Genomic DNA, 57671 nt, shown 5'->3' with positions numbered 1-57671 from the left:
CCTCAAGGAAATCGAGACCTATGGTCGTCGCTTCACGGTGCACGAGTATCACGAGATGCTCAAGACCGTTGAGAGTTCAAAACCTGATTACGCGCCTTGGCAACAGGGCCTTGCGGCGGCCTGCGCCTGTGGCGCCTTCGTTTTTTTGCTCGGCGGCGGCCCTATCGAGATGGCCTGCGCGTTCGTGGGCGCGGGTGTCGGCAACTTTGCCCGCTCCCATATTCTCAAGCAAGGCCTTGGTCAGTTCAGCGCGCTGACGACCGGCGTTGCGCTCGCTTGCGTTTCGTATCTGCTGGCATTGCTCGGCCTTGGCCAGGTCATACCGGGGGCAATGTCGCACCAAGAAGGCTATATCGGCGCCATGCTCTTTGTGATTCCCGGCTTTCCACTCATTACGGCAGGCCTCGACATCGCTAAGCTCGACATGCGAAGCGGTATCGAGCGCCTTTCATATGCCGTATCGATTATTGTGATGGCGACCCTCGTAGGTTGGATGGTTGCCGAGTGTGTTGGCCTGGCGCCGGACGACTTTGCCCCACTGGGCCTTTCGCCGCTTGCCCTTACGCTCCTGCGCGTGGTGATGAGCTTCGTTGGCGTATTCGGCTTCTCGGTGATGTTCAACAGCCCGGTAAAGATGGCCGCGGCAGCTGGGTTGATCGGCGCCGTGTCCAATACCCTGCGTCTGACCCTTGTCGATGCGCCGACGATGATTCCCTTCCTGGGCCTCAGCACGGGAATGCCTCCCGAGGCAGCAGCGTTTATCGGCGCGCTGGTATCGGGGCTGCTCGCAAGCTTGGCTGAAGTCAAGCTCACCTACCCGCGCATCGCCCTCACGGTGCCTTCGATTGTCATTATGGTGCCGGGCTTGTATCTGTATCGCTCGATGTATTACATGTGCACCTTCGACACGGTCAATATGCTCGGCTGGTTTGTGCGCGCAGTGCTCATCGTAGCGTTTCTGCCCGTTGGACTGGGTGTGGCGCGTACGCTCACCGACCCTCGCTGGCGCCACACCAGCTAATTGGTACAAGGGGGACAGGTTACTTTGCACCAAATGAGTTGCGGTGAAATAGGGACTGAATTGCTGCTTAAAGGGTCAAAACAGTCCGTATTCCACCGCAACTTATGGGGTCGGGGGATTATCGGTGCCCTGCATCTTCATAAACTCAACGCTTACGAAGCGCATGCGTTTCGTGCTAGGCTGGTTCCACCACATAAGTAGTCGCAGACGCGCGTACCACGGGCGGGCGAGATGAAGTTCCAACAGCTCCATCTTGCCCGCCCGTTTTTGTTGCGTGGCGCCGCGGTACAACACAGAGAGGAATCTGCCCTTTATGCCTATCAACAAACGAGAGAGCCTGCTGTTCACCTTTATCATGTGCTTTTGCATGGTGCTCTGGATGAGCATCTACAACGTTGCCCTGCAGCATGGGGCCATCAACGGCGAGGTCATTGCCGCTGCATGGCTCGGCTTCCCCGTTGCCTACGTCTTTGCCATGTGCTGCGACTGGTTTATCGCCAGCCCGCTGGCCAAAGGCTTCGCCTTCAAGTTCCTGGTTACTCCGGGCAAGAGCTCGCCGCTCGCTATGACGCTTGCCGTCAGCTCCTGCATGGTCGTCCCCATGGTCATCATCATGTCGCTGTACGGTGCCTGCGAGGGTCTGACGCACATGCCCGGCGGCATCCTTGCGAACCTGTATTCCGTGCCCGCGATCTGGATGATCAACATCCCGCATAATTTTGTGATGGCGCTGCCGTGGAACCTTTTGGTAGCCGGTCCGATTTCCCACTTCGTCTTCCGTCGCGCCTTCCCTGTGGGGACGGTTTTCGAGGAGGAGCATGCCGAGCTCTTGGAGCAGGCTATGGCTCCTGAGTGCGAGTAGCTCGCTTAGGGATCTGCTGAGCGCGGGCGACTTGCTTGGTTGGAGCCCTAAGCGTGGATAGCTCTCTCGGCGACATCGCGGGCGTGAGCGGTGCGCATGACCGGAGGGCCCGTGCTGCTCCGTTGCCCGACGTGCTAGCGCGCAGAACAATCTGTTGGTGCATTTGGCGGCTGCTGAAGCGTTTCGGCAGCCGCTTTTTATACGGAGTTTAAATACAACAGTCTGTTGTATTACGTAGAGTGGTATATCTCTAGCAGGAAAAATGCGAGAGACGGAGCATTATGGCGTTGCTAGTAGGACTGGACGTAGGGTCGACGACGACCAAAGTTTACGCGATGCACGAGGATATGACCGAGGCGTGGTGGGGATATCGCCGCCACGGGGCGTGTCAGACAGCGAGCGTGCGCGCCATGCTCGGCGAGCTCGCCGAGCGCTTTCCCCATGAGTCGCTGCGCGTTGCGGTGACCGGCTCGGGTGCGCGCGATATCGCGACCGCGCTGGGCGCCTCGTACGTTCAGGAGGTGGTCGCCAACGCGCTCGCGATCAGCAGGTTCTATCCGCAGACGCGCTGCGCCATCGAGCTGGGCGGCCAAGACGCCAAGATGATCTTCTTCCGCACCAACGATAAGGGAGACATCGAGGTTGCCGACATGCGCATGAACGGCTCGTGCGCAGGCGGTACCGGTGCATTTATCGACGAGATGGCAAAGCTCATGGGGGTCGGCACCGAATCGGGCGAGTTCGAGCAGCTCGCAAGCCGGGGAACGACCGTCCACGAGGTCTCGGGCCGCTGCGGCGTGTACGCAAAGACCGATATCCAGCCGCTGCTCAACGAGGGCATTCCTACCACCGACCTGGCGCTTTCGGCGCTTCACGCGGTCGCCCGCCAAACGATCGGCGGTCTGGCCCAGGGTATCGACATCGAGCCGCCGGTAATCTTCGAGGGCGGTACGCTCGCCTACAACCCCACGCTGGTCCGCGTGTTCCGGGAGCAACTGAATCTATCGGACGATCAGGTTATCGTCCCGCGCGATCCGCAGATCATGGTCGCGCTCGGTGCCGCCCTGTCGCTGACCGACATGTTCGCATCGTCCAAACCGATCGACCTTCCCGACGCTTTTGTCCGGCTGGGTAAGCTCGAGACGGTCGCGCCCGCAAGCGGGGAGGGACGTCTTGCCCAGCCCTTTTTTGCCACACCTGCCGAGCAGGCGGATTTTACGGCACGCCATGGCAAAGAGACGCCGGCAAAGGGTCCGGATGCGTATGCGCCCGGAGAGACGGTGCGTGTGGCGCTCGGTATCGATTCGGGGAGCACGACGACCAAGTTCGCCTTGGTCGATGAGGCGGGTGAGCTTGTCGATTCGTTCTACGCGTCTAATAACGGCAGACCGCTCGACGTCGCCCAACAGGGTCTTGTCAGCTTGAAGAACCGCTGGGAGACAGCGGGAGTCACGCTTGCGATCGATGCCGTGGGCACCACGGGATACGGCGAGGAGCTTTTCGCGCGCGCGTTCCACGCCGACTACCATACGGTCGAGACGGTCGCGCACGCCCGCGCCGCGTGCGCATGCGTTCCCGATGCGACCTTCGTGCTCGACATCGGCGGACAGGATATGAAGGCCATCTGGCTCAACCACGGCGTGCTGACCGATATCGTCGTCAACGAGGCGTGCTCTGCGGGCTGCGGCTCGTTCCTCGAGGGTTTTGCCAAAAACCTCGGAATAGCCGTTGAGGATATCGCGACCGAGGCATTTTCGTCCAAAGCCCCCGCCGTTCTCGGCAGCCGCTGCACGGTGTTCATGAACAGCAGCGTCGTTTCCGAGCAGCGGCGCGGTAAGGGTCCGGGCGACATCATGGCCGGTCTCTGCCGTTCGATTATCGAGAACGTGTTCACCAAGGTCATTCGCGTTTCAAATCTCAACCGTCTGGGCGACAAAGTCGTCGTCCAGGGCGGCACGTTCCGAAACGACGCGGTGCTGCGCGCATTCGAGCAGTATCTGGGCAAACCCGTCACGCGTGCGCCCCACCCGGGGCTGATGGGCGCTATCGGTATCGCCCTGCTCGCGCGCGAGGAATGCCGCAAGGGCGACGCCGGCACGTCGTTTATCGGGCTCGATGCCGTGGAGCGCTTCGAGCATCGCGAGTTCGGCGGCGTTACCTGCCGTCGGTGCAACAACCGCTGCCAGCGCGCGGTCGTGGCATTTGGCGACGGCTCGCTTTACGTCACGGGCAATCGCTGCCCGCGCGGCGGCGCCATCTCATGGGATGAGCTCGTGCGCGAGGTTCCCGCGGCGGAGGAGCTGCGTCCGCAGGGTGCTTGCGAGGCACAGGCACCCGGCACGGGGCGCGACCGGACCGCGGCTGCCCCCAATCTCTTTGTCGACCGCGAGAAGCTGCTGTTCGAGTCGTACCCCACGGTTCCCGTCTGCGGGGGGCGCGATGTCACGATCGGCATTCCCCGTGTGCTCGAGTTCTGGGACACCATGCCGTTCTGGTCGACGTTCTTCAGCACGCTCGGCTTTAAGGTGCGCGTCTCGGGACGCAGCACCAAGGCGATGTACGAGCGCGGTCTGGCGCACGTCACATCCGACACCGTGTGCTTCCCGGCCAAGCTCGTCCACGGGCACATCCGCAATCTCGTCGACGCCGGCGTCGACCGCATCTTCATGCCCATCATCACGACGGTGCCCACCGAAAACACCGCCTCTACCAGCGAGTGGATGTGCGCCGTCGTAAAGGGATACCCCTACGTGATGCGCAATTCCGATAACCCGCAGGAGCGTTTCGGCGTTCCGTTCGATACGCCGCTGTTCCACTGGTACGACGAGGGCGACCGAAACCGCCAGCTCAAGGCGTGGTGCAAGGAGACCTTCGATATCGATGCCGACCTGGTTGCCAAGGCGACCGAGCAGGCGGACCGCGCGCAGCAGACGTTTGAGAACCAGCTGCAACTGCGCGGCAGGCAGGTGCTCGAGAACGTGCGCGAGGACGGCGGCTACGCGGTGGTGATCGCTTCGCGCCCGTACCACAACGACCCGCTGGTCAACCACGGGCTGCCCAAGCTCTTCTCTGAGCGCGGCATCCCCGTGCTGACGCCCGATGCGGTGCCAGGGGTCTGCAACGTCGATCTTTCCAACAGCCGCATCGACATCGTGAACAACTACCATGCGCGCATGCTGTCGTGCGCGGTCATCGTCGCATCGACGCCCGAGCTCGAGCTCGTGCAGATGGGCAGCTTCGGCTGCGGCCACGATGCGTATCTCACCGACGAGATCGCGCGCATGATGGGCGAGATGGGCTCCAAGGTTCCGATGATGATCAAGCTCGATGAGAGCGACGTCGCCGGTCCCATGGGCATTCGCGTGCGTTCGTTTATCGAGTCGGTCAACCGTCGTCGCGCGGAGGAGCGTGCCGAGGGCGCCCGGGTGCACGCGGTCCATCCGCTCGACGACCCGTATAAGGTCAAGTACACCAAGCGCGACCGGCACGACAAGATCGCGCTGGTCCCCAACACCTCCCATGCGTTCTGCAGGCTCATGACCGCGGCGATGCGCAATCAGGGCGTGCGCGCCGAGGCCCTTGATATCGGGCGCGAGGATGCCATCCGCCTGGGCAAACGCTATGTGCACAACGACATCTGCTTCCCCGCGCAAATCGTGATCGGCGAGGCGCTCGCGGCACTCGAGAGCGGTAAGTACGACCCGCACGACGTCGCCGTGGTGACTGGCAAGTATATCGGCGACTGCCGCCTGACGCACTACATGCCCCTGTTGCGCCGCGCGCTCGACGACGCGGGATACGACTATGTCCCGGTGCTCACCAACGACGACGTCGATGCCCACAATGTGCATCTGGGCTTCAAGCTCGGCCTTGGCCCGAGCATCCAGATCGCCTACGGTCTTCCCATGATCGATGCCCTCGAGGCCATGCTTAGGCGCATCCGTCCCTACGAGCTCGAGAAGGGCGCGGCGGACGCTGCGTTCGACCGCGCGCTCGATGAGGTTATCGAGGGCATGGAGCGCTCCGGGCTGAGAGGCCAGGCGACGGGCTTCAAACGCGCGCTTGCGATCATGGACGCCGTTCCGTACGACCGCTCGAACCCGCATCCGACCGTTCTCATCGTGGGCGAGTACCTGCTCAATTTCCATCTCGGCGCCAACCACGAGATCGAGCGCTACCTCGAGGACAACGGGCTCGAGGTCATCGAGGCGCGCATGACCGACGTGATCCGCAAGACCTATTTCTACAAGCATGCGCAGTCGCGCGAGTTCCACGTCGACCTGTCGCTGCCCGAAAAGGCCTGGTACGCCACGGCGGACAACCTGTTCGAGCTCGCGCACGACCGTTGCGACCGCCTGGGCGCGGCGAGCCCGCTCTACGAGCCGCCGACGCGCATGCCCGAGCTCGTGCGCGCGAGCGATAAGATCCTGCACCATACGTTCGATGCGGGCGAGGGCGTGCTGATTCCGGCGGAGATCCTCGAGCACGCCAAGCGCGGCTGCCGCAACTTCGTGATCCTGCAGCCGTTCGGGTGTCTGCCCAACCATGTCGTGGGGCGCGGGCTCATCCATGCGCTCAAGGAGCAGTATCCCACGGCGCAGTTCCTGCCGCTCGACTACGATCCCGACGTGAGCTTCGCCAACGTGGAGAACCGTCTTCAGATGCTCATCATGAACGCCAAGGCGCAGGGGTGCGGTGAGGCGCATGGCGAGACCGCGTAAGGACGCCGATGCGCCCGATGCACGCACCCGTATCATCGAGGCGTTTTGGGAGCTCATCGAGAACAACAGCATCTTCGAGCTGTCGGTTGGCGAGGTGACCCGCGCCGCCCAGTGCAATCGCGGAACGTTTTACTACTATTTTCACGATTTCGATGAACTCGTCGCCATCGCCATAGCCCAGCTGCTGCAGGATAACGAGCTCATCACCGATGCCCTCTGGCATTTTTCGAGCGAGGGCGACCTTTCGGCGTTCGACCGGCGCGACGTCCGCTGCCTGCTGCGGCGCATCGTCATCACCATGAGGGCGGGTGCCGCCGAGCAGGTCGTGCAGGGCATCCATACGATCATCATCGACCGCGTGAGAGAGATCGTCCACCCCGACGGAGAAGAGCTCAAGGCAGATTCGAACTTTGCGGTGGGCTTTCTGGTCTCGGGCATCATGGGCTTTGTGATGGCGGTCGGCTTTGCCCGGGAGGGCGGCGAGGAGATAGACCTCGAGCAGCTGGGGGACAGCGCGTGCGCGTACCTGAGGGCGGTCGCCATGCAGACGGTGGAAACGGTCGCGCAAGTCGAGGGCGTCGATACATCCGAGCTGCTCGAACGCGTCTCCAAGGAGGCCGATGTCTATCGCGCATCGCGTGCGACGAGTCCCGACGTGGTGAAAGACGCCTAGGGTTTCTCTTGCGGGGCGCCTGTCGCGCATCGCGCGGTGAGTCCCGCGATGCGGTCATAACCTGCATTCATGTGAGCCGGGTTTATAGATATTCCTCCAGCTGTTAACATAGACAACCTGTGGGTAAAGAAACAAAAGCGCCGCCGACGGGCGGGCGTTTTGATTTCGATGAACTCATGTAAGGAAACGAGCATGTTAGATAGATTTACCGATCGCGCGCGTAAGGTCATGTCAATGGCCAAGCAAGAGGCGCTCGATCTACACTCAAATAAGGTGGGCACCGAGCACCTGCTGCTCGCACTCGCCAAGGAGGACGAGGGCATCGCTGCCGAGGCGCTGCGATCGCTCGATATCTCCTACGACGACATCATGGACACCCTCAAGGAGGTCCAGACCACGGTGCCCGAGCCCAGCGAGGAGACCGAGGCCGCCAAGCTTGCCTTTACGCCGCTCGTCATTAGCGTGATGGAGCGTTCCTTCCGCGTGGCACGCGAGAACAACCAGACCTACGTGTCGACCGAGCACCTGCTCATCGGCATCGTCGAAGAGGGCAACGGCATGGCCATGGACGTTCTCATGCGCCTTGGCGTGTCGTCTGCCTCAATTAAAAAAGCCATCGAGAAGCTTACCGCCAAGGACCAGGACAAGAAGCGCCCGCTCGCTGGCGCTGGTGCCGGGCGTCCCGGTGCGGGCCTGCCGTTCTTTAGTGGCTCGGATGCCTCCCAGCAAAGGGGGGGCGGCACTGACACGCTTAAGCAGTTCGCCACCAACCTCACGCAGAAGGCCCGCGACGGCAAGCTCGATCCCGTGATTGGCCGCGAAAAGGAAGTCCAGCGCATGATGGAAATCCTTTCGCGCCGCACTAAGAACAACCCGCTCATCTTGGGCGACCCCGGCGTGGGCAAGACGGCCATCGTCGAGGGCCTGGCCCAGCAGATCGCCGCCGGCAACGTGCCCGAGAACCTCATGAACCAGAATATCTGGACACTCGACCTGCCGGGCCTCGTTGCGGGCGCCAAGTATCGCGGTGAGTTCGAGGAGCGCCTCAAGAACGTGATCCAGGAGGCGACCGAAGCCGACGACGTCATCTTGTTTATCGACGAGATGCACACCATCATCGGTGCCGGTTCTGCCGAGGGTTCTATCGATGCGAGCTCCATGCTCAAGCCGGTGCTCGCACGCGGTGCCTTCCAGATTATCGGCGCCACCACGGCCGAGGAGTTCCGCAAGTACCTCACCAAGGATCCGGCCTTTGAGCGCCGCTTTCAGACCATCGATGTCGAGGAGCCGAGCGTCGAGGACACGGTCAAGATCCTGACCGCGCTCAAGCCGCGCTACGAGGAACACCACCATGTGCGTTACACACAGGGTGCTATCGAGGCTGCCGCGAACCTCTCCAACCGCTACATTCAGGACCGCTTCCTGCCCGATAAGGCCATCGACCTCATCGACGAGGCCGGTGCCCGCGCCCGCATCGCCGCCAACCGCGCGCCCGAGCCGGTGCGCGAGGCCGAGCATCGCGTCGAAGAGCTCAAGGCTGCCGCACAGGAGGCCACCGAGAGCGACGACATGAACAAGGCTGCCGAGATCACTGAGCAGCAAAAGGCTGCCGAGATTGAGCTTGCCGAGGCCAAGGCTGCCTGGACGGCCGAGCTCGACGCGAGCCCGCTCACCATCGACGTTGCCCAGATCGCCGACATCGTCTCCGTGACCTCGGGTGTGCCGGTGTCTTCGCTCACCGAGAGCGAGAGCCGTCGCCTGCTGCAGACCGAAAGCGTGCTCAAGACCCGCATTATCGGCCAGGACGAGGCAGTCGAGGCCGTTGCCAAGGCCGTTCGCCGCAGCCGTTCGCCGCTCAAGGACCCGCGTCGCCCCGGCGGCAGCTTTATCTTCCTGGGCCCCACCGGCACGGGCAAGACCGAGCTCGCCAAGACGCTCGCCGAGTACCTCTTTGGCAGCAAGGACGCGCTCATCAGCTTCGACATGTCGGAGTTCGGCAGCGAGTTCGAGGTCTCCAAGCTTATCGGTAGCCCCCCGGGCTACGTTGGCCATGACGAGGGCGGTCAGCTCACCAAGGCCGTGCGCCGTCATCCGTACTCGGTTGTGCTGTTCGACGAGATCGAGAAGGCGCACCCCGACATCTTCAATATCCTGCTGCAGGTGCTGGAGGAGGGCCGTCTGACCGATAGCCAGGGCAAGACGGTCGACTTCCGCAATACCGTGATCATCATGACGTCCAACGTGGGCGCCCGTGAGATTGCTCAGGATGCGAGCGTTGGCTTTGGCACCACCGGCGAGCAGGGTCTCACGTCGAGTGAGATCAAGAGCCGCGCGATGGGCGAGCTCAAGCGCCTGTTCCGCCCCGAGTTGCTCAACCGTATCGACGACATTGTGGTGTTCCAGAAGCTTTCGGGCGAGAATCTGACTAAGATCGCGCACCTGCTGGTGGACGACTTGCGTCAACGCCTGATTGCCAACGGCATGAACATCAAGCTCACCGATGCGGCCTACGACAAGATCGTGGCCGAGGGCACCGACCTCACCAATGGCGCGCGTCCGCTGCGCCGTGCCATCCAAAAGCTCATTGAGGACCCGCTGTCCGAGGAGCTGCTGGCCGGCGAGTGGGGCGAGGGCGATACCGTCCTGTGCGATGTGGCCGACGGCAAGTTTGTCTTTAGCCACGGCACGGGCGAGATTCCGGCACCGCGTCCGGTCGGCGCGCTCGGCGGCGATACCGCTCTGGCGGCGCCGCACACCGGCAACGCCGCGCCCGTAAGCGGTGGAGTGAGTTCGGGCCCCGGCGGCATGATGCAAGCCGGTTCCGGCGCGCTGTAGGGCGTAACAAAAACCTTGTGTCCACGAGGGCGTTCCAAAGGAGCGCCCTTTTTCTGTTGGAAAGGCCCCTTCGTTCAAGGTAAATCTCATTAAACATACCAACGGCGTATGCATAAACGTTGATCAAGCGTTGAGGTTGGTTGAAGGGCCCAACGTCCCTTCGCGCGGCCCGTCTAACCTGCTTTATCTTAATAAAGTGACGTTTCCCCGCCGTTAGCCGATGATGCGGGGGCGCTCGGCGTTTTCGACTGGTTTATGCACGCAAAGTCTGGGAATATACAAGGCGCATGTCTTACTGTCTAACCAGTTGCGCCAAGGAGGCACCATGGACTACAAGATCATCGGCTACGAGCCCGCCCAGCTATTCCATTTCTTTGAGGATATCAGCGCGATCCCCCGCGGGTCTGGTAACGAGAAGGGCATCAGCGATTTCCTGGTCGCGTTTGCCAAGGAGCGCGGTCTCGATGTGTACCAGGACGAGGTCTACAACGTCATCATTCGCAAGCCCGCGTCTGCCGGCGCCGAGAATGCCCCGACCGTGATGCTGCAGGGTCACATCGACATGGTGTGCGACAAGCTGGGTTCCGTCGAGCACGACTTTACGACCGACGGTATCGACTTGGTCGTCAAGGACGGCGTCCTTACCGCCAACGGCACCACGCTGGGCGCCGACAACGGCATTGCTGTCGCTCTGATGCTTACCGTACTCAACGACGATTCGATTGCTCATCCGGCCCTCGAGTGCGTGTTCACCACCGACGAGGAGACCGGCCTGGTTGGCGCCGAGACGCTCGACAAGTCCCAGATCACCGCCCGTACCATGATCAACCTCGATTCCGAGGAAGAGGGCGTTGCCACCGTCAGCTGCGCCGGCGGCGTCGTCGTTACCTACACCTGCCCCATCGTGCGCGAGCACAAGACCGGTAGCACCCTCACGCTCGACATCTCCGGCCTGCTGGGCGGTCACTCCGGCAGCGATATCAACCTGGAGCGCGGCAACGGCAACCTCATCATGGCCCGCATCATCGACCGCCTGATGGTTGCCGGCGAGCCCGCCATCGTTAGCTTTAACGGCGGCACCAAGGACAACGCCATCAACCGTGAGTGCAAGGCTGTTCTGGTCTACGCCGACCACGCTGCCGCCGAGGCCGCGGCCCAGATCGCAAAGGGCATCATCGCCGACGTTACTGCCGAGCTCGAGGTCTTCGACCCCGGCTTTACCTGCACGGTTGAGATTGCCGACGACGCTGAGGTCGAGGCCATGGACGAGAAGTCCGCACTTGCCCTTATTCGCGCTCTGCGCCTTGCCCCCAACGGTGTGATCCGCCGCAACGTCGCCACCGACGGCTCCGTCGAGGTTTCCTCCAACATCGGTGTGGTTGCCACTTCTGACGACGAGGTCAAGATCATGCTGTCCCCGCGCTCCTCGATCACCTCGCTGCAGAACGAGTTTAAGGACCGCCTGCAGACGCTGGCCGATGTCCTGGGATTCGACGCCAAGTTTGAGTTTGAGTATCCCGGCTGGAGCTATGCCGAGCATTCGCCGGTCCGCGACGTCTTTGTCGAGAGCTATCGCGAGCTCTTTGGCTCTGAGCTGCGTATCGAGTCCATTCACGCCGGCCTTGAGTGCGGTCTGTTTGCCGAGGCCCTGCACGGCCTGGACGCCATCGCCGTGGGCCCGACGCTCTCCGATGTCCACACCCCGGACGAGAGCATGGAGCTCGCTTCTGCCGAGCGCTTCTACGAGCTGCTCATCGACGTCCTCAAGCGCCTTGCCGTGTAAAGGTTGCGCTAGCAGCAGTCCGAGTCACGTGCTAGCGGATTGCAAATGACATTACGAGAGGGGGCATTCGAGCGTTTGCGACGGGTGCCCCCCCTCTTTTGTTTGATAATTGCGAAATTACGGTCACCTAGTCCATTTCTGCCCTGATGAGGTCGAGGGTGCGCTGGCAGTTTTCGCGGACGGGGCCGAGCATATGCTCGCGCAGGTCCGCCATGCCGGGCAGGTCGGCGTATTCGTCCATGACCTCTTCCATGCAAATGGGTACCTCGTAGGCGAGGTCCATCATGGTCGCAAAGCAAAACTTCTCGGATAGCCCGGCATCGGTAAGCGCCGTCTCCAGCGCGGGATCGCCCATACCGTGGTATCGGCGGATAGCGCCTGGACCGATTCGCCCCACACGATTTTCGCCGCCAACGCTCATGGCGAGGCGCGCCCGGCGGCGCATGCGCTCATACGCCAAACCCGACGCGACATCGTACATTCGAGCCATCATGGCTGCGCCGTCGTTTCCAAGGAGCAGGGAATAGTTTTTCGCGTGCGCATCCGGTGCGCCGATAATGGCGTTGAAGAACAGTATCTGCGTAAACAGATACAGGTTAAGTTGATGGTGGCTCGTATTTACGAGGAGCTCTTGAATGTCGCGGGTGGTCGGGCCGCCGTCTGCTGTGTACTTTTGGGCGGGCATCACCCCAAGTGCCTGACAGAGGTCTTCTTGATGTAGGCGCCTGATCATTCCGTCTTCGACTTTCACGCGGTCATAGCGCTCAACAATGAGGGCAGGTTCGTCCTCAAACATACGATATTCGACGTTTGCCGTTGCGATACCGGCGCGCTGGGCGCTTTTCATGCAGACAAACTCATTGAGAGCCTCAAGTTTAAATCCGATGACGCCATTTTTGAAAATATGCGTCGTGGGCGAGGAGCCCACGCATTCGCACCAGCGACCGTCTATGAGTGCGAGAGCGAACTTGCCCTGATTGCCTCCAAGTGACCAACTTTCATCTAGGCCCATCCACGATGCATTGCGGTCATCTCTGATTGACTTGAGTCGCAGTGCAATCTCGTGATCGCCTATAGGGCGGTATTCGCTGGTGCGATGCAAGACGGCGTTGACGTCTTCTTCGGCGCAAAACTGCACTCCACCCGGACAGTCAAGTCCGATATGGCTGAGTAGCGCAACGGCATTGTTGGGTCTAACGTCGAATTCGGCAGCAATCGCCTTTCGTTGGTCCTCGCTGTCGGGTAGAAGGCCAAACAGGTACGGATTCATGACCTGTTGTCCGTATGTGCGATTCGATACGGGTATGTTGGTCGATAGGGCTGGCCCGTCATAGTCATGATCGTAGGTAAAGCTGATAAGACCGTTCTCATCTTGCGCGAGCGTTCCAGCAGGCACGCCGCAAATAATGGTCCGAAGTGATGTTCTGGCCATTGGCTATTTCCCTTCGGGCATGGTTTGGCTAGATGCGTTTGCGGCAATCGAGACTCCGAGATTGGACATGGCGAAATCGGCGAAGGCCCTGTCGTAGAGCTCGGACGTAAGGGGGGTATCTGCAAGAGCCGGAATGGTTGTGCTGCGACGGTTGCGATGATGAAGACGTTGAGCGTGATGGCGTCTGGAGGTGCTGCAAGGTTGATCAGCATGCGGGGCGTCGACTGGGTGCTCATTTTTCGTTTCGCTTATATCCCCTTGTGCTGCGAGCGCCAGTTCAAGAGCGTCGAAAATCGCCAGCAGCTTGTCGAGTCGAATGCCGGTGGCGTCTCCTAGCTCGAGCGATGCGAGCAGGCGCTCCGAAACACCGGCCTTATTAGCGAGGGCGGCACGGGTGAGACCCTGAGCCTCGCGTGCCTGGCGCACGTAGATGCCAGCTTGGCGCGGTGTGGTGATGGGAAGGGTATCCACGGCGATCTCCTAACGTGCAGACTTTTGCATCATAGTATGACATGCAAAAGTCTGCATGAAAAGGCCTCATGCAAAACTCTGCATTAGGCCTCATCCGGACGTTTAGTTTTGAAGGGTGTTTTACAGCGCCAAAATCCCCAGATGCTCCAGCAAAATCTTGAGGCCGATGAGGACGAGCACGACGCCACCCACGATGGTGGCGGGCTTTTCGTAGCGCGCGCCAAAGGTGTGGCCGATCGCTACGCCGGCAACGGAGAAGACAAAGGTCGTGATGCCAATGAGCGACACGGCGGGAACGATATCGACCGAGAGCGCGGCAAACGAGATGCCCACGGCAAGCGCGTCAATCGAGGTGGCGATGGCAAGGATTAGATATTCGCCCAGGTCGATCTTTTCGGCATCCTTGCCGTCGCCTTCGTTCTCGTCCTCAGTAAAGGCTTCCCACAGCATCTTGCCGCCGATAAAGGCGAGCAGGATAAAGGCGATCCAGTGGTCGATGGGGCTGATGATGCCCATGAACTGGCTACCAAGGGCCCACCCAATTACGGGCATGCCGGCCTGGAAACCGCCAAAGAACAGGCCGAGTATCACGGCGACCTTAAGGTCGATCCTTTTCATGCCAAGGCCCTTGCAGATGGATACGGCAAAAGCGTCCATAGAAAGGCCGATAGCGAGCAACACAAGCTCTGCGAGTCCCATAGTCTGGCTCCCTCTCTGCGGGCGGGCCCGCGTGTACCTCTTGGGGGAGTAACAAAAAAGACCCGTGGCGTACGCGTTGCGCGCACAGCCACGAGTCTCGTTCATTAAGGCAAGCCAGGCCGCATCGGCCAGTGTGTTGACTTGCCGCGCCACCGGAGGCGAACCCGATCACGCGACTACTCCCTCATTTATGCGAATCCCGATGCTACCACATGAACAGCTGATTTGGGTTGGGCTCTCAGCTGTGTTCGCTCATTCTGTAAGCATCGGATTTCGCAAGCGCCGCAGGGACAAACCGTGAGAAACTATTTAGCGTTTATGGAGCGTATACGATGGGAGCGATGCCTTGGATAAGAACGAGCTGCAAAAGCGTATGGAACAGGCCATCCGCCTGACGGCACCTGGTCAGCCGATCCGCACCGCCCTCGACATGATCATCGCCGGTCACCTGGGCGCCCTTATCTGCGTCGGCGACACCGAAAACGTGCTCGCTGCCGGTAACGACGGCTTCCCGCTCAACATTTCGTTTACCTCGAACCGCCTGTTCGAGCTTTCCAAGATGGACGGCGCCATCGTTATCGATGGCGACCTCACCCAGATCCTGCGCGCCAACTTCCACCTCAATCCCGATCCCTCGCTCGCCACGAGTGAGACGGGCATGCGTCACCGTACTGCCGCTCGCATGTCGGTGCTCACCGATGCCATCGTGATCTCGGTTTCGGCTCGTCGCGCCGTCGTCAACGTGTACGTCCACGGCAAGAGCTACGAGATTCAGCCCGTCACCACCATCATGAGCTCGGTCAACCAGCTCGTCGCCACGCTCCAGACTACCCGTCAGTCGCTCGATCGCTCCCTGTTGCGCCTGACGGCCCTCGAGCTCGACGACTACGTCACACTCGCCGACATTACCGGTATTTTCTCGAGCTTCGAGATCATGCAGCAGGCAAAGACCGAGCTTAAGGATTGCATTGTCAAGCTGGGTAACCAGGGTAAGCTCGTGCAGATGCAGCTCGAGCAGCTCGCGGGCTCCAGCATGGATACCGAATACGACTTGATGATCCGCGACTACGCGAGCGATTCCTCTGAGGCCAACGCCGAGAAGATTCGCGCCGAGCTGAGCCGTATGACGCCTAAGGACCTGTCCGACCCGCAGCACGTGGCGGCAGTTCTGGGCTATGACGACTTGGACGAGGACTCCGTCATGACGCCGCTGGGCCTGCGCACGCTTTCGCGCGTGTCCGTCGTGCGCGACGGCGTGGCCGAGAAGATCGTCGACGAGTACGGCTCGCTGCAGGAGCTCATGGACGACATCAGCGAGGATCCGGAGCGCTTGGGCGACTTTGGCGTCAACAACCCTGCCATTCTTGCGGACTCGCTGTACCGCATGAAGGGCACCAAACAGGGGAACGCATAATGGCGCCCGTATGCGCCGTGGTCGTTGCCGGCGGCAGCGGCCAGCGCTTTGGAAATCCCGGCGGCAAGCAGCTCGTTAATGTGGCGGGCCGTCCGCTCATGAGCTGGTCCATCCGCGCGTTCGATCGTAGCGATAAGGTCGGCCATATCGTCGTGGTTTGCCCTGCCGAGCGCCGTGCCGAGATGCGCCGCCTGGCCATTGACCCGTTTGACTATGACACGCCCATCAGCTTTGCCGATGCCGGCGATACCCGTCAGGATTCCACCCGTGCCGGCGTGCATGCGGTTCCGGCGGGTTTCGAATATGTCGCCATCCACGACGGCGCTCGTCCGCTCATTACGACCGAGGCCATCGACCACGCTATCGACGTGCTCGTGAGCGACCGTGCCCTCGACGGTGTCGTGTGCGGTCAGCCCGCGATCGACACGCTCAAGATCGTTGACGGCGATAATATCGTCGAGACGCCGCCGCGTGAGCTCTACTGGGCAGCGCAGACGCCGCAGATCTTTAGCGTCGATGCTATGAAGCGCGCCCACGCTGCAGCCATTGCCGAGGGCTTTATCGGTACCGATGATTCGTCGCTGGTCGAGCGCATGGGTGGGCGCGTCCGCTGCGTCCAGAGCCCACGCGATAACCTTAAGGTGACGGTGCCCGAGGACCTGCGTCCCGTAACCGCGATTCTGCTTGGCCGCATGGCCGAGGGAGAGGACCTTCCCCATGTTCAGTAACCTGCGCATTGGCCATGGCTACGACGTTCACCGTCTGGTGGAGGGGCGTCGATGTATCATCGGCGGTGTCGACATTCCCTACGAGCGCGGCCTGCTGGGCCACTCGGATGCCGATGTGCTCGCGCACGCCTTGGCCGACGCCATTCTGGGCGCCTGCCGTGGGGGAGACATCGGCAAGCTATTCCCCGACACCGATCCCGCCTACGAGGGTGCCGATTCGATGGTGCTGCTTGCCCGCGTGATGGACTATGCGCGTGAGCTGGGCTTTGAGTTTGTCGATGCCGATTGCACCATTGCCTGCCAGCAGCCTAAGATCACCCCGCATCGCGATGCCATGCGCGCCAACCTTGCCCATGCCCTGGGCGTTGACGTCGAAAACGTGGGCGTCGCCGCCACTACGACCGAAAAGCTCGGTTGGGAAGGCCAGGGCGAGGGAATCGGCGCCTGGGCCGTCTGCCTGCTACAGAAAACCGTTAAGGAGTAACGAATGCGTATCTACAACAGCGCTACCCATAAAAAGGAAGAGTTCCAGCCCATCGAGTCCGGCAAGGTCCGCATGTACGTGTGCGGCCCCACGGTCTACGACAACATCCACATCGGCAACGCCCGTACGTTCATCAGCTTTGACGTGATTCGCCGCTGGCTCATCGCGAGCGGTTACGAGGTCACGTTCGCCCAGAACCTCACCGATGTCGACGACAAGATCATCAAGCGCGCCAACGAGCAGGGCCGTACGGCCGCCGAGGTCGCGACGGAGTTCTCCGACAAGTTCATCGGCGTCATGCGCGCCGCCAACGTGCTCGATCCCGATGTGCGCCCCCGCGCCACCAAGGAGATCGGCCCCATGATCGCCATGATCAAGACGCTTATCGAGCAGGGCCACGCTTACGCAGCCGATAACGGCGACGTGTACTTTGCCGTGCGCAGCGATCCCAACTATGGTCAGGTCTCGGGCCGCAACATCGACGACCTTATGGTTGGCGCGCGCATCGAGGAGAACGAGGACAAGAACGACCCGCTCGACTTTGCCCTGTGGAAGGCCGCCAAGCCCGGCGAGCCCAGCTGGCCGAGCCCCTGGGGCGAGGGCCGTCCCGGTTGGCACACCGAGTGCGCCGCCATGGTGCATCGCTACCTGGGCACTCCGATCGACATCCACGGCGGCGGCTCCGACCTTGCCTTCCCGCATCACGAGAACGAGTGCGCCCAGGCCACCTGCGCCTGGCACCAGGGCTTCTCCAACACCTGGATGCACACGGGCATGCTGCTGGTAGACGGCGAGAAGATGTCCAAGTCGCTCGGCAACTTCTTTACGCTGGCCGAGGTCCTCGAGCAGCACTCCGCTGCCGCCCTGCGCCTGCTGATGCTGCAGACGAGCTATCGCTCGCCGCTCGACTTTTCTTGGGAGCGCCTGGAGGGTGCCGAGAACTCGCTCACGCGTATCGCCGGTACGGTCGAGAACCTGCGTTGGGCCGCGAACCACGCGACGGCCGATGCCGACGAAGCGGCTGCCGAGGCGTTTGCCGCCAAGGCCGCCGAGACCCGCACCACCTTTAAGGAGTGCATGGATGACGACTTTAACACCGCCGGTGCCATGGGTGCTGTCTTTGGCTTTGTGACCGAGTGCAACCAGTACCTGGAGCAGGCGGGCGATGCTGCCGACAAGGCCGCTGCCCTGGCCGCCGCCGATACGCTGGTCGAGCTGCTCGATACGTTTGGCGTCGAGCTTCCCGAGCCCAAGGTCGAGCTGCCGCTGGGCCTGCTGGGCGTTGCCGCCGGCCTGGTCGCCTACACGGGCGACGACGTGGACGAGGCTGCTGCCAAGATTCTCGAGGCCCGCGCCGAGGCCCGTGCCGCCAAGAACTGGGATCTGGCCGACGCCATCCGCGACCAGCTCAAGGACCTGGGCCTGACGATTGAAGATACCGCCGCCGGCACTCGTATCAAATCTCTCTAATCCCCGCGGGTTTCCCAAGCACCCGACCGCCCGAGCCACGGCACCTTGCCTTTCAATCGTCGGGCATGACCTCAAGGTCTATGCCCTCCTCTTTCAAGGCAATCTGCCGCACCTCGGGCGGTCGGTCTATTTGTTTCGTTTGATAGTTGTATTTAGGAGGTCGCTTTATGGCCGACAATCGCAAGCGTGCGCCTCGTGGCGGCAAGCAGGCCGCTTCTGGCTCGCGTTCGATTCGCCGTAATGACCGCGCTGCTGCTCCCAAGGGCCAGCGCGATCGTGCCCAGGCCGCACGTCCGCAGCGCGATCGCAACCGCGACGCTGTCCAGGCTCCCAAGGGCGAGTTTATCGAAGGCCGTCGTGCTGCCGCCGAGGCGCTACGCACTGGTTTTCCCATCAAGTGCGCGCTCATTGCCGAGGGCGGGGAGCGCGATGCCGCTTTGTCGCGCCTGGTCGACGACCTCAACGCCGCGGGTGTCCGCATTAAGTATGTGCCGCGCGCGCAGCTCGACGCGCTGTCGAGCCATGGCGCCCACCAGGGCATCGCGCTCGAGGTTGGCAACTTTCCCTATGCCGATGTCGCCGATATTCTCGACCGCGCAGGCGAGGGCCCGGCACTTGTCGTGGTGCTCGACCACGTGACTGACGACGGCAACTTTGGCGCCATCGTGCGCTCCGCCGAGGTTGTGGGCGCGGCCGGCGTCATCATCGCCAACAAGCGTGCCGCCGGCGTGACCGTGGGCAGCTACAAGACTTCAGCCGGCGCCGTCATGCATCTGCCTATCGCGCAGGTGCCCAACATCGCCCGTGCGCTCGATGACCTCAAGGCCGCTGGCTTTTGGGTGGGCGGTGCCTCTGAGCACGCCGAAGGCAGTTGCTGGGATGCTCCCTTCGAGGGTCGCGTGGCGCTCGTCATGGGCTCCGAGGGCGACGGCATCTCGCGTCTAGTGCTCGAGAAATGTGACTTTTTGACCAAGCTTCCCCAGCGCGGCATGACCGAGAGCCTCAATGTTGCCCAGGCGACTACGGCCCTCTGCTTTGAGTGGCTGCGCCGCAACGCCGGCGAGCTCATGGGGGAGGAGTAGCGCATGTCCAAGAAGAACCGTGCCAAGTCCAAGGCCAAGCGCTTTGGCGAGGGCTCGGCCAAGCCGATTGTTTCGGCCGCGACCTACGGCGTGGGCGGCAATGCGTTTGCGCAGGCTATCGCCGACCCAGTCTCGACGGTGCACTCCAACAAGCCCGAGCTGCTGGTGGTCGACGGTTACAACGTGATCCACTGCACGCCGCGCTACGAAAAGCTCGTGTACGACCATTCCGACGATCCGTATTCCAGCGACGTCCACGATATGGCGCGCACCGCCCTCATCAACGACGTTGCTGCCTTTGCCCAGGGCCGTTACGAGGCCGTGATCGTGTTTGACGGCGCGGGCAATATCTCCAGTGAACGTCCCAACCTGCCGGCCCGCGGCGTGCGCATCGAGTTCTCGCCGACGGGTGTTTCAGCCGATACCGTGGTGCAAAAGCTCTGCACCGAGGCGCGCGAGGAAGGCCGCGCATGCTCCGTGGTATCGAGCGACGGCACGATCCAGGCCGTCGTCATGGGCAAGGGTGTCACGCGCATCTCGAGCCGTATGCTGGTGGACGAGATCAAACAGATCGACAACGACGTGCACGAGGCCGAGGAGGCCCCGCAGATCAAGATGACCCTGGGCAGCCGTCTAAGCCCCGAGGCCCTGGCCAAGCTTAAAGCTCTGCGCGGGAGGTAGGGGAGTTGGCGGGGCGATGCTGTCTCGCTAACTCCATTCAGCGATGTCGATCATTCTTTCGAGGCGCCATGTTAGCGCCTCTTTTAGATAAGGCAGTCTCGCTGTAAGAGCGTCGTTTTTGGATAGGATTTCGATTGCCTCGTCAACGAAACCCTCGAGTTTGTCGCCGTCAAACCAGCCCATGTCCTCGACGAGCAACATTTGTTTGGCGGGGCTTGAATGAAATTGTGCGCTGGTAAAACTGTGCTCTCCCGCCCTAAGCTCCTCTAGTGATATGTTGCACCAGAGTGATGAGCCCGAATCGAAGATAGGGGCAGGTCTGCAGGCTAGCGTGTTTACGTTTCGCACAAGGCCAAAGTTACGCCAATGACGATCGTAGTTGGCGATGATGTCGTCGCACACGATCATGCGGTCAAGGGCGTCTTTTATATCCGTCGCTCCAAGCTCCTCGCAGTTTGCTACATACCGTTCGTAATCGGTTAGTCGCTTGTCTGCATTTGCATGCTGGTTTACATAGAACGCAGGGACATACTCTTCTTCATCAGTTAAGAAGACATCGCATATGCTCAGGGCGGAAGTGCCCGTGCCCTCGAGCGAGTAAGGCACATAATCGCAAGCGTTTAGGATGCGACGGTGAAGTGCAGTCGCCACCAGCTCGTTATAAGGTTCCTGGTTTAGATGTGCACCTGCCTTGTGGAGGATTCGACGGTCATCCTCGCATGTCCAGTACTTTTGAAGATTGCCGTCCGAGGTGTTATCGGGCTTTGCGGCAGCTGCCTTGCCCTCTGGGGCGAAGGGCGCGATGCTGAGAGAGACGTCGTCAAAAGCATTATTGAAGAAATTGATATCTTCCCACGCGAGACCGGAGTCTTGGGGCCTTATCCAATACTGGTCGGATAAGGAGAGACCAAGATTTCGCTGTACGAGTTCATCGGGAACATCGACTGCGGCTTCTGCAAGCAGGGAGGCTAGCCCAATGCGTGCGAGCGGGATACCGCGGCCGCGCCACCAGATGCGGAAGGAGTCGAGCGATATGGGGCTATTAGGGCCAAATACTCCAATAGGGGCGTGGGCGTAATCGACGTCGGCGCCGATGTGGGTGAAGTCTTTTCGCGATGTGCTGTAGACCAGCTGAGCGACCTCGTGCGTGCGATTCATGAGGGTGAACGCGATCTCGCTCTTACCGTAGCCGCGGCGGGGACGTCCCCCCGTTTTGGTCACGGAGCGGAGTCGCGTGTCGACGCTGTCTTTGTCGATGAGCCATACACCAGAAGCCTTGCGGGCCTCAAGTGCTTCGTTTTTTATGAGCTCCTGCACCCTGCGCGGAGTGATGCCGAGCAGTTCGGCTGCTTCCTTGGTAGTAAGCATCGCGAAACCCTTCGTCAGAACGAATAGTTTTATATATAGCAATTGTAATTAAAACTATTCGTTCTGACGAATGGTTTTGAGATTGAGGGCGAACCGACAGAAATGAACGGGCCTGGTACCTGTTGTTGCTGGATTTTGCATATTTGTATAACGCCGTGTGGTCTGTTGCGCCCCGTCCGTAATTCCTTTATTCTTAACAGGCTTCGCGCGAAAGCGCCAAGTGTGCCAGTGTGGCGCAACGGTAGCGCAACTGATTTGTAATCAGTGGGTTGCAGGTTCGATTCCTGTCACTGGCTCCATGAGAGTTTCGGGCTCTGTTCCCTTGTGGGACAGGGCCCGTTTCTATTTATGTCTATAAGTCAGCGTGTTTGGCGCCAACCAAGCTTCAGGTTTGTCTCGATCCGTAACACGAGTGGGCTGAAGACCCTCCTTATAGTTACAGATCGAAACATTGCCAAGGGAAGGCCGATAACATCTCGATCCGTAACACGAAGAGGCTGAAAACCGTTCTTACTGTTACAGAATGAGACGTAAGCGGGGGTTTCTGCGAAACATCTCGATCTGTAACAGATAGGGGAGGAATAACCCTCTTACTGTTACAGGTCGAGACATAGGCCGGGGCGAGGTTGGTCATCGTCATCGAGCGTGGATTATCGGACACACGAGCGTGGAAAATCTTCCGCCTAGTGAATGAGCGTGGATAATCTGCCACTTTGGATTCGATGGCACGGCAAAGTGGGAGATTATCCACGCTCGATTTCAAACGGAAGAAAATCCACGCTCGATTTTGCCTGGGAAGAGCAATCTTCTGTCTGGGCAGCCCCGATCTCGACCTATATATAGGTGCAAATAAGCTGGTATCGAAGTTCGATACTGAAGGTGTACTCCACTACAGCAAAGTATTACCTTGGGAAACGTCACCTCAGTATCCAAAACCACTGTCCTTCATATCCAAACTCAATAAAACCGCAGGTCACGGCTATATAGATACGCCCGGCACCGTGTATCTAGAGGTTTTCGTTGACAGCCCCCAAGGTGGCATCGTATTATCTTCTTCGTTCGCGGGGGCGGCGGTCCAAAAGACCAAAGGACCTGCGGATACTTGAACGATTGGGAGTTTGCCCGAGTGGTTAATGGGGACGGGCTGTAAACCCGTTGGCTCTGCCTACATAGGTTCGAATCCTATAGCTCCCACCCGTCAAGTGCCTGTATAGCTCAGTCGGTAGAGCACTTCGTTGGTAACGAAGAGGTCACCAGTTCAAGTCTGGTTGCAGGCTCCATCCGGCGGTGTAGCTCAGTTGGTTAGAGCACACGGTTCATACCCGTGGCGTCACTGGTTCGAATCCAGTCACCGCTACCATAGGTAACACGGTGGCTTCTCAATAGTATGTTGAGAGGCCACTATGGTATAAAGGCAAAGTCCCGTCCGGGGACGACCTGTTAAGAGGAGGGCTTTATGGCCAAAGAGAAGTTTGAGCGCACTAAGCCGCATGTTAACATCGGCACCATTGGTCACGTCGACCACGGCAAGACCACGCTGACCGCTGCCATCACCAAGGTTCTCTCCGAGACCGAGGGCTGCAAGGCTGACTTCACTGCGTTCGAGAACATCGACAAGGCTCCCGAGGAGCGCGAGCGCGGCATTACGATTTCCGTCTCCCACGTTGAGTACGAGACCGCTGCCCGTCACTACGCTCACGTTGACTGCCCGGGCCACGCTGACTACGTCAAGAACATGATCTCCGGCGCTGCTCAGATGGACGGCGCTATCCTGGTCATCGCTGCTACCGACGGCCCCATGGCTCAGACCCGCGAGCACATCCTGCTCGCCCGTCAGGTCGGCGTTCCCTACATCGTCGTCTTCCTGAACAAGTGCGACATGGTCGACGATGACGAGCTCATCGACCTCGTCGAGATGGAGACCCGTGAGCTCCTCTCCGAGTACGATTTCCCCGGCGACGACATCCCCGTCATCCGTGGCTCCGCTCTGGGCGCTCTCGAGGGCGACGCCAAGTGGATGGACGCCATTCGCGAGCTCATGAAGGCCGTCGACGAGTACATCCCGACGCCTGCTCGTAACAACGACCTCCCGTTCCTGATGGCCGTTGAGGACGTTATGACCATCTCCGGCCGTGGTACCGTTGCTACTGGCCGTGTCGAGCGCGGTGAGCTCAAGCTCAACGAGCCCGTCGAGATCGTCGGCATCAAGGATACCCAGAACACCGTCGTTACCGGTATCGAGATGTTCCGTAAGTCCATGGACTTCTGCGAGGCTGGCGACAACGTCGGTCTGCTGCTCCGCGGCATCAAGCGTGAGGACATCGAGCGCGGCCAGGTTCTCTGCAAGCCCGGTTCGGTTACCCCGCACACCAAGTTCACCGGCGAGATCTACGTTCTGACCAAGGAGGAGGGCGGCCGTCACACCCCGTTCTTCGATGGTTATCGTCCTCAGTTCTACTTCCGTACCACCGACGTTACCGGTACGGTCAAGCTCCCCGAGGGCACCGAGATGGCTATGCCTGGTGACCACATCACCATCGAGGGCGACCTCATCCACCCGATCGCCATGGAGGAGGGCCTGCGCTTCGCTATCCGCGAGGGTGGCCACACCGTCGGTTCGGGCATCGTCTCCACGATCATTGAGTAAATTAGCTCTTTGATATAGCTGACTTAGAGAACCCGGCACTTATATGGGTGCCGGGTTCTTTTCTGCAATGGATATTGAGCCGTTGCTGGTGTCGAGAGGATCGATAATGGTCCTGGATGCACCGTCGATTAGCTCTCGATGGCTTCATTGATGTGTTCCAAATATGAATGGATCCACCGAGAACCAATTGACTCGAGGTTTTCATTGACAGCACTTACGTGGAGCTGATAAAGTAACAACTCGTGCCCGTACGGGGCGGAAATGAAAGGTTCAGGATACATGCGTACTCTAGTTACTCTTGCGTGCACTGAGTGCAAGCGCCGCAACTATACGACCACCAAGAACAAGTCGACCATGCCTGATCGTATGGAGATCAAGAAGTATTGCCCCTGGTGCCGTCACCACACGCTGCACAAAGAGACTCGCTAGTCTCTAGTCACATACGCCAGTAGTTCAATTGGTAGAGCATCGGTCTCCAAAACCGAGTGTTGAGGGTTCGAGTCCTTCCTGGCGTGCCAGTCATTATTCCGTAAGCTCCCACTTGGGGGCTTACGGTTTACTCATGTATAAGCGCATTGCGCGGAGGTAACCCAAATGGCCAACAAGAAGAACAAGAAGAAGGCTCAGCAGCCGGCACCTGCCAACAAAGCTGCCGCCAACTCCAAGGTTGAGGCCAAGAAGGCCGTTGCCAAGAAGAACGAGAAGGCTGCGAAGTCCAAGAAGAACGAGAAGCCTGGTTTCTTCGCCCGCACCAAGAAGTATTTCGCTTCGGTCAAGTCCGAGATGAAGCGTGTCACGTGGCCCGATAAGAAGGAGCTCGTGAACTACTCGGTTGTTGTTTGCGCTTCTCTGATCGTCGTCGGCGTCGTCATCGCTCTGCTCGATGCTGGCTTTGGCGAGGCTCTTGCTCTGTTCTCTGGATTGAGGGGCTAAACCATGTCTAAGCGTTGGTACGTCGTTCACACTTACTCTGGATACGAGAACCGCGTTAAGTCCGATCTCGAGCATCGAATCGAGACTATGGGCATGCAGGACCGTATCTTTGATATCGAGATTCCTATGGAGCGCGTCACCGAGATTAAAGAGGGTGGCAAGCGTGAGACCAAGGATTCCAAGATCTTCCCGGGTTATGTCCTGGTCCGCATGGAGATGGATGACGATGCTTGGACGTGTGTTCGTAACACGCCTGGCGTCACCGGTTTCCTAGGCGGCAACGGCAAGCCCGCTCCGCTTTCCCGCGACGAGTACAACAAGATGACTCGTCGTCCCGGTAAGGGCGATTCGCCCAAGCGCACCTCGGTTGATATTGAGGTCGGTACGTCCGTCCGCGTCACCGATGGCCCGCTTACCGACTTTGATGGCAAGGTCTCCGAGGTTAACACCGAGGCTGGCAAGCTCAAGGTCACGCTGATGATCTTTGGCCGCGAGACGCCGGTCGAGCTCGACTTTAACCAGGTCGCTGTCATCGCTTAAGTTTTCGTCCGTTCGCGCGAGCGTGCTTCTTCTGTGACTGCTCATCTCAGGAGTGCTTCTAACACGTGCGTGCTTACGATATAGCAAGTACTTCACACTCGTGATTCGAAAGGAATGACCATGGCTGAGAAGAAGGTTGCCAACGTCATTAAGCTCCAGATTCCTGCTGGTGCAGCAAACCCCGCTCCTCCCGTCGGCCCCGCCCTGGGCGCTGCTGGCGTGAACATCATGCAGTTCTGCCAGGCCTTTAACGCCGAGACGCAGGACAAGAAGGGTGACATCATCCCCGTTGAGATCTCTGTCTACGAGGACAAGTCCTTCTCCTTCATCACCAAGACCCCGCCGGCGGCTCACCTTATCAAGAAGGAGTTGAACCTCAAGTCTGGTTCCGCTAAGCCCCAGGCTGACAAGGTTGGTCAGCTCTCCCAGGAGCAGCTCACCAAGATCGCCGAGATCAAGATGCCGGACCTCAATGCCAACGACATTGACGCCGCCAAGAAGATCATCGCCGGTACCGCCCGTTCCATGGGCGTCACCATCGCTGAGTAGCGATTTCTTATGGTAACGGCGGGTGCTCCGACCGGGGCGCCCGTTAAATGTGTGCAATAGGGCACACGATACGATGTGGGAGGGCTCACGCCCGTTTAACCACAGGAGGTAATGCACATGGCTAAGCATGGTAAGAGCTATAACGCCGCTGCCGAGAAGATCGACCGCGCCACGCTCTACACCCCCCTTCAGGCTGCCAAGCTCATCAAGGAGCTCGACACCGCCAAGTTCGACGAGACCGTCGAGGCTCACTTCCGTCTGGGCATCGATACTCGTAAGGCTGACCAGAACATCCGTGGTTCCATCTCCCTGCCCCACGGCACCGGCAAGACCGTTCGTGTTGCCGTCTTCGCCGAGGGCGAGAAGGCCCGTGAGGCTGAGGCTGCCGGCGCCGACATCATCGGTTCCGACGAGCTCGTCGCCCAGATTCAGAAGGGCGAGATCAACTTCGACGCCGCTATCGCTACGCCGAACATGATGGCCAAGGTTGGCCGCATCGGTAAGATCCTTGGTCCCCGTGGCCTCATGCCGAACCCCAAGCTCGGCACCGTGACCATGGACGTCGCCAAGATGGTCTCCGAGCTCAAGGCTGGCCGCGTTGAGTACCGCGCCGACCGCTACGGCATCTGCCACGTGCCCCTGGGCAAGAAGTCCTTCTCTGAGCAGCAGCTCGTCGAGAACTACGCTGCCCTGTACACCGAGATTCTGCGCGTCAAGCCCTCTTCTGCTAAGGGCAAGTACGTCAAGTCCATCTCCGTGTCTTCCACCATGGGCCCTGGCGTCAAGGTCGATCCCGCTGTCCAGCGTGACTTCCTGGCTGAGTAACTGCTAGTTACTGCCTGAGTACAGCAAGCATTGCTAAAGAAACCCGGTTCTGCCTTGTGCAGGACCGGGTTTCTTGCTATCGCGTCAAAAGCACCATAAAGGGGACAGTGTCCCCTTTATGGTGGTTACCAGGGTGTTCTGGCTGTTGAAGACTCGATGGCTTCGTGGCGTTTGAGCTCGCGGCGCATGGTTTGTGAGTTGAGCCAAGCTGCTTGCCAGCCGCGGATGGGGTAGTGCGTCTGGTCGAGCTCAAACTGCGTATAGCCGCAGGCGTTGATGATCGTCGTTCCACACACATGCTGACGCTCGCGCTGAAAATCGCAACCGTAGCTTTGGTGCACATGCCCGTGCACCATGTAGTTGGGATTCCAGGATTCGAGTGCTGTGTTAAAACACTCGAATCCTCGATGCGGCAGATCGTCCAGATCACCCATACCGGCGGCGGGTGCATGGGTAAGCAGAATGTCGCACCCGCCGACCATCCTAACCTTACGCGACAGCTTACGCATGCGCTTGGACATCTCGCGTTCGGTGTACATGTTGGCGCCGTCGCGATAACGCATGGACCCGCCAAGGCCCGCAATGCGAATCCCTCGGTACGTGTACACGCTGTCCTCTACGCAGATACATCCACCCGGTGCATGACGTGCGTAGCGGTCATCGTGATTGCCGCGCACGTAGATGAGCGGTTTGTTGATGACCGTAACCAAAAACTCAAGATAGTCCGGGTCCAGATCGCCGGCGGACAAAATCAGGTCGACTCCCTCAAAGCGTTCCTTGCGAAAGCACTCCCAAAGGCATCGTTCTTCGGTATCGGCTATGGCAAGGATTTTCATAGGGCAGGGACTTTCGGCTCATCGTCGAGCTGCGGAATGGTGCCTACCACGTTGTCCGCCAGCCAATTCATCTCGACAATCTGCGTGCTCGGCAGCGGAGGGAAGCCTTCGATTTGTACCACGCCGTTCTGGCTGTGGAGCTCGCCGCCAAAGGGGTTGATGGATCCCACAACAATGCCGTTGCGGAGCAACTGCACGAGTTTGCGCGTTTGGTAGGGTAGGCCCGGAGCGTAACGGATGTCGATAACGCCGGAGCTCATGCCATACCAGTAGTTGACAGCGCGCACTTGGTTGTCGTCGCTGGTCTCGTCCCACGTGCCGTGAAGAAGGCTGCGAACGATGAGCTCGTAGTAACGGCCCCAGTTCCATACGGGCATGGCGATGCCGGTGACTTTGCCGTCGACCAAGCGGTGAAGCCCGTAGGCCGTTGGGTCTTCGAGCGACTTTGACATGTCAGCGCCGGTCATGACGCTTACGCCTTCGCGGCACATGGCTTCGGCAAGACCACCGGCGGGAACATCGCCCCAGGTGAGGATGACCTGCGCGCGCGGGTCGAGCAGCGAGGCGCCAATCGCAAAGGCGTTGATCTCGCTGAGTGCACCCGAGGCGAAGACCGACGCGTGGTAACCGATGCGGTGGTTGTCCGCCATGCTGGCCGCAAGGGCGCCCAGCAGAAACTTGGCCTCGTACATCTTGCCAAAGTACGAACGGACGCTTTGATGGGGAAGGCCGATAGAGCAGTTGAGGAACCGAACCCGGGGATACTCGACGGCAGCCCTGAGCGTGTATTCCATCAGGCGGTGCGAGGTCGAGAAGATGACGTTTGCTCCATGTTTGACAGCCGTTTCCACGGCGGCGTAGAACACATCCGGATCGTGACAGTCCTCGAACGCCTCGGTGCGCACGATACCGCCAAAGTGCTCATCGAGATACTGACGCCCTTGGTCGTGCAGGCTGTCCCAGCTCGACGTCGCACAGGGGAACTCATGGATAAAGGCGATGCGCAGGGGGTTGGCCGTCGAGTAGACGGTCTTGCCCATAAAGAAGTTGAGCACGCCAGAGGTGGACTTGGCGGGCGTCTCCTCCTCGTCGACGCTCGGTGCTTCGACAAGATCGACCTTGTCCTCGTCATTTTTGCCGGCAATGACCAGCTCGCGCCAGATCTTGCACAGGCGGTTTACGACGATATCCGTTGGCGTATCCAGCAGGCGGTCCTGGTTGTACACATTGAGGTAGACGAGCATGGCGTCGGCGGGCGTAATGTCCAGGTGATCGCCGCCTGCGCGAAGGTAGGCACGCTTAAAGAGCAGGAAAGTGTGGCGCAGGTAGTCGACCTTTTTCTGCGGCCATTTTTCGATAAGGTTCTGACCGAGCATCTTCGCGAGCGTTTCGTAGCTTCCCTCACGCGAGAACTCGATCTCGTATAGGGGGCAGACGCGCCAAAACGCGCAGAACTCGCCGTACAGGCGGCTTTCGACGGAATCCCATGTGCCGGGGTAGAGACGGGTGACCTTGGCCGAAACCGTCGGGGCGTCTAGGAATTTGAGGACACTGACGCGTTTGTTGCCTTCTTGGACATAGAACCGATGCATGAACTCGGTGACGATGACGGGGTCGCGATAGCCCTCGGTCACCTGGATGTCGTAGAGGTTGGACCACTTGCGGGCGAACTCGGTGCTAAACGGAAGCAGGGGCATAAAGTTACACGAAAAGGCGGACTGACGGCCCTTGGTGACCGTGCCGACGACCATTTCGAGCGGAATATCCCGCAGGCCGACATTCTCTCGCTGACCTAAGGGGAGCTGAGCAACCAAGCTATCGAGGTCCGTAAGGTATGGATGCTCGCTTTGGCTAATGGCGCGTCGACGTCCTTGCTCGCCGCGCTTGCGTGCTTGACGATAGGCCTCTTCCATAATGTTGCTCCCTTAGTCGTTTAAACAACTATATGAACCATGGTACCACGAATGAAAACCACTACAAAGATGCCTGACCCCTTTGCGGTGGTTTAGGCGATGATGGGGGCGATGGCGCGGATGCAGGCGTCGGCAGCGGTGAAAGTGGTGCTGTCGTCGCTGACGATAAAGATGATCTTTCCTTTGATGCCAAAGTCGCCGATTTCGCTAAAGAGCACGTAGGGCTCTTTGTCAAAGCCCGAGATGGGCGAGACGGCCGTTTTGGTTGCGCTCGTGAGCTCGTCTGCCAGCACGTCAAGGGAAGCCCACTTAGACGTGTCCTTTACGGCAACGGGCACGGCCACGCGTCCAAAGGGCATCAAATGCACGAGCGTGTTCTTGGAGATGTTGGAGTTGGGCACAATGATGGTCTGTCCACAGGCATCCTCAATCGTTGTATGACGCCAAGTGATGTCTTGGACCACGCCGGATACGCCGCCGACCTCGATATTGTCGCCGGGTTTGATGATGCCCATAAAGGTCACTTGCATGCCGCCGATAAGGTTTGACAGCGTGTCCTGAAAGCCGAGCGAGATGGCGATGCCGCCGACGCCAAGAGCGGCGACGAGCGCGTTTGCGTTAATGCCAAAGCAGTTGTCGAGGATAAAGCTGCCGCCAATCATCCAGATGACGGCGCGCGCGATGTTGATGAAGATACTTGATGCCGGAAGCGGGTTATCGTCACGGTTAAGCAGATGGTTCAGGGTCTTGGATACGACCTCGGCGGCGACGGCGGTGCCTATCGCCAAGATGACGGCCCAGATGATGTTGTGGACCCACCGTTGCTCAAAGAAATGAAGAATCGGCTCAAACAATTCCATGTAGGGAAAACCTCCTAATGATCGTCCAACCATGATACCCACCAAGAAGCCCGTCCGATCAAATTCAGACGGGCTTCTGTGCTCGATATAAGGTTTACGCGGCGGGGCTGCAAGGCCCGGCGGTGTAGCTTAGCGTCGACGCTTCCAGATAATGCCGAGCATGATGACGATGATGCCGCCGATAAGGCACGCGCCAACTACTGCCAGCGTGCGGTCTCCCGTTGCGGCAAGCTTACCGGTCGTCTTCTTGGTGATGACCTTCGTGGTCGCCGTGTCCGTCTTAGACGAGGGCTTAGGCGTCAGGGCCGGTGAGGGCGTGGGGTCCACGGCTGCGGAGCCGAAGCCGATGGTGCCGGCGAGCCCGGCCATCTTGCTCTCCCAGCCGTTCTGCCCGATCAGCGCCCTTAGCGCTGACTCGCAGGTACCCCACTCGGTGTACTTGGTGGCGTGTGCAAAGGTGGGAAAGTCGGTCGTGTTGGTGATGATGTAGTTGTTGGTGGCGACGGTATAGGTCTTGGCGGGGTCGAGCGTGCTGCCGTCTTTGGTGAGTGTGGCACTCACAATGCGCTTGCCCTCGGGCCGTGTCCAATCAATCGTCGCGTTGATGCCGCCAAAGGAGAGAACGCTGCCAGAGTCATCGCGCCACTTGTACTTGTCTTGCGCCTCCTGCTCGGTGTGACCGGCCGCCACATAAGCCTGCTGAAGCTCGTAGCTGTCGTTGCAATCGTCGCTGATTTGTAGCGAGTGCTCGAGCGCTGCGAGGAAGTCCGCGCCGGTCATGGCCCAGGTCTCCACGGTGTTGCCGTAGGGCGAGATGGCGATGACGTTGCCGGCGGTCACGTTGCCCGCCGCGATGCCGCCGCGGATGCCGCCAGCGTTTTCGATAGCGAGGTCCGCGCCCGTCAGGTCAAGATAGGAGCTGCAAATCACGTGGCCGATGGTCTGGGCCTTGGTGGTGTCGCCCTCCTTGCTGGGACGGAAATCGGTGGTGCGCACCATTTCCCAACCATGCGTGCCTGCGGCGTCCTCGCCGTAGAAATAGTTGGTGGTGGATGTGCCGAGCACCTTGTTCGATTCGTTTTCAAAGTCCTCGTCGAGCGGCTTGATCTTGTTGCGGACGGCTTCAAGGCGGCTTTGGTAGTCGGAGCCCTTGTCGGGGTCTGCCAAAAGGTCGTTGACGTTCTTGGCGGTGTAGAGCTTCTCGTTGCTGTCGTCTGCAGGGACCGTGACCGTGTCGTCGTCGGTCGTCTCGGTGCCATTCGTGTCGTATTTGTACGGAATGGAAAGCAGTCCCACCTCGGCAAAGGCACTGCCCGCCTCGACAACGTGGATTGTCTTGCCGTCGGCTCCCGTCACCTTCTCGTTAAGGTTGATGTGCTCGTGGCCTGCGATAAGGGCATCGACGCCACGGAGTCGCGTGGCAAAGGTCTTGGCGTCGAGCGTGTGCGCGATACACACAACAACATCGCAGCCCTCCTTGCGCAGCTGCTCTGCCTCGGCATTGATGGCGTTCGCGGCACTCGAGAACGACGTACCCGCGACCAGGTCCGCGCGCAGCGAGGATCCCAGCGACTCATCCATGGCACCCACGACGCCGACCTTGATTTTGTAGTCGAATGTGGAGTGATCCTCGCTATCCTCCCAGGTGCGATCGAGCGTCTTCGTGATGCTCGAGCTCCATACGCCGCTCGTAGACTTTGCGTTCGCGCAGAGCATGGCGAAGGGCGTACCGGTGGTGCTGTAGCCGGTCATGGTGCGGAGTTTGTCCGCACCGTAGCTCCAGTCGTGGTTGCCTGGCGTGGTCGCGTCGTAGCCGTCGGCGTAGAAGGTGTCCATGAGCTCGGCGATGCTCTTGCCCTCGCTCATGGTGGCGAAGGACTGTCCGTGGAAGGTGTCGCCCGCATCGAGCAAAAGATCGGGGGCGTTGCCCTGGGCGCTATAAAGGACCGCCAGTCCGTCGAAGCCGACGGTGCCGGTGCCCTTGCTTGTGTTGTAGCTGTACTTGTAGCTGCCGTGGATATCGTTGGTGTGCATGACGGTCACAGAGCCGTCAATAGCGGCGGGCAGGTTCCCCGCGAAAGCGACGCTTGGGATGCCTGCGAGCGAGCCGGCAAACAACGCGGCGGCTAACGCAAGGCGGGTGAGACTTTTCATGGCAGTTTCCTTAGTCCTTAGCCAGAATGTCTGGTTGAATATCGGATTATCGACATAATATGCGAAAACCGCCGCAAGGGCGTCTGCCCCTTTGCGGCGGTTTTGACGTTTGCGCAGATAAAACCTACCAAAATAAACCTGTCCCTTTTTGGCAGGTTTTAGCTCAGCAGCATGCGGTCGTTGGCGAGCTCGCCGCCCGAGACCTCCTCGAACTTCTGTAGCAGGTCGGCTACGGTGAGCGACTTCTTCTCATCGCCCGCCACGTCGTAGATCACGTGGCCTTCGTGCATCATGATCAGACGGTTGCCCAGACGGATGGCGTCGTTCATGTTGTGCGTGACCATGAGCGTGGTCAGGTGGTTTTCGTCGACGATCTCCTCGGTCAGGTTGAGCACCTTAGAGGCCGTCTTGGGGTCGAGGGCCGCCGTGTGCTCGTCGAGCAGCAGCAGGCGCGGCCTGGTGAGCGTGGCCATCAGCAGGGTGAGTGCCTGGCGCTGGCCGCCCGAGAGCAGGCCGACCTTGGCGTTGAGACGCGTGTCCAGACCAAGGTCCAGGCGCTTGAGCAGCTCGACGTACTCATCTTTCTCGGCCTTGGTGACGCCCCACGAAAGGCCGCGACGCTGGCCGCGACGCTTGGCGAGGGCCAGGTTCTCGGCGATCTGCATGTCGGCAGCGGTACCGCGCATGGGGTCCTGAAACACGCGGCCCAGGTACTTGGCGCGCTGCGACTCGCTCAGGCGCGAGATGTCGGTGCCGTCGAGCTCAATAACGCCCGAATCGAGCGGGTACACGCCGGCGATCATGTTGAGCAGCGTGGACTTGCCGGCGCCGTTGCCGCCGATCACGGTTACAAAGTCGCCGTCATTCAGGGTGAGGTCGACGCCGGTGAGCGCGCGCTTCTCGGTGACGGTGCCCTTGTTAAAGGTCTTCTTGACGTGCGAGAGCTTAAGCATCTGCCTCATCCCCCTTCGTGTAGGAGCTGCGGAGCTTATAGCGCTCCCAAACCACGGGCACGCACAGGGCCACAGCGACAATCACGGCGGAGAGCAGCTTCATGTCGTTGGCGTCCATGCCCAACTGCAGCACGATGGCGCGGATAAGGAAGTACACCACGGAGCCAAAGACGGCGGAGGCAAGACGGACGCTAAACTGCGTGAGGCCGCCGGGCAGCAGACGGCCGAGCACCTCGCCGATAACAATGGCGGCAAGACCGATAACGATGGCACCGGTGCCCATACCAATGTCGGCATACTTTTGGCTCTGGCAGATGAGCGCGCCCGAAAGGCCGATGAGGGCGTTGGAGAGCACGAGGGCGATCATCTTGGTGGAGTTGGTGTTGACGCCCAGAGCGCGGATCATGTACTCGTTGTTGCCGGTGGCTCGCAGCGCCGAGCCGATCTCGGTGCCAAAGAACCAATACAGGATGGCAACGATAGCCACGGCGAGCAGGATGCCCAAGATGATGGCAACGGTGGACTGCGGCAGACCGGTCATATTGCTGACGGCGGAGAACACGGTGCCCTTGGCAAGAATGGGCGTATTGGACTTGCCCATGATACGCAGGTTAATGGACCACAGGCTGATCTGGGTGAGGATTCCGGCGAGGATCGCGGGAATCTCAAAGACGGTGGTCAAAATGCCCGTGACGGCACCCGCGATGGCGCCGGCGCACATACCGGCCAGCACGGCGAGCAGCGGGTCGACGTTGTTATTGACGATGAGCACAGCGCAGACGCAGCCGCCGAGGGCAAAGCTGCCGTCGCAGGTCATATCGGGAATGTCGAGCAGGCGGAACGTGATAAACACGCCAAGCACCATAATGCCCCAGAGGACGCCCTGCGAAACGGCGCCCTGCAATGCAATGAGCATGCTTCATACCTCCTAGGATAGGGTGGACACGTGAGTCACCATGATAGCGGTAACAATGCATAAAAGAGCTGCGGCCGGATGTTTTGGCTCATCCGAAACAAGCAGGGCGAACGCCGGTCTACAGCGCCCGCCCCTGTGGCTCAGATATTGAATAACGCGGCTAAAGCGCGAGCACGGGCTCTAGACGCATGCCGCGTATGGCATTACGCGTCCAGAGCGGAAAGGTCGATGCCCAGGGCCTCGGCCATTTCGTCGTTCTTGACGACGACCAGGTCCTTGCTCGAGAGGTGCTTGATCGGCATATCCTCGGGCTTGGCCTCGCCCTTCAGGATCTTAACGGCCATCTCGCCCGCGGCGTAGCCCAGGTCCTCGTAATTGATGGAGAGGGTGAACAGGCCGCCGGCCATGCACATACCCTCCTCGCCAGTCACGAAGGGAAGCTTGTTTTCCTTGCAGATCTGGCCGACCTGCGAGGCACCCGCGGCGATGGTGTTGTCGGTGGGGGAGTACAGCGCGTCGACCTTGCCCACGGCAGACTCGACGACGGACTGAATCTCGTTGGAGCTCGAGACGGTGAAGTCAGTGTACTCGAGGCCCAGCTTGTCGAGCTCCTTCTTGGCGGCCTTGATCTGGACGTCGGAGTTGGACTCGGCGGTGCAGTAGAGCAGGCCGACCTTTTTAACGTCGGGCAGGACCTTCTGCATCATCTCGAGCTGCTCGGCGACCGGGGTGAGGTCGGAAGCGCCCGTGACGTTGGTGCCGGGCTTGTCGTTGTCCTGGACCAGGCCGGAGGCGGCGTAGTCGGTGATGGCGCAGCCCACGATGGGGATATCGGCTGTGGCGCCGGCGGCAGCCTGCGCGGCGGGCGTTGCGATGGCATAAATCAGGTTGACGTTGTCGCCCACAAACTTGTCGGCAATGGACTTACACGTGGACTGGTCGTTCTGGGCGTTCTTCTGGTCGATCTTGACCTTAAGGCCGCTCTCCTTGATGGCCTTGACAAAGCCGTCGTTGGCGGCATCGAGTGCGGAGTGCTCGGTGAGCTGCAGAACGCCGATGGTGTAGTCGGAACCGGCGGCAGCAGAGCCGGAACCAGAGTTGCCGCCGCATCCGGCGAGCGGGGCGAGCGCGAGCAGGCCGGCGGAGACCAGAAGGCTCCTGCGGCTGATGGTGATGTCCTTCATATCATTACCCCCAGTATAAAAATGGCTGGAAACACTGCACTGGGACAAAGTGCAAGTGGAACTATAGTAGCGCTGATGTCCATTTTTACAACAGCCTGGCGGGTTTTTTAATACAGAATCGGATGGGCGGTACGGGTAGTCGAATGGGCGGCGGAGGGTCTTATGCGGCGGAGGAGGCGTCGTCCTCGTCCAAGGCGGCGAAGAGCTTCTTGCCGTCGAGCAGGCGCGTGCTGACGTTTCTCATTCGGCCAATCTCTACAGTACGCAACGTGTCATCGGCGCCTCGGGCGTCGTAGACCGTTCCCAGCAGATACGAGATGCCATCGCGCTGCCTGATGGCAAAGGGACGGAGTGTCATCCGTGCTGCTTCGGTTTCGCCACGTGTCGTGACGCTCGAAATATCAAAACTCACCGTGGTTCCGTGGTCGATGGCCTGCTCGACGAGCTCGCACGTGTCGATGCGCTTGATGGGCGTGCGTGTTGCCTTGGTAGCCTTGCTGCCTGCGCTTGGAGCGGGTTCGGGTGTATCGAGGTAGCCGCGAACGTCGGCGCTCGCCATGGCAACTAAGTGCTGCGCCATGCTCTTGCGGATAGCGATAGGCGTGGAGCGGTTGCGCATGACCATACCGTGGAGCCGGATGATCTCTTCGTCGGTGAGCGGGCGGGTAAGAAGTTTGTAGCCCACGCCGCGTTTGTACTCAATTTCGTATCCGGCATGGCGAAGCGCGGAGATGGCGGTGTAGATGCTGCGCCGCGCCGCCGAGATGGGCATGCGGGCGGGGTCGTCGGGATGGGCGAGGCGCCGGATCAGCTCATCGGAAAGCATGGCCTTGTCTTCGCCGGTGTTTTCGCTCAAGAGCTGCAGGATACGAACGGCGCGATAGGCTGCCATCGAGGCGGCGCCTCTAGTCGTGGTGTCGTAGGTTTCAACAGCGGCTTCGGTCATGGTACCCACGTCCTTTCCGTTTTGGGTGGCGACGGTATGGAGCCTAGGACGTGGGGCTTTCCCAGGGGCGCAGGGCGCTCTGGGCGGTCGGTAGTCGTCGGCAAACGGCGGGTCGAGTTTTCAACAGCCCTGGTCAACTGACCAAAAACTTGCCAAAAGCTTGACGGATGCTGTTGAAAAAAGCGTCTCTCGACCGATGTCGAGAGACGCTTATGCGATGAGCGTTGGCGTGTGGCGACGCGAGCTAGCGTCCGACGATTAGAAGTCGGCGTTGCCCACGGTGCGCGGGTGCGGCAGGACGTCGCGGATGTTGCCCACGCCGGTCAGATACATGACCAAGCGCTCGAAGCCCAGACCGTAGCCGGCGTGCTTGCAGGAACCGTAGCGGCGCAGGTCAAGGTAGTACTTGTACTGCTCGGGATTCATTCCCAGGTCCTTGATGCGGGCCTCGAGCAGATCCAGGCGCTCCTCGCGCTGGGAGCCGCCGATAATCTCGCCGATACCGGGAACCAGGCAGTCGGCGGCGGCGACGGTCTTGCCGTCCTCGTTCATGCGCATGTAGAACGCCTTGATCTCGGCCGGGTAGTCGGTCACGAAGGTCGGGCGCTTAAAGTGCTCCTCGGTCAGGAAGCGCTCGTGCTCGGTCTGCAGGTCGATGCCCCAGCTGACGGGGTAATCAAACTTGTGACCGGCGGCGACTGCCTGCTCCAGGATCTCGACGGCCTCGGTGTAGGTAACGCGGGCAAAGTCGGAGTTGGCGACATGGTCCAGGCGCTCGAGCAGACCCTTGTCCACAAACTTGTTGAGCATATTGAGCTCGTCGGGGCAGGTTGCCATGACGTCCTTAAGGACATACTTGAGCATGGCCTCGGCGTTATCCATGTAGTCGTTAAGGTCGGCAAAGGCCATCTCGGGCTCGATCATCCAAAACTCGGCGGCGTGGCGCGTGGTGTTGGAGTTCTCGGCACGGAAGGTGGGACCAAAGGTGTACACGTCGCCAAAGGCCATGGCAAAGTTCTCGGCATTGAGCTGGCCGGACACGGTGAGGCTTGCATGCTTGCCAAAGAAGTCCTGGCTCCAGTCGACCTCGCCGGACTCGGTGAGGGGCGGATTTTTGGGGTCGAGCGTGGTCACGCGGAACATCTCGCCGGCGCCCTCGCAGTCACTCGTGGTGATGATGGGGGTGTTGACGTAGACAAAGCCCTGCTCCTGGAAGAAGCGGTGGATGGCGGCAGCCGCGACAGAGCGGATGCGGAACACGGCGCGGAACAGGTTGGTGCGCGGGCGCAGATGCTGCTGGGTGCGCAGGAACTCGACGGTTGCGCGCTTCTTCTGCAGCGGGTAATCCGGGGCGCTGACGCCCTCGACCTCGATGGAGGTGGCAGAAAGCTCGAAAGGCTGGGGCGCATCGGGGGTCAGCTTGACGGTGCCGGTGCAAATGAGTGCGGCCGAGACGTTTTGATGGGCGATCTCGTCGTAGTTGTCGAGTGCCTCGCGGTTCATGACGACCTGCAGGTCGCGGAAGCAGCTGCCGTCGTTGAGCGTAACAAAGCCAAAGTTCTTCATGTCGCGGACGGACTTGACCCAGCCGGCGACGGTGACGGTCTGGCCGCCGAGCGACTCGGCATCGGCATAGAGCTGCGCGATTTTGGTGCGGTTCACGTATCCTCCCATAACGGTTGAATGATAGTTATCCATACAGTTCGATATTCTAGCAGCTCGGCTCATTTGGGCTATACAGATAAAGCATTGGCGGGATGGTTTTTCAAACGAAAAGCGCCCGCGGCCAAATGGTCGCGGGCGCTTGACGAGGTGCCTTTTGGCTGTGTGGCGCGGGGCCTGGCTACTTGGTCTTGGCAACCAGCAGCGGGTCGCCAAGCTTGACGAGCGGGTTGCCGCCGATAAGCGTTCCAGACTCGCCGACATGGTCGATGCTCTTAAGACGATCGAGTTCGGAGACGATGACGGTCACGATGTCCTCGTGACCAGCGGCCTTAATGGCCTCGCGGTCGAAGCTGATGAGCGGCTGGCCTGCCTTGACCACATCGCCCATCTCGACAAAGCGGGCAAAACCCTTGCCGTTCATTTCCACGGTGCCCAGGCCAACATGGATAAACACGCGAAGACCGTCCTCGGTGATCATGCCAATGGAGTGGTTGGTGACAGTGGTGGCACCGATGCGGCCGTTGGCGGGCGCATAGATGGTGCCGGTAATGGGCTCGATGCCATAGCCCTGGCCAAGCATGCCCGAGGCGATCGTCTCGTCGGGAACCTCGTCCAGGTTGACGAGCACGCCGTTAACGGGGGCATAGATGACGCCTTCGCGGGTGGCGAAGCTTGCTGCGGGCGGAACGGACGCCTCGCCGGCCGAGGTGAAGGTGGACTTAAGCGAATCGAGCAGACCCATAGTTGCCTCCAACTTAAATAGGCGCATATCGCGCGTTTGGTTTGCCGGAAACGTTTCATATGTGTTTCGCGGCTTGGTCAACGCCCCCTATTCTACGCTGCTCAGCGATACCTCTGAGCTGGGATTATGTGATATATCAGTTAAAGGGAAACTTATTGCTGGTGTGTTTCTGCGCCACGGGTTCAAGTGGGGTACGCTTGAAGGCGAAAAACAAAGGCGCATAATTTGCGCGAAGGGAGCACATATGATTGTCGAGAACCATGCGCTGTGGGGCGAGGAGCCGACCGAGGATTATCCGGCGACGTTTACGTATTTGGGTGCCGAGCCGCTGCCCGATAAACCGAATGGCCGCCGCCCCGCGGTGATCATCTGCGGCGGAGGCGGGTTTACGCATATCGCTCCGCACGAGCAGGACCCGGTGGCGTTTGCATTTTTGGATCGCGGCTACCAGGCCTTTGTGCTCAACTATGTCACGAGTTCTACGGGTGACGTGAGCTTTCCGCACCCCCAGGCAGATCTTGCCAAGATGGTCGCCACGGTGCGCGCCAACGCCGACGAGTGGCATGTCGATCCTAAGCGCGTGTGCGTCGTGGGCTTTTCTGCTGGCGGCATGATTTGCGCCTCGCTGGCAACACAGTGGAAGACCGGCCCCTTTGCGGCACTTGCCGGGGCGCGTCCGGACGACATTCGTCCCGATGCCGTGGTGCTGGGCTATCCATTGCTCGACTTTGCCTATGTGCGCGACATGCAGACGCGCGATCCGCGCATTGACTTGCGCGTGCCCAAGACGGGCGGCAAGACGGGACGCGATTTGCTCAACGACTACCTGTCGATGGTGACGGGCGGCGAGGCAACTGACGAGCATCTGGCCGACATCTGCCCCACCACGCATGTTTCGCGTCAGATGCCACCGACCTTTGTGTGGGGCGTGTCCGACGACAAGACGGCGCCGATCGCGCAGGTATACCCGTTTGCGCAGCGCATGGCCGAGGAGGGCGTTGCATGCGAGATGCACGTCTTCGACCAGGGTGGTCACGGCCTTTCGCTCGGCAACGCCAACACCGCGGTCGACAACGAGGACAAGCAGGTGGCAGTCCGTCCCTGGATCCGCCTAGCCTTCCGCTTCCTGGAGCGCCATCTGTAAGAGGACGGGCATCCCAGCCCTTCAATAACTTGCGGTGAAATAGCTCCGATCTGGGGCATCAACCAGCCCATCCAGGAACTATTCCACCGCAACTTTGTTTTTGATGTCCCGTCTGGAAACTGCGCCCCAGTTTTGCCTTTCAAGGTGGGACGCAGTTTCCCATAGGGCCTCGACTGGGAAAGCGCGTCCCGTTTCGAGCGGGGATTCCGGGATGCATTTTCCGTAAGAGGCCTGTTTGGGAAACCATATCCCGTTTCGAGCCGGAATTCTGGGATGTAGTTTCCCCGAGAGGCCTCATCGGGAAACTATGGCCCTGAACTCTCCTGCCTGTCCCCATTGCGCCAATTTGCTGATTGAACATCGTTGTGTGTTCGCGCTATCATGCATGGTTAAATTGGTTAGCCGTGGCAAACGGTTAGCCAAGGTGAACATAAATGCAACGCCCTGTGGGCGTCGGGGGAGGAACACGGACGTGAAGCTCGATACGCTCGAGATCGGAAAAGACGCCGTTGTCGCATCGGTGGCATCGGACGATCAGGCACTCCGACAGCATATTTTGGACATGGGCCTAACGCCGGGCACCGAAGTCACCATGATGAAGTACGCCCCCATGGGCGATCCGCTCGAGATCCGCCTGCGTGGCTACGAGTTGACACTGCGCAAGGACGATGCCGCTCGCATCGAGCTCGTGGGTATTCACGACACCGATACGGGTCCGCGCGCTAACGCCGCAATCGGCACGACGGAGCATCCGGCCCTGGGCGAGGGGACGTATTCGCCCCGTGCGGCAAAGACGGCCGTGCCCGAGGGCGCGCCGCTGCACTTTGCCCTCGCCGGCAACCAAAACTGCGGCAAGACCACGTTATTCAACCAGCTGACGGGCTCCAACCAGCACGTCGGTAACTTTCCCGGCGTGACGGTCGACCGCAAAGATGGCACCATCCGTAACCATCCCGAGGCGAGCGTTACCGACCTGCCTGGCATTTACTCCCTGTCGCCGTACACAGGCGAAGAGGTCGTGAGCCGTCAGTTCATCCTCGACGAGCGTCCGGACGCCATCATCGACATCATTGACGCTACCAACATCGAGCGTAATCTGTACCTGACACTGCAGCTCATGGAGCTCGACCGTCCTATGGTCATCGCGCTCAACATGATGGACGAGGTGACCGCCAACGGCGGCGCCGTGGACGTCAACCTGCTCGAGAGTCTGTTGGGCGTGCCCGTTGTCCCCATTAGCGCTGCCCGCAACGAGGGCATCGGCGAGCTGGTGGACCACGCCCTGCACGTGGCGCGGTTCCGCGAGCGCCCCGGTCGCCTGGACTTTTGCGCGCCCGACGGTCCGGACGGCGGTGCACTGCATCGCTGCATCCACGGTATTGCTAACCTGATCGAGGACCATGCCGTGACGGCGCACATCCCGGTGCGCTTTGCGGCGACCAAGCTGGTCGAGGGCGATGAGCTGGTAACCGAGGCGCTTCACCTGGATCGCAATGAGCTCGACGCTATCGAGCACATCATCACCCAGATGGAGGGCGAGGCCGGCACCGACCGCCTATCTGCGCTGGCCGATATGCGTTTTAGCTTTATCGGCGACGTGTGCGGGCGTTGCGTCGTCAAGCCGCACGAGAGCCGCGAGCACGTGCGCTCCGTCAAGATTGACCGCATCCTGACAGGTCGTTACACAGCCATTCCGGCGTTTCTGGTGATCATGGGCCTCGTCTTTTGGCTGACGTTTGGCGTGATCGGCGCGGCGTTGCAGGGACTTATGGAGGACGGTATCGCTGCCATCATCGCCTCGGCCGATGCGGGCCTCAAGGCGTTCGGTACCAACGACGTGGTGCGCTCGCTGGCTGTCGACGGCGTGCTTACGGGCGTGGGCAGTGTGCTGACCTTCCTGCCGATTATCGTCGTGCTCTTTTTGTTCCTCTCCATTCTGGAAGACTCCGGATACATGGCGCGCGTGGCCTTTGTCATGGATAAGGTGTTGCGTCGCTTTGGCCTGTCGGGCCGCAGTTTCGTGCCCATGCTCGTCGGTTTTGGCTGCACCGTGCCGGCTATCATGTCGACCCGTACGCTCCCATCCGAGCACGACCGCAAGATGACGGTCATGCTCACGTCGTTTATGAGCTGCTCAGCCAAGCTGCCGGTTTACGGCTTGCTGTGCGGGGCGTTTTTCCCGCAGGCGACGGTTCCCGCCATGGTCTCGCTCTATCTGATCGGTATCGTGGTCGGCTGCGTCGCGGCTTTGGTGCTCAACCGCACGGCATTTAAGGGCGACCCGGTGCCGTTTATCATGGAGCTCCCCAATTACCGCCTGCCGAGCGTCAAGACGACGGTGATGCTGGCATGGGATAAGGCCAAGGACTTCATCACCAAGGCCTTTACCATTATCTTTGCCGCTACGGTGGTCATCTGGTTCCTGCAGACGTTCGATATCCGCTTTAACGTGGTCGCCGACCAGTCGCAAAGCCTGCTTGCCGGTCTGGGTAGCATCATCGCGCCGGTGTTGGCCCCGCTCGGCTTTGGCGACTGGCGCGCCTCGACGGCGCTCGTCACGGGGCTCATTGCCAAGGAGAGCGTCATCTCGACGCTCACGGTGCTTTTGGGCGCAACGTCGCCCGCGGCGCTGTCGACCATGTTTTCGCCGTTTACCGCCTACGTGTTCTTGGTCTTTACGTTGCTGTACCCGCCTTGTGTGGCGGCAATCGGTGCCGTCAAGAGCGAGTTGGGCGCGCGCTATGCCGTGGCCGTATTCGCGTTTCAGGTCGCCGTTGCCTGGATCGTGGCGTTTGTCGTGCATTCGGCGGGCATATTGCTGGGGTTGGCTTAGTTATGAATTGACGGCGCAACCTCTGTGTATCGAATTGTTTTCGGCCCCGCATCTGTACTGACGGATGCGGGGCCGTTGCTATATAATCGCCTCCGCTCAAAACGATTGGAGACGTTATATATGACTCAGACAAGGCAAGACGGCATCACGCTCAAGCAGTGGCTCCCGCTCATCGGGCTCACCTGCTGTGCGTTCGTGTTCAACACGTCGGAGTTTATGCCCATCGGCCTTTTGACTGATATCGCCGCGTCGTTCTCGCTCACCGAGGCCCAGGCGGGCATCATGATCTCGGTCTACGCCTGGGGCGTCATGCTGCTGTCGTTGCCGCTCATGGTGTTTGCCTCGCGCTTCGAGTTCAAGCGGATGCTGCTGGGCGTGCTCGCCGTGTTCTCGCTGGGCCAGTTTCTGTCCGCTGTGGCGCCGACTTATCCCATCCTGGTCTGCGCGCGCCTGGTGGTCGCTTGCGCACATGCCGTGTTCTGGTCAGTCGCCTCGATTATGGCCTCGCGCCTGGTCGACACTCGCCACGGCGCGCTCGCCATCAGCATGATCGCTACGGGCTCGTCCATCGCGCAGATCTTTGGCCTGCCTCTCGGTCGCGCCATTGGCTTGGCCGTGGGCTGGCGCATGACGTTTGCCGTGGTCGGGGGCCTCTCAGCCATCGCGGTCGTCTACCAGGCAGCGGTGTTCCCGGCCATGCCGGCGGGTGAGCGCTTTACCGTCAAACAGCTGCCCGAGCTGCTCAAGAACCCGCTCCTCATCGCGCTCTACGCAGTCACGGTCTTCATGGCGACCGGCTATTACGCAAGCTACAGCTATATCGAGCCCTTCCTGGCGCAGGTCGCGCACGTCGATGCGGGCGCCATTACCATGACGCTGACGGCGTTTGGCTGCTCCGGTTTGCTCGGAAGCTGGCTGTTTGGCCGCCTGTTCGATGGGCATCGCTTCCCGTTCTTGGCTATCACGCTCTCTGGCGTGCCGGTGGCTCTGCTGCTTATGGCCCCTGCAGCCTCGGCGCTCGTGTTGGTGCTTGCCGTCTGCGCGCTATGGGGCTGCTGCGCCACGGCCTTTAACGTGGCGTTCCAGGCCGAGCTCATCAAGTACACGCCGGCGGATTCGTCGGCTGTCGCCATGTCGATCTTCTCGGGCCTGTTCAATCTGGGCATTGGCACGGGTACCGCGATTGGCGGAGCCGTGGTTTCGGGTCCCGGTATCGCCTGGATCGGCTGCGCAGGTGGCGCAATCGCCGTCGTGGGCGTCATCCTCGCTATCACGGTGATGTTCCCGGCCATTCGCCGCGCCAAGCCCGTCGCCTAATCACGTTCCCTCATCAATTGCGGTGGAATAGTTCCTGTTTAAGGCTTCTGAAGGCCCAGACAGGAACTATTCCACCGCAACTTATTTTGGGGGAGGGGATACAAGCTGGGCATACAATGGATGTCGTTGTGTTGAGCTTACCGGGAGGTTGCTATGTGGGCATACGAGACGACGTTCTATCAGGTCTATCCGCTGGGCTTTTGCGGAGCTCCGCGCGAAAACGCCGCCCCCGTTGCCGAGGATGAGCTCGCCCAGGCCGCCGATGTCGAACCCAACCCCGATGCTCCTATCATGAAGATTGCCCAATGGGCCGACTACCTGCAAAAACTCGGTATTGGCGCTGTGCTCATCAATCCGCCGCTCGAGTCCGATAGTCATGGCTACGACACGCGCAGCCTGCGCCACATCGACCGTCGCTTGGGTGGGGATGCCGACTTTGCCGCCGTGTGCGAGACACTGCATGCCCACGGCATCCGCGTGGTGCTCGACGCCGTCTTCAACCATGTGGGCCGTGGCTTTTGGGCCTTCCGCGATGTGCAGGAGCGCAAGTGGGACTCGCCCTACAAGGACTGGTTCCACATTAGCTTTGACGGCGATTCCTGCTATGGCGACGGCTTTTGGTACGAGGGCTGGGAAGGCCATTTTGAGCTCGTGAAGCTCAACCTGCAAAACCCCGCCGTGGTCGATTACCTGCTCGAGTCCGTGCGCCGCTGGGCCGAGGTCTTTGGCGTCGACGGCCTGCGCCTGGACGTTGCCTATATGCTCGACCGCGACTTTATGCGCCGCCTGCACGCTTTTACCCGTGAGCTCAAGCCCAACTTTGTGCTGATCGGCGAGACGCTCCACGGCGACTACAGCCAAATCGTCAACGACGAGATGCTCGACTCCTGCACCAACTACGAGTGCTACAAGGGCCTGTACTCCAGCTTTAACTCGGTCAACATGTTCGAGATCGCCCATTCGCTGCACCGTCAGTTTGGCGGCGACCCCTGGTGCATCTACCGCGGCAAACATCTGCTGTCGTTTGTCGACAACCACGATGTGCCGCGCCTGGCGAGCATCCTCACCGACAAGTCCTGTCTGCGTCCCGCCTACGGCATGCTCTTTGGCATGCCGGGCATCCCGTGCGTCTACTATGGCAGCGAGTGGGGAATTGCTGGCGAAAAGGGCGGCCCCGATGGCGACTGGGCGCTGCGCCCTGCGCTCGATGAGCCTGCGCCCAACGAACTGACGGCCTTCATCAAACAGCTCACTCACCTGCGCTCGGCCGACGACGCGGCGGCCCGTGCTCTCAACTACGGTGCCTATCGCAATGTGGTGATCCAGAACAAGCAGCTGCTGTTCGAGCGCGCCTGCGACGACGCGACGGTGCTCGTGACGGTCAATGCCGTGAACGAGCCCTATACCTTTGGAGCCGGCGAACTCAACGGCTCCTTCGTCGACCTGCTTGCCGACGATGCGCCCACGGTCGAGCTGACAGGCTCCCTTGAACTTGCGCCCTATGAGGTGCGTTATCTGCTGAGGGCCTAATTCATGACTGCGCCGGACGAGGGCTATCAGCATATTGAGCATGGGTTTGAGCCCGTGTTTGACGAGCGCTCGCGCGTTTTGGTGCTGGGGTCGTTTCCCTCGGTGCTCTCGCGTGCCAATGCCTTCTACTATGGCAATCCGCAGAACCGCTTTTGGCGCGTGATGGCCGCGTGCCTTGGTGCGCCCGTGCCGCCCAACGAGGGAGACTCTTTGGCGAGCGGCGAGCCCGTGACGCTTGACGCCTCGATTGCCGCCAAGCGGGCTATGCTGCTGAGCGGCGGCGTGGCCCTGTGGGACGTGATCGAGAGCTGCGACATTAAGGGCTCGAGTGACGCTAGCATCAAAAACGTCGTTCCGGCGCATGCCGAGCGTATTACCGGCGCAGCTCCTATCGAGGTCGTTGTCTGTAACGGCGGCACGGCAGGTCGGCTCTACAAGCGCTATCTACAAGAGCGCACCGGGCTGCCGGCCATCGTTCTGCCGTCGACAAGTCCCGCCAATGCGGCGTGGCGTCTGGAACGCCTTGTCGAGCGCTGGAGTGAAGCCGTTGATTGGCAGGCTTTTTCGATTTAGCAGTTTGAGTGCTCGGCAAGATGCCTCATAACGGCGTGCCAGATCGGTGTGGGCAGCGCAGACGTGGCGCGCACCATGCCGTCGGTGTCGACGCCACCCGTTGCGGCGCCACCGAGCTTCTGCGCGTGTTCGACGGAACACCCCATGCGAACGGCGCCCACGAGCTTGTCCATGGCCTCCGAAAACGGTCGCCGCAAGAGTCCCATGCGCGGGGAGCGACGAAGCGCTGCGATGCCGCTGCCGGCGCAGATGGCAACGCCGCCACACCACAATTGGTCATGGCGCTCACATGCCTTGTGCAGGCGAACGGCGGTCCCACGCGCCTGCTCAGTGCTCTCTTGTGCGGCTCGAATCGCGGCATAGACGCGCGTTCCCGTACCGCCAAAGCGCTCAAGCGCCTGCTCGATGGCTGTCAACGTCTCATCGTCAGCCACATCTTCAATGGCCAGCACGATGCCATCGGCAACGCTGCCGGCGTCATTTGCCTTCAAGTCGACCGGGCGGGGGAGTGCGGTGCCGGAAAGCTGTGCATAGGCGGCGATGGCATCCTGCAGGTCCCAGAGCAAAAACTCAAGATCGGCACTATTGGGAATGCTGATATACGCAATGGTTTGCAGCGTTTTTGGTACATCGCTGCGCGCGGTCGGCTCCATGCTGCCTCCTTTCCGGTTGGTTTCCGTTTAGGTTACACCGTCCGGCGGCGCCCCACCGCGCTATCCTAGTGCAACCCTTACGAAAGGAACGCCATGCGACTGCCCATGAATACCTCGCTTGCCACGCTCAAGCCCTCCGGTATCCGCCGAATCAACGCGCTCGCCGCCCAGCACCCGGGGTGCATCGCGCTTGCGCTTGGCGAGCCCGATTTTCCCACGCCCGATGTGATTAGCGCCGAGGTGACCGCCGCACTGGACCGCGGTGACACGCACTATCCGCCCAACAACGGGCGCCCCGCCCTGCGTGAGGCGTTATCTGCCTACATGGGGGACGCGGGCCTTACGTTTTCGGCCGACGAGGTCATCCTAACCGACGGCGCGACCGAAGCCCTGTCGGCAACATTTATGGCTATGCTCAACCCCGGCGACGAGGTCATCATCCCCACGCCGGCCTTTGGCCTGTACGAGAGCATCGTCGTGGCCAATCACGCCAAAGCGGTCTTTTTGGATACGGAGCCTGCGCAATTCCAGATTGACGAGGATGCGCTTCGTGCTTGCGTGACGCCGGCGACCAAGGCCATCGTCATCTGCTCGCCCAACAATCCTACGGGTTGCATCCTCAACGCGGCATCGCTCGACGCCGTGGCGCGCGTGGCGGAGCAGGCGGGCATCTACGTGGTCTGCGACGACGTATACAACCGCCTGGTTTATGTGGATGGCTACGAGCGCTTTGCCCAGCGTCACCCGGAGCTGCGTGAACAGACGGTCATCATCGAGAGCTTCTCCAAGCCCTGGTCCATGACCGGCTGGCGCCTGGGCTGGCTCGCGGCAGCGGCACCCGTCATCGCCGAGATCGCCAAGGCTCACCAATACTTAGTATCGAGTGCCGTCTCCTTCGAAATGGACGCCGCAGCCCGAGCCCTGACCGTCGACCCAACCCCCATGCTCAAAGTCTACCGAGCCCGCCGCGAACGCGTACTCGCAGCCTTAGACGCCATGGGCCTCGACGTAGTAGAGCCCGCAGGAGCCTTCTACACTTTCCCGAGCATCAAAAAGTTCGGCCTAACCAGCGAAGCTTTCTGCATCAAAGCCATCAAAGAAGCAAACGTAGCCCTAGTCCCGGGCGACTGTTTCGGAACCGAAGGCCACATCCGCCTAAGCTACTGCGTATCCGACCAAGATCTGGACGAAGGCCTAAATCGCCTGTCCACCTTCATTTCAACCTTGTAGCCATCGGGGACGCAACACATCAGCCCACCGACATAAGGGTTATGCGTGGGGGCGTCGCTCAACGGAAAACCGGGCTGCCCCAAAGTCACCGCAGGCCGCGCCGCCGAAGGCCGGGCGCAAGGTTTTCGTAGATTCCGCACGAGCCGGAAAGCACTTAATGTGCTTTCCGAGCGAGCCCAGGACCTGACCGAGCGAAAACCTTGCGCCCGGCCTTCGGCGGCGCGGTCGGAATGGTGGAATTGTGTGCAGCCCGGATTTCCGTTGACCGACGCCGGGGTCCCCGCCATAATAATTTCGGTTCACGCACGAATCCGCTGCCAGAGACAGCCGGCGCAAACGGGTCTTACCCGCGAGCTTAATGGGACTTCCCGCCAGCCGAGGTGGTCGAGTAGATATGTCTTCTCGCCCCCGTCGCTCATGCAGCGCGGGGGCTTTCTTTTTGGACATGCCCCCGTCACGTCCTTGTGGCGGACCGTGCCCGGAAAGAATTCGAGGAGGTGTAATTCATGCCCCAGCAGTACAAAATCGACAAGGTTGCAGAGATCGAGTCCCGTATCGCCGAGAACGCCGGTCTGTTCGTCGTCAACTACAACGGTCTGACGGTTAAGCAGGCTCAGGAGCTGCGTCATCAGCTTCGCGAGTGCGGCGCCGAGATGAAGGTCTACAAGAACAACCTGGTCAAGATCGCCCTCAAGAACCAGGAGCAGCCCGAGATCGACGAGATTCTCGCCGGCCCCGTCGCTTATGTGTTCTACGAGACCGAGCCGGTCGAGGCCGCTAAGGCCCTTAAGGACTTCTCCGCTAAGTCCAAGGGCGTCCTTGAGATCAAGGGCGGTATCTCCGACGGCAAGGCCGTTTCCGCTGATGATGTTAAGGCTATCGCCGAGCTGCCCACCAAGGATCAGCTTCTCGGCCAGATCGCCGGTCTCATCTCCGGTTTCGCTCGCGACATCGCTGTCTGCGTCAACGGCGTTTCCTCTGGTCTCGCTCGTTCGATCCAGCAGGTCTCCGAGCAGAAGGCAGCCTAGTTGCTGTTTTCACCCGCGGCGGCAACGCCGCACCCCTGGCGCATTCGCGTCGTGTTTTAACTGATCTCCGTGCACAGACACGGAAACCGAAAGGACTTAGAAATGGCTAAGCTTACCACCGATGAGATCATCGATGCTCTTAAGGAAATGACCCTTCTCGAGGCTTCCGAGCTCGTCAAGGCTATCGAGGACACCTTCGGCGTTTCCGCCGCTGCTCCTGCCGCTGTTGTCGCCGCTCCCGCTGCTGGCGCTGCTGAGGCCGAGGAGAAGACCGAGTTTGACGTCGTGCTCGAGGGCTTCGGCGACAACAAGATCCAGGTCATCAAGGCCGTCCGTGAGCTCACCAACCTTGGCCTGAAGGAGGCCAAGGAGGTCGTCGAGGGCGCTCCCAAGGCTGTTCTCGAGGGTGCCAAGAAGGAGGACGCCGAGGCTGCCAAGGAGAAGCTCGAGGCTGCTGGCGCTGCTGTCACCCTCAAGTAATCAGGCTTTCTCGCCAGATTTCTTTGCAGACGGGGTTCGCATTGCGAGCCCCGTCTTTTTTGTTTTTCGGTCCCTCGGCATCGGTAGCTCAAACTGCCATGTTCTGTGATTTGCGTCGTATCGGGCGCCCTGCCGTTGGGCAATAAAATTGCACCATTCGAGCAATAATTTGCATTGACCTGCTGAAGAATTGTCTCTGCCTTGTGCGACATATAGTTCCAGCGGTAAGATGCTTGGGTATCGCAATTTGGTCTGCGGCCGCCGTGCCGCACGCATGGGGCGCTTTTGCGCCTGCGAAAGGATCTTTGAATAACATGAAGGCAATCATCCCCGCCGCCGGTCTTGGCACGCGTTTTTTACCTGGCACCAAGTGCACGCCCAAAGAGATGCTGCCGGTGCTCGACAAGCCCGTCATTCAGTATGTCGTCGAGGAGGCGCTCGACCCCGAGGAGGTCGACGATGCCATCATCGTTACTTCTCCCGGCAAGCCTGAGCTGCTGAACTACTTCCAGCCCGATCGCTCGCTCGAGAACCTGCTGCGCGAGCGCGGCAAGAACGCCTATGCCGATGCCGTCGCCCACGCTGGCGGTATGCCGGTCGACTTCCGTTATCAGTACGAGCCCAAGGGCCTCGGCCATGCTATTCGCTCTGCTGCTGACGCCGTGGCAGGGGAGAACTTCCTGGTTCTTCTGGGCGACTACGTTGTGCCTAATCGCGACATCTGCGGCAAGATGCTCGCCGTTTCCAAGGAGCACGGTGGAGCTTCGGTTATCGCCGTCGCTGCTTGCTCGCCCGAGGAAGTCAGCCGCTACGGCGTTATCGCCGGCGAGCGCGTCGGTTCGCTCGAGGGCGCCGAGGACGTTGCCGATGCAGAGCCGGGCGCTGTCTGGCGCATCGGCGGTCTGGTCGAGAAGCCCGCTCCTGAGGCGGCTCCGTCCAACCTGTACATCGTCGGTCGTTACCTGCTGAGCCCGCTGGTCATGGACCTGCTGGCAGATCAGCAGGCCGGCAAGGGCGGCGAGATCCAGCTCACTGACGCCATGGCCCGTTCGCTCGACCGTGAGGCCATGTATGCCGTCGTCATCGACCCGCTGTCGGGCTACGACACCGGCACTCCCTCTGGCTGGATGGCCACCAACGCCCTCATGGCTGCAAGCGATCCCTGCTTTGCCGATGCCTTCTGGGACGCCATCGACGAGCGCGGCGGATTGATGCGCAAGTAAGCCTTCGGGCATCGACATTTACGGGCGCGGACCTCGGTTCGCGCCCGTTTTTTATAAGAGCTGCGATTGTCGGCTCCCTGTTCACAGAAAATATATGAACAGATGTTCGATACACATACATCTACCTGCGTGTTTTCTGTCGAAAAACTTTGCTACTCCAAAAACTCAATCGCGTCAAGGCTTTTCTTGCCCAACGGTCGGTACCTGATAAACTATTAGGTTGCGATAACTGGCGAAGCTATGCCTCGCCAACCCACCGAGCATTTCCGTGAAGGAGGAAAAACCTGGTGACCTACGCATACACTGCCACTGAGCGCAAGCGCGTCAGCTTCGGGAAAATCCCGGAGGCCATGGAGCTCCCCAACCTTATCTCTGTTCAAAGGGAATCCTTTGAGCGTTTTAAGGACGAGGGCCTTCGTGAGGCGTTCAAGGAATCCAGCCCCATCCAGAGCCAGAACCATGTTCTCGAGGTTACCTTCGGCGAGCATCAGTTCGGCGACCCCGCGCACACCGTCGAGGAGTGCCGCGAGAAGGATATGACCTATCAGGCTCCGCTTCTGACCGACGTCCGTCTCACCAACAAGGAGACCGGCGAGATCAAGGAGCAGCTCGTCTTCATGGGCGACTTCCCCATGATGACCGATCAGGGCACCTTCATCATCAACGGTACCGAGCGTATCGTCGTCTCGCAGCTCGTCCGCTCCCCGGGCGTGTACTACAGCTCCGAGATGGATTCGGGCAAGCAGATCTACAGGGCCCAGATCATCCCGTCCCGCGGTGCCTGGCTTGAGTTTGAGGTCGACAAGCGCGACCAGCTCATGGTCTCCATCGACCGTAAGCGCAAGCAGAGCGCCACGATGTTCCTGCGCGCCCTTGGCATTGCCGTCACCAACGACGACATCATCGAGCTGCTCGGCAACTCCGATGTGATCAAGCGCACCCTGGAGCGTGACACCGCCCTCACTCGCGAGGACGCCCTCATCGAGATCTACCGTCGTCTGCGCCCGGGCGAGCCTCCCACCGTGGACGCTTCCCGCAGCCTGCTCGAGGGTCTGCTCTTTAACCCGCAGCGCTACGACTTGGCCCGCGTCGGTCGTTACAAGGTCAACAAGAAGCTCAACCTCACCACCGAGGAAGAGGTCACGGTGCTCACCGACGAGGATATCGTTGCGACGCTGCGCTACCTGCTGTCCCTCGCTGCCGGCGAGCAGGGCTTCAAGGTCGACGACATCGACCACTTCGGCAACCGCCGCATCCGCACCGTCGGCGAGCTCGTCGCCAACCAGTTCCGTATCGGCATGAGCCGTATGGAGCGCGTCGTCCGTGAGCGCATGAGCTCCCAGGACATCGACGAGATCACCCCGCAGTCGCTCATCAACATTCGCCCGATCGTGGCCTCCATCAAGGAGTTCTTCGGTTCCTCGCAGCTCTCGCAGTTCATGGACCAGGCGAACCCCCTGACCGGTCTGACCCACAAGCGCCGTCTGTCCGCACTCGGCCCTGGTGGTCTTGCCGGCCACAAGTCCGGCTCCAGCCGCCGCACCAACGTGCCGACGGCCGTCCGCGACGTTCACAACTCGCACTACAGCCGCATGTGCCCGATCGAGACCCCCGAAGGCCCCAACATCGGCCTGATCGGCTCGCTCGCCCTCTACGCCCGCGTCAACGAGTACGGCTTCATCGAGGCTCCGTTCCGCCGCGTCGAGAACGGCGTTGCCACCGACCAGATCGACTGGATGACCGCTGACGAGGAAGAGAAGCACGTCATCGCGCCGGCCAACACGCCGCTCGATCCCAAGACCAACGAGTTCATCACGACCGATGCCGAGGGCAAGCTTGTCCGTCCGCACACCGTGATCGCCCGTACCCGCGACTTCGACGGCTCCTTCGGCGCTCCCGCCGACGTGCCTGTCGAGGACGTCGACTACATGGACGTCTCGCCGCGTCAGATGCTCTCCGTCGCAGCCACGCTGATCCCGTTCCTCGAGCACGACGACGCCAAGCGTACGCTGATGGGCGCTAACATGCAGCGTCAGGCCGTGCCGCTGGTTCACCCCGCCGCTCCCTATGTCGGTACTGGCATGGAGCGTCGCGCCGCTCTGGACTCCGGCGAGGTCACCCTGGCCAAGAACGCCGGCGAGGTCATCTTTGCCGACGCCGCCAAGATCATCGTCAAGCATGCCGGCGGCATGGACGAGTATCACCTGGCCAAGTACCAGCGCTCCAACCAGTCCACCTGCATCAACCACCGTCCGCTCGTGCGCGTCGGTGACACCGTTGAGCAGGGCGAGCCCCTGGCTGACGGTCCTTCGACCGATCATGGCGAGCTCGCGCTGGGTCAGAACCTCACCGTGGCATACATGCCGTGGGAAGGCTTTAACTACGAGGACGGCATCGTCGTGTCCGAGCGCCTGGTGGCCGAGGACCTGCTGACGACCATCAACATCACCCGTCACGAGATCGACGCCCGCGACACCAAGCTCGGCCCCGAGGAGATCACCCGCGAGATCCCGAACCTCTCCGAGGATATGCTTGCCAACCTCGACGAGGACGGCATCATCCGCATCGGCGCCGAGGTCGGCCCTGGCGACATCCTGGTCGGTAAGGTCACGCCTAAGGGCGAGAGCGCTCTGACCGCCGAGGAGCGCCTGCTGCGCGCCATCTTCGGTGCCAAGGCCCACGATGTCCGCGACACCTCCCTTAAGATGCCTCACGGCGCTTACGGCCGCGTCATCGACGTCGTCCGCTTTAGCCGCGAGAACGGCGACGATCTGGCCCCCGGCGTCAACGAGCAGGTGCGCGTCTACGTCGCCCAGCGTCGTAAGATCCAACAGGGCGATAAGATCGCCGGCCGCCACGGCAACAAGGGTGTTATCTGTAACGTTCTGCCGGTCGAGGACATGCCCTACATGGCTGACGGTACCCCGATCGACGTTATCCTCAACCCGCTGGGCGTTCCTTCGCGTATGAACGTCGGCCAGCTGCTCGAGTGCCACCTTGGCTGGGCTGCTGCCTGCGGTTGGGATACCGAGCAGGCCGACTCCGACAAGTACGTCCCCGGTCCGTTCTTCACCGCCACGCCTGTCTTCGACGGCGCCAAGGAGGACGAGATCGCCGAGGTCATTCGTCGTGCCAACAAGAACATGCTCAACAAGGCCACCGCTGCCTTTGGCGATCACATGCGCCCCGAGTTCGTCACCCAGCTTGACGAGCGCGGCAAGACCCGTCTGTTCGACGGCCGCACCGGCGAGGAGTTCCGCGAGCCCATTACCGTTGGTACGTCCTACATCCTCAAGCTCGGCCACATGGTCGACGACAAGATCCACGCCCGTTCGACCGGCCCTTACAGCCTGGTTACCCAGCAGCCTCTGGGCGGCAAGGCCCAGTTCGGCGGCCAGCGCTTCGGCGAGATGGAAGTTTGGGCACTGTACGCATACGGTGCTTCCAACGTCCTGCAGGAGATCCTGACCGTCAAGTCCGACGATACCGTGGGCCGCGTCAAGACCTACGAGTCCATCGTCAAGGGCGAGAACGTCCCGGTTCCGGGTATCCCCGAGTCCTTCAAGGTTCTCGTCAAGGAGATCCGTTCCCTCGCGCTGGACATCGAGCCCATGCACGATGCCGACGAGGACGCCTCCGCCCCTGTGACCGCCGAGGAGACCTCTGCTCTCGACGACCTGGCTGCGCTCGCCGGCGTTGACGCCGACGTCGAGGCCCAGGATGCCGAGACCGCCGAGGCACCCGAGGCTGTCGCCGCCACGACCACTGATAAGGAGTAGTTGACTGTGGCAGATTTCGAAGCTACTGATTTTGACTCGGTAAAGATCTCCCTTGCCTCCGCCGACCAGATCCGTTCCTGGTCGCACGGTGAGGTCAAGAAGCCGGAGACCATCAATTACCGTACCCTCAAGCCCGAGAAGGACGGCCTGTTCTGCGAGAAGATCTTCGGTCCCGCCAAGGACTGGGAGTGCTCCTGCGGCAAGTACAAGGGCATCCGCTTTAAGGGCATCGTCTGCGAGCGCTGCGGCGTCGAGGTCACCTCGGCCAAGGTGCGTCGCGACCGCATGGGCCACATCGAGCTCGCTGCTCCCGTGTCCCACATCTGGTACTTCAAGAGCCCCACGAGCTTCCCGATGAGCCGTATGCTCGACATCAAGTCCAAGGACCTCGAGAAGGTTCTGTACTTTGCCAGCTACATCATCACCGAGGTTGACTACGAGGCTCGCGAGGCCGACGCCGACGACCTGCGCGAGGAACTCGCCGCCGATCTGGAAGAGATCGATGCCGAGTGCGCTCGCCAGATCGAGTCCCTCAAGGAGCAGGGCGACCCCGAGAACTTTGACGAGTTCTCCGACGAGGAGCCGCTGACCCCCGAGGAGATCGCCTCTGGCATCGTTGACATCGAGGAAGAGTGCAAGGACGAGAAGCAGCTCCGCACGGACGCCTTCAACGCCTTCATGAAGCTCACCGAGCGCGACCTCATCTCCGATGAGCCGCTGTTCCGCGAGATGACCCGCTACTACTCCATGTACTTCAAGGGTGGTATGGGTGCCGAGGCTGTCCGCGACCTGCTCGCTGCCATCGACCTTCCTTCCGAGGCCGAGAAGCTCAAGGCTATCATCGCCGACGAGGATTCCCAGAAGCAGAAGCGCGAGAAGGCCGTCAAGCGCCTTGAGGTCGTTGACGCCTTCCTGAAGGGCGGCAACAGCCCCGCGAACATGATCCTGGACGTCATCCCGGTCATTCCGCCCGATCTGCGCCCGATGGTCCAGCTCGACGGCGGCCGCTTCGCCGCGTCCGACCTCAACGACCTGTATCGTCGCGTGATCAACCGTAACAACCGACTCAAGCGCCTGCTCGACCTGGACGCCCCCGCGATCATCGTGAACAACGAGAAGCGCATGCTCCAGGAGTCCGTGGACGCCCTGTTTGACAACGGCCGTCGTGGTCGCCCGGTCTCTGGCCGTGGCGGTCGCCCGCTCAAGTCGCTCGCCGAGGCCCTCAAGGGCAAGCAGGGTCGTTTCCGTCAGAACCTGCTGGGTAAGCGTGTCGACTACTCCGGCCGTTCGGTTATCGTTACCGACCCCAAGCTGCTGCTGCACCAGTGCGGTCTGCCCAAGACCATGGCGCTGGAGCTCTTCAAGCCCTTCGTCATGAAGCGCCTGGTCGAGCTTGGCAAGGTCGAGAACATCAAGGGTGCCAAGCGCGCTATCGACCGCGGTGCCACCTTTGTGTGGGACATCCTCGAAGAGGTCATCGACGGCCGCGTCGTGCTGCTCAACCGTGCACCGACCCTGCACCGTCTGTCCATCCAGGCCTTTGAGCCGGTGCTGGTCGAGGGCAAGGCTATCCACCTGCACCCGCTGGTCTGCTCGCCCTTCAACGCCGACTTCGACGGCGACCAGATGTCTGTCCACGTGCCGCTGTCTAGCCAGGCTCAGGCCGAGGCCCGCGTGCTCATGCTCTCTGCGAACAACCTGCGCTCGCCGGCATCCGGCAAGCCGGTCAACATCCCCTCGCAGGACATGATCATCGGTGTGTACTACCTGACCCAGGTCCGCGACGGTCTGCCGGGCGAGAACCACGTGTTCGCCAGCTTCGACGACGCGCTGCACGCCTATGACTGCCGCTCCGAGGTCGACATGCAGGCCAAGATTCAGGTCCGCGTGTCCGCTGCCGACGCCAACGTCATCAACGAGGACGGTACCCGTATCTTCCGTGTCAAGAACGGCAAGAACGAGTTTGTCGACTACGACGTCACCGGCAACAAGACCGCGCGCTTCGAGACCTCCATCGGCCGCATCATCTTCAACCGCCAGTGCCTGCCCGAAGACTACGAGTTCATGAACTACAAGATGGTCAAGGGCGATGTGGCCAAGCTGGTTGCGGACTGCTGTGATCGTTACCCCGAGGCCAAGGTCGGCCCGATCCTCGACGCCATCAAGTACTCCGGCTTCCACTACGCTACCCGCGCCGGCCTCACCATCTCGGTGTGGGACGCTCTCATCCCTGCCGAGAAGCAGGAGCTGCTCGACCGCGCCCAGGCCAACGTCGACCAGATCAACGAGTACTTCGAGGAGGGCTTCATCAACGAGACGGAGCGCCACATCGAAGTCGTTAACGAGTGGACCGCTTGTACCGACAAGGTCGCAGCGCTCATGCTCGACATGTTCGACGAGGAGAACCCGCTGTACATGATGGCCGACTCCGGCGCCCGTGGTTCTAAGACCCAGCTGCGTCAGCTCGGCGGCATGCGTGGTCTGATGGCAGACA

44 protein-coding genes and 5 tRNA genes (2 of these 49 cut by a window edge) are annotated in these 57671 nt (G+C 60.6%); 34 read left to right on the top strand and 15 right to left on the bottom strand.

From position 1 onward, the window contains the following. The 6 genes from PMX60_RS06735 to PMX60_RS06710 all read left to right on the top strand — a co-directional run. On the top strand, positions 1–1021 hold the 3' portion of the coding sequence (locus PMX60_RS06735) for a threonine/serine exporter family protein (protein WP_271747320.1). The gene continues 548 nt to the left of window position 1, outside the view; only the last 1021 of its 1569 coding nucleotides appear in the window; its start codon lies off the left edge, out of view; the stop codon is at positions 1019–1021. A 313-nt stretch (positions 1022–1334) separates the two neighbouring features. Beyond that, the gene (locus PMX60_RS06730; protein WP_271747319.1) at positions 1335–1883 is read left to right on the top strand and encodes a DUF2798 domain-containing protein; all 549 of its coding nucleotides are present in this window, start codon (positions 1335–1337) and stop codon (positions 1881–1883) included. A gap of 281 nt (positions 1884–2164) precedes the next feature. Beyond that, positions 2165–6604 (top strand): acyl-CoA dehydratase activase, encoded by a 4440-nt coding sequence (locus tag PMX60_RS06725; protein ID WP_271747318.1) that lies wholly within the window; start codon positions 2165–2167, stop codon positions 6602–6604. Then, positions 6588–7277, top strand: coding sequence for a TetR/AcrR family transcriptional regulator (locus PMX60_RS06720; RefSeq protein WP_271747317.1), 690 nt, complete (start codon positions 6588–6590; stop codon positions 7275–7277). Before PMX60_RS06725 ends, PMX60_RS06720 begins: the two co-directional genes overlap by 17 nt. A 192-nt stretch (positions 7278–7469) precedes the next feature. After that, entirely contained in the window at positions 7470–10112 is a 2643-nt protein-coding gene (locus tag PMX60_RS06715) for an ATP-dependent Clp protease ATP-binding subunit (protein WP_271747316.1), read from the top strand. Between the two features lie 325 nt (positions 10113–10437). Then, on the top strand, positions 10438–11895 hold the full coding sequence (locus PMX60_RS06710; RefSeq protein WP_271747315.1) for an aminoacyl-histidine dipeptidase: 1458 nt from the start codon (positions 10438–10440) through the stop codon (positions 11893–11895). Between the two features lie 127 nt (positions 11896–12022). On the opposite strand, the gene PMX60_RS06705 is transcribed toward PMX60_RS06710, so the two are convergent. The 3 genes from PMX60_RS06705 to PMX60_RS06695 all read right to left on the bottom strand — a co-directional run bounded on the left by PMX60_RS06705 (position 12023) and on the right by PMX60_RS06695 (position 14497). Further along, positions 12023–13327, bottom strand: coding sequence for a type II toxin-antitoxin system HipA family toxin (locus PMX60_RS06705; protein ID WP_271747314.1), 1305 nt, complete (start codon positions 13325–13327; stop codon positions 12023–12025). Positions 13328–13330: 3 nt separating this feature from the next. Continuing rightward, positions 13331–13798, bottom strand: coding sequence for a helix-turn-helix domain-containing protein (locus tag PMX60_RS06700; protein ID WP_215673995.1), 468 nt, complete (start codon positions 13796–13798; stop codon positions 13331–13333). Between the two features lie 120 nt (positions 13799–13918). Further along, positions 13919–14497 carry a manganese efflux pump MntP gene (locus PMX60_RS06695; protein ID WP_271747313.1) on the bottom strand — a complete coding sequence of 193 codons (579 nt, stop codon included), beginning with the start codon at positions 14495–14497 and terminating at the stop codon, positions 13919–13921. Between the two features lie 373 nt (positions 14498–14870). Between PMX60_RS06695 and disA the strand changes: the two genes are divergently transcribed. The 6 genes from disA to PMX60_RS06665 all read left to right on the top strand — a co-directional run bounded on the left by disA (position 14871) and on the right by PMX60_RS06665 (position 20356). Next, positions 14871–15911 (top strand): DNA integrity scanning diadenylate cyclase DisA, encoded by a 1041-nt coding sequence (gene disA, locus PMX60_RS06690; protein ID WP_369796797.1) that lies wholly within the window; start codon positions 14871–14873, stop codon positions 15909–15911. Continuing rightward, positions 15911–16639 (top strand): 2-C-methyl-D-erythritol 4-phosphate cytidylyltransferase, encoded by a 729-nt coding sequence (ispD, locus tag PMX60_RS06685; RefSeq protein ID WP_035137545.1) that lies wholly within the window; start codon positions 15911–15913, stop codon positions 16637–16639. The genes disA and ispD overlap by 1 nt, the downstream gene beginning before the upstream one ends. Further along, a complete protein-coding gene (gene ispF, locus PMX60_RS06680; RefSeq protein WP_006234975.1) occupies positions 16629–17123 on the top strand; it encodes a 2-C-methyl-D-erythritol 2,4-cyclodiphosphate synthase in 495 nt (164 codons plus the stop codon). Before ispD ends, ispF begins: the two co-directional genes overlap by 11 nt. Before the next feature lie 3 nt (positions 17124–17126). Further along, positions 17127–18593: a cysteine--tRNA ligase gene (cysS, locus tag PMX60_RS06675; RefSeq protein ID WP_227790774.1), complete on the top strand. Its 1467-nt coding sequence runs from the start codon at positions 17127–17129 to the stop codon at positions 18591–18593. 167 nt (positions 18594–18760) lie between these two features. Then, positions 18761–19675, top strand: coding sequence for a 23S rRNA (guanosine(2251)-2'-O)-methyltransferase RlmB (gene rlmB, locus PMX60_RS06670; protein ID WP_271747312.1), 915 nt, complete (start codon positions 18761–18763; stop codon positions 19673–19675). A 3-nt stretch (positions 19676–19678) separates the two neighbouring features. Next, on the top strand, positions 19679–20356 hold the full coding sequence (locus tag PMX60_RS06665; RefSeq protein ID WP_271747311.1) for an NYN domain-containing protein: 678 nt from the start codon (positions 19679–19681) through the stop codon (positions 20354–20356). A 27-nt stretch (positions 20357–20383) separates the two neighbouring features. Here PMX60_RS06665 and PMX60_RS06660 read toward each other — a convergent pair whose 3' ends face one another. Further along, positions 20384–21724: a DNA-binding protein gene (locus PMX60_RS06660; protein WP_271747310.1), complete on the bottom strand. Its 1341-nt coding sequence runs from the start codon at positions 21722–21724 to the stop codon at positions 20384–20386. Between the two features lie 224 nt (positions 21725–21948). Between PMX60_RS06660 and PMX60_RS06655 the strand changes: the two genes are divergently transcribed. The 11 genes from PMX60_RS06655 to rplA all read left to right on the top strand — a co-directional run bounded on the left by PMX60_RS06655 (position 21949) and on the right by rplA (position 27218). Further along, positions 21949–22023: transfer RNA gene (locus PMX60_RS06655), tRNA-Thr, on the top strand. Between the two features lie 813 nt (positions 22024–22836). Next, positions 22837–22918 (top strand) — tRNA-Tyr (locus tag PMX60_RS06650). Between the two features lie 10 nt (positions 22919–22928). Next, positions 22929–23004 (top strand) — tRNA-Thr (locus tag PMX60_RS06645). Positions 23005–23007: 3 nt separating this feature from the next. Beyond that, positions 23008–23084 (top strand) — tRNA-Met (locus PMX60_RS06640). Positions 23085–23180: 96 nt separating this feature from the next. Further along, a complete protein-coding gene (gene tuf, locus PMX60_RS06635) occupies positions 23181–24371 on the top strand; it encodes an elongation factor Tu (RefSeq protein ID WP_035137538.1) in 1191 nt (396 codons plus the stop codon). A gap of 279 nt (positions 24372–24650) precedes the next feature. Next, the gene (gene rpmG, locus PMX60_RS06630) at positions 24651–24800 is read left to right on the top strand and encodes a 50S ribosomal protein L33 (RefSeq protein WP_022093895.1); all 150 of its coding nucleotides are present in this window, start codon (positions 24651–24653) and stop codon (positions 24798–24800) included. A 13-nt stretch (positions 24801–24813) separates the two neighbouring features. After that, positions 24814–24889 (top strand) — tRNA-Trp (locus PMX60_RS06625). A gap of 76 nt (positions 24890–24965) precedes the next feature. Continuing rightward, the gene (secE, locus tag PMX60_RS06620; protein ID WP_035137537.1) at positions 24966–25304 is read left to right on the top strand and encodes a preprotein translocase subunit SecE; all 339 of its coding nucleotides are present in this window, start codon (positions 24966–24968) and stop codon (positions 25302–25304) included. 3 nt (positions 25305–25307) lie between these two features. Then, on the top strand, positions 25308–25844 hold the full coding sequence (gene nusG / locus PMX60_RS06615; RefSeq protein ID WP_099432095.1) for a transcription termination/antitermination protein NusG: 537 nt from the start codon (positions 25308–25310) through the stop codon (positions 25842–25844). 120 nt (positions 25845–25964) lie between these two features. Continuing rightward, positions 25965–26393, top strand: coding sequence for a 50S ribosomal protein L11 (rplK, locus tag PMX60_RS06610; protein ID WP_022093893.1), 429 nt, complete (start codon positions 25965–25967; stop codon positions 26391–26393). Positions 26394–26510: 117 nt separating this feature from the next. After that, a complete protein-coding gene (rplA, locus tag PMX60_RS06605; RefSeq protein WP_022093892.1) occupies positions 26511–27218 on the top strand; it encodes a 50S ribosomal protein L1 in 708 nt (235 codons plus the stop codon). A gap of 125 nt (positions 27219–27343) precedes the next feature. On the opposite strand, the gene PMX60_RS06600 is transcribed toward rplA, so the two are convergent. From PMX60_RS06600 to PMX60_RS06555, 10 genes are all read right to left on the bottom strand, one after another. Continuing rightward, positions 27344–28054 carry a metallophosphoesterase family protein gene (locus PMX60_RS06600; RefSeq protein WP_271747309.1) on the bottom strand — a complete coding sequence of 237 codons (711 nt, stop codon included), beginning with the start codon at positions 28052–28054 and terminating at the stop codon, positions 27344–27346. Next, positions 28051–29967 (bottom strand): BMP family ABC transporter substrate-binding protein, encoded by a 1917-nt coding sequence (locus PMX60_RS06595; protein ID WP_271747307.1) that lies wholly within the window; start codon positions 29965–29967, stop codon positions 28051–28053. The genes PMX60_RS06600 and PMX60_RS06595 overlap by 4 nt, the downstream gene beginning before the upstream one ends. A gap of 92 nt (positions 29968–30059) precedes the next feature. After that, a complete protein-coding gene (locus PMX60_RS06590; RefSeq protein ID WP_250786745.1) occupies positions 30060–30827 on the bottom strand; it encodes a mechanosensitive ion channel family protein in 768 nt (255 codons plus the stop codon). A 129-nt stretch (positions 30828–30956) separates the two neighbouring features. Then, entirely contained in the window at positions 30957–32981 is a 2025-nt protein-coding gene (locus tag PMX60_RS06585; RefSeq protein ID WP_271747305.1) for a bifunctional metallophosphatase/5'-nucleotidase, read from the bottom strand. Positions 32982–33139: 158 nt separating this feature from the next. Beyond that, positions 33140–33934 (bottom strand): ABC transporter ATP-binding protein, encoded by a 795-nt coding sequence (locus PMX60_RS06580; protein WP_055250279.1) that lies wholly within the window; start codon positions 33932–33934, stop codon positions 33140–33142. Next, positions 33927–34850 carry an ABC transporter permease gene (locus PMX60_RS06575; RefSeq protein ID WP_006234992.1) on the bottom strand — a complete coding sequence of 308 codons (924 nt, stop codon included), beginning with the start codon at positions 34848–34850 and terminating at the stop codon, positions 33927–33929. Before PMX60_RS06575 ends, PMX60_RS06580 begins: the two co-directional genes overlap by 8 nt. Positions 34851–35053: 203 nt before the next feature. Then, entirely contained in the window at positions 35054–36034 is a 981-nt protein-coding gene (locus PMX60_RS06570; RefSeq protein WP_022093885.1) for an ABC transporter substrate-binding protein, read from the bottom strand. A 160-nt stretch (positions 36035–36194) separates the two neighbouring features. After that, entirely contained in the window at positions 36195–36980 is a 786-nt protein-coding gene (locus PMX60_RS06565; protein ID WP_196032551.1) for a hypothetical protein, read from the bottom strand. 258 nt (positions 36981–37238) lie between these two features. Beyond that, a complete protein-coding gene (gene asnS / locus PMX60_RS06560) occupies positions 37239–38642 on the bottom strand; it encodes an asparagine--tRNA ligase (RefSeq protein ID WP_117635367.1) in 1404 nt (467 codons plus the stop codon). Positions 38643–38823: 181 nt separating this feature from the next. Further along, positions 38824–39387, bottom strand: a complete 564-nt coding sequence (locus tag PMX60_RS06555) for a PTS sugar transporter subunit IIA (RefSeq protein WP_226812400.1) — start codon at positions 39385–39387, stop codon at positions 38824–38826. A gap of 244 nt (positions 39388–39631) precedes the next feature. On the opposite strand from PMX60_RS06555, the gene PMX60_RS06550 reads away from it, so the two are divergent. The 5 genes from PMX60_RS06550 (at position 39632) to PMX60_RS06530 (ending at position 46784) form a co-directional block, all read left to right on the top strand. Further along, entirely contained in the window at positions 39632–40531 is a 900-nt protein-coding gene (locus tag PMX60_RS06550; protein WP_195363880.1) for an alpha/beta hydrolase, read from the top strand. Between the two features lie 472 nt (positions 40532–41003). After that, positions 41004–43364, top strand: a complete 2361-nt coding sequence (gene feoB, locus PMX60_RS06545; RefSeq protein WP_271747304.1) for a ferrous iron transport protein B — start codon at positions 41004–41006, stop codon at positions 43362–43364. 120 nt (positions 43365–43484) lie between these two features. Further along, positions 43485–44681 carry an MFS transporter gene (locus PMX60_RS06540; RefSeq protein WP_271747303.1) on the top strand — a complete coding sequence of 399 codons (1197 nt, stop codon included), beginning with the start codon at positions 43485–43487 and terminating at the stop codon, positions 44679–44681. Between the two features lie 153 nt (positions 44682–44834). Then, the gene (locus tag PMX60_RS06535; protein ID WP_271747302.1) at positions 44835–46211 is read left to right on the top strand and encodes an alpha-amylase family glycosyl hydrolase; all 1377 of its coding nucleotides are present in this window, start codon (positions 44835–44837) and stop codon (positions 46209–46211) included. A 3-nt stretch (positions 46212–46214) separates the two neighbouring features. Continuing rightward, a complete protein-coding gene (locus PMX60_RS06530) occupies positions 46215–46784 on the top strand; it encodes a uracil-DNA glycosylase family protein (protein ID WP_271747301.1) in 570 nt (189 codons plus the stop codon). Here the strand turns inward: PMX60_RS06530 and PMX60_RS06525 are convergent. Beyond that, positions 46781–47437 (bottom strand): hypothetical protein, encoded by a 657-nt coding sequence (locus PMX60_RS06525; protein ID WP_271747300.1) that lies wholly within the window; start codon positions 47435–47437, stop codon positions 46781–46783. The genes PMX60_RS06530 and PMX60_RS06525 overlap by 4 nt on opposite strands. 93 nt (positions 47438–47530) lie before the next feature. On the opposite strand from PMX60_RS06525, the gene PMX60_RS06520 reads away from it, so the two are divergent. The 6 genes from PMX60_RS06520 to PMX60_RS06495 all read left to right on the top strand — a co-directional run. Further along, the gene (locus PMX60_RS06520; RefSeq protein ID WP_271747299.1) at positions 47531–48667 is read left to right on the top strand and encodes a pyridoxal phosphate-dependent aminotransferase; all 1137 of its coding nucleotides are present in this window, start codon (positions 47531–47533) and stop codon (positions 48665–48667) included. 506 nt (positions 48668–49173) lie between these two features. Further along, positions 49174–49695, top strand: a complete 522-nt coding sequence (gene rplJ, locus PMX60_RS06515) for a 50S ribosomal protein L10 (protein WP_055250258.1) — start codon at positions 49174–49176, stop codon at positions 49693–49695. A 102-nt stretch (positions 49696–49797) separates the two neighbouring features. Beyond that, positions 49798–50175, top strand: a complete 378-nt coding sequence (gene rplL / locus PMX60_RS06510; RefSeq protein ID WP_006235005.1) for a 50S ribosomal protein L7/L12 — start codon at positions 49798–49800, stop codon at positions 50173–50175. Positions 50176–50489: 314 nt separating this feature from the next. After that, positions 50490–51398, top strand: coding sequence for a UTP--glucose-1-phosphate uridylyltransferase (locus tag PMX60_RS06505; protein ID WP_271747298.1), 909 nt, complete (start codon positions 50490–50492; stop codon positions 51396–51398). 287 nt (positions 51399–51685) lie between these two features. After that, positions 51686–55177, top strand: coding sequence for a DNA-directed RNA polymerase subunit beta (gene rpoB, locus PMX60_RS06500; RefSeq protein WP_271747297.1), 3492 nt, complete (start codon positions 51686–51688; stop codon positions 55175–55177). 6 nt (positions 55178–55183) lie between these two features. After that, positions 55184–57671, top strand: the 5' portion of a protein-coding gene (locus PMX60_RS06495; RefSeq protein ID WP_022094180.1) for a DNA-directed RNA polymerase subunit beta'. The gene runs 1988 nt beyond the window's last position; only the first 2488 of its 4476 coding nucleotides appear in the window; it begins with the start codon at positions 55184–55186; its stop codon lies beyond the right edge, outside the window.

Source organism: Collinsella aerofaciens (genome assembly GCF_028206995.1).
GTDB classification, from domain to species: Bacteria; Actinomycetota; Coriobacteriia; order Coriobacteriales; family Coriobacteriaceae; genus Collinsella; species Collinsella aerofaciens_AQ.
This window is presented reverse-complemented; position numbering and strand designations above follow the sequence as displayed.

Bases quoted from the DNA above. Each gene is read 5' to 3' on its own strand.
- PMX60_RS06730 (WP_271747319.1), top strand. From the start codon at position 1,335: ATGCCTATCAACAAACGAGAGAGCCTGCTGTTCACCTTTATCATGTGC.
- PMX60_RS06725 (WP_271747318.1), top strand. From the start codon at position 2,165: ATGGCGTTGCTAGTAGGACTGGACGTAGGGTCGACGACGACCAAAGTT.
- PMX60_RS06720 (WP_271747317.1), top strand. From the start codon at position 6,588: ATGGCGAGACCGCGTAAGGACGCCGATGCGCCCGATGCACGCACCCGT.
- PMX60_RS06715 (WP_271747316.1), top strand. From the start codon at position 7,470: ATGTTAGATAGATTTACCGATCGCGCGCGTAAGGTCATGTCAATGGCC.
- PMX60_RS06710 (WP_271747315.1), top strand. From the start codon at position 10,438: ATGGACTACAAGATCATCGGCTACGAGCCCGCCCAGCTATTCCATTTC.
- PMX60_RS06705 (WP_271747314.1), bottom strand. From the start codon at position 13,327: ATGGCCAGAACATCACTTCGGACCATTATTTGCGGCGTGCCTGCTGGA.
- PMX60_RS06695 (WP_271747313.1), bottom strand. From the start codon at position 14,497: ATGGGACTCGCAGAGCTTGTGTTGCTCGCTATCGGCCTTTCTATGGAC.
- disA (WP_369796797.1), top strand. From the start codon at position 14,871: ATGGAACAGGCCATCCGCCTGACGGCACCTGGTCAGCCGATCCGCACC.
- ispD (WP_035137545.1), top strand. From the start codon at position 15,911: ATGGCGCCCGTATGCGCCGTGGTCGTTGCCGGCGGCAGCGGCCAGCGC.
- ispF (WP_006234975.1), top strand. From the start codon at position 16,629: ATGTTCAGTAACCTGCGCATTGGCCATGGCTACGACGTTCACCGTCTG.
- cysS (WP_227790774.1), top strand. From the start codon at position 17,127: ATGCGTATCTACAACAGCGCTACCCATAAAAAGGAAGAGTTCCAGCCC.
- rlmB (WP_271747312.1), top strand. From the start codon at position 18,761: ATGGCCGACAATCGCAAGCGTGCGCCTCGTGGCGGCAAGCAGGCCGCT.
- PMX60_RS06665 (WP_271747311.1), top strand. From the start codon at position 19,679: ATGTCCAAGAAGAACCGTGCCAAGTCCAAGGCCAAGCGCTTTGGCGAG.
- PMX60_RS06660 (WP_271747310.1), bottom strand. From the start codon at position 21,724: ATGCTTACTACCAAGGAAGCAGCCGAACTGCTCGGCATCACTCCGCGC.
- tuf (WP_035137538.1), top strand. From the start codon at position 23,181: ATGGCCAAAGAGAAGTTTGAGCGCACTAAGCCGCATGTTAACATCGGC.
- rpmG (WP_022093895.1), top strand. From the start codon at position 24,651: ATGCGTACTCTAGTTACTCTTGCGTGCACTGAGTGCAAGCGCCGCAAC.
- secE (WP_035137537.1), top strand. From the start codon at position 24,966: ATGGCCAACAAGAAGAACAAGAAGAAGGCTCAGCAGCCGGCACCTGCC.
- nusG (WP_099432095.1), top strand. From the start codon at position 25,308: ATGTCTAAGCGTTGGTACGTCGTTCACACTTACTCTGGATACGAGAAC.
- rplK (WP_022093893.1), top strand. From the start codon at position 25,965: ATGGCTGAGAAGAAGGTTGCCAACGTCATTAAGCTCCAGATTCCTGCT.
- rplA (WP_022093892.1), top strand. From the start codon at position 26,511: ATGGCTAAGCATGGTAAGAGCTATAACGCCGCTGCCGAGAAGATCGAC.
- PMX60_RS06600 (WP_271747309.1), bottom strand. From the start codon at position 28,054: ATGAAAATCCTTGCCATAGCCGATACCGAAGAACGATGCCTTTGGGAG.
- PMX60_RS06595 (WP_271747307.1), bottom strand. From the start codon at position 29,967: ATGGAAGAGGCCTATCGTCAAGCACGCAAGCGCGGCGAGCAAGGACGT.
- PMX60_RS06590 (WP_250786745.1), bottom strand. From the start codon at position 30,827: ATGGAATTGTTTGAGCCGATTCTTCATTTCTTTGAGCAACGGTGGGTC.
- PMX60_RS06585 (WP_271747305.1), bottom strand. From the start codon at position 32,981: ATGAAAAGTCTCACCCGCCTTGCGTTAGCCGCCGCGTTGTTTGCCGGC.
- PMX60_RS06580 (WP_055250279.1), bottom strand. From the start codon at position 33,934: ATGCTTAAGCTCTCGCACGTCAAGAAGACCTTTAACAAGGGCACCGTC.
- PMX60_RS06575 (WP_006234992.1), bottom strand. From the start codon at position 34,850: ATGCTCATTGCATTGCAGGGCGCCGTTTCGCAGGGCGTCCTCTGGGGC.
- PMX60_RS06570 (WP_022093885.1), bottom strand. From the start codon at position 36,034: ATGAAGGACATCACCATCAGCCGCAGGAGCCTTCTGGTCTCCGCCGGC.
- PMX60_RS06565 (WP_196032551.1), bottom strand. From the start codon at position 36,980: ATGACCGAAGCCGCTGTTGAAACCTACGACACCACGACTAGAGGCGCC.
- PMX60_RS06555 (WP_226812400.1), bottom strand. From the start codon at position 39,387: ATGGGTCTGCTCGATTCGCTTAAGTCCACCTTCACCTCGGCCGGCGAG.
- PMX60_RS06550 (WP_195363880.1), top strand. From the start codon at position 39,632: ATGATTGTCGAGAACCATGCGCTGTGGGGCGAGGAGCCGACCGAGGAT.
- PMX60_RS06540 (WP_271747303.1), top strand. From the start codon at position 43,485: ATGACTCAGACAAGGCAAGACGGCATCACGCTCAAGCAGTGGCTCCCG.
- PMX60_RS06535 (WP_271747302.1), top strand. From the start codon at position 44,835: ATGTGGGCATACGAGACGACGTTCTATCAGGTCTATCCGCTGGGCTTT.
- PMX60_RS06530 (WP_271747301.1), top strand. From the start codon at position 46,215: ATGACTGCGCCGGACGAGGGCTATCAGCATATTGAGCATGGGTTTGAG.
- PMX60_RS06525 (WP_271747300.1), bottom strand. From the start codon at position 47,437: ATGGAGCCGACCGCGCGCAGCGATGTACCAAAAACGCTGCAAACCATT.
- PMX60_RS06520 (WP_271747299.1), top strand. From the start codon at position 47,531: ATGCGACTGCCCATGAATACCTCGCTTGCCACGCTCAAGCCCTCCGGT.
- rplJ (WP_055250258.1), top strand. From the start codon at position 49,174: ATGCCCCAGCAGTACAAAATCGACAAGGTTGCAGAGATCGAGTCCCGT.
- rplL (WP_006235005.1), top strand. From the start codon at position 49,798: ATGGCTAAGCTTACCACCGATGAGATCATCGATGCTCTTAAGGAAATG.
- PMX60_RS06505 (WP_271747298.1), top strand. From the start codon at position 50,490: ATGAAGGCAATCATCCCCGCCGCCGGTCTTGGCACGCGTTTTTTACCT.